This window comes from Roseibium salinum (assembly GCF_026240905.1).
Classification (GTDB): domain Bacteria; phylum Pseudomonadota; class Alphaproteobacteria; order Rhizobiales; family Stappiaceae; genus Roseibium; species Roseibium salinum.
Genome location: NZ_JAPEVI010000003.1, coordinates 3920399 through 3976280, shown reverse-complemented (window position 1 = coordinate 3976280; position 55882 = coordinate 3920399). Strand labels below are relative to the sequence as shown.

Sequence of the window (55882 nt, the reverse complement as noted above, 5' to 3'; positions counted from 1 at the left end):
AGTCCGCACCGCAAGTTCTGCATATGCTGAATCGATGAGCACGGAGATTTTGATTTCCGATGTCGTGATCGCGCGGATGTTGATTCCCTTGGACGCCAGCCCCCGGAAACACTGTGCGGCGATGCCTGCATGCGAGCGCATTCCGATACCGATGACCGACACCTTCACCACGTCGGTGGCGCCTTCCAGGTTCTGGAAGCCGATCACCTCGCGGTTGTCCTCCAGCACCTTCTTGGCGCGCAGGTAGTCGCTTTCGGGAACGGTGAAGGTGATGTCCGTCGTCTTGCCATCCGGCGAGATGTTCTGGACGATCATGTCCACGTTGATATGGGCATCGGCCAGCGGCCCGAATACGGATTCGGCGACACCGGGCTTGTCGGCCACGTCACGCAGTGAGATCTGGGCTTCGTCCTTGGCATAGGCAATGCCGGTGACAACCTGCTGTTCCACGAGTTCGTCCTCGTCGCAAATAAGAGTACCAATCGGAAGGCCATCGTTACCGGCCTGCGGCGCGTCCGGATCATCGAAGCTGGAGCGCACGAAAGTCCTGACGCCGTGGATCATCGCCATCTCGACGGAGCGGACCTGAAGCACTTTGGCGCCCAGGGAGGCCATTTCGAGCATTTCCTCGAAGGAAACACGCTCCAGCCGCTGTGCCCTGGGCACGATGCGCGGATCGGTCGTGTAGACACCGTCGACATCCGTATAGATATCACAACGGTCCGCCTTGATGGCAGCGGCAATCGCGACCGCGCTGGTATCGGAGCCGCCGCGGCCGAGGGTCGTGATTCGATTGTCCGGCGCAAGCCCCTGGAAGCCGGCAAGCACGGCGACCTGCCCCTGCTCCAGCCGCTCGGCCAGGAAGCTGCCGTCGATCTCGCTGATCCGCGCCGCGCCGTGGTTCTCGTCGGTCCTGATCGGCACCTGCCAACCCTGCCAGGAACGGGCGTTCACTCCCATGTCCTGGAGAACGATCGCCAGGAGGCCGGAAGTCACCTGCTCGCCGGAAGCCACGACGGCATCATACTCACGGGCATCGTGAAGCGGCGACGCATCGCGGCAGAACTGCACCAGCTTGTTGGTTTGCCCGGCCATGGCCGAGACGACAACCGCAACCTGATGGCCGGCGTCAACTTCCCGTTTGACATGGCGGGCGACATTGCGGATGCGATCGAGATCGGCAACCGAAGTCCCGCCAAATTTTAAAACAAGTCGGGCCATACCACTCGTAATCTATATTATCGTGTCGTGAAGCGCGTGATGCGCCGGATGGATCGGCGGACATGCATACAGGCTGCGTTCCTTTGCTGCAACAAGAGTTCAGTGCCCGGGCTCTTGACAAAATGATCGAGACTTTGGAACCACACCTGATGACACTCCAACCGGCGGCAGTTTCTGCGGCGCCACCTCTGAAAGGGGATCGTCCGATGACAGGCGAGGCTCAAGCGAATTCCGGCACGATCAACAGCGAGGAGGTCGCCCGCTTTTCCGCCATGGCGCAGGAATGGTGGGATCCGACGGGCAATTTCAAGCCGCTGCACAAATTCAACCCGGTCCGCCTCGCCTATATCAAGCAGGAGGTGTGCCGCCATTTCAGCCGCGACATGAAGGCGGCGGACGCTTTCAAGGACCTGCGTTTCCTCGATATCGGCTGCGGCGGCGGCCTGTTGAGCGAACCGATGGCCCGCCTTGGCGCGCAGGTCGTCGGCGCGGACCCCTCCGAAACCAACATCGAGGTCGCAAAGCTCCATATGCAGAGCTCGGGCCTCGAGATCGACTATCGGGCGGAAACCGCCGAAGCCCTCGCGGCGGCGGGGGAGACCTTCGACGTCGTGCTCAACATGGAAGTGGTGGAACATGTCGCCAACGTGCCGCTGTTCATGGAGACGACCGCCGGCATGGTCCGTCCCGGCGGCCTGATGGTCGTCGCGACCATCAACCGCACGCTCAAGGCCTATGCGCTGGCCATCGTCGGCGCGGAATTCGTGCTGCGCTGGCTGCCGAGGGGCACCCATTCCTACGAAAAGCTGGTGAAGCCGGCCGAGATCGAACGGCCTGTCGAAGCCGCCGGGCTGAAGGTCATCGACCGCACCGGCGTGAGCTACAATCCGATCACCGACACCTGGGCGCGGTCGCGGGACATGGATGTGAATTATATGCTGCTGGCGGAAAGGCCCCAATCCTGATGAGTGATCCGATCCTGTTCATTCCCGGCCTCCTGTGCACCGAGGCGCTCTTTGCCCCGCAGATCGCCGCCTTTGCCGACCGGCCCATCATGGTGGCGAACCACCGGGAACACGACAGTATCGAAGCCATTGCCGCCGACATCCTGGAAAAGGCGCCGGAACGGTTTTCCCTGGTCGGCCTTTCCATGGGCGGCTATATCGCCATGGAAATCATGCGGGAAGCCCCGGAACGGGTGGGAAAGCTCGCCCTCCTGGATACCAATGCCCGGCCCGATACTGCTGAGCAAACGGAGCGCCGGACCTTTCTGATCGACCTCACCCGGAAGAAAGGCTTCTCGAAGGTTCCCCACCTCCTCTATCCCGGCTTCGTCCACGAAAGCCGGGAAGACGACGCAGCGCTCAAGCAGGTCGTCGTCGAGATGGCGCGGGAAACCGGGCCGGATGCGTTCATCCGGCAGCAGACCGCGCTGATCAACCGGATCGACGCCCGGCCGCGGCTCGGCGAGATAACCTGCCCCACCCTCGTCCTGGTCGGCGACGGGGACCGGCTGACGCCTCCGGAAATCGCCGAAGAGATTCAACAGAACATTCCCGGCAGCGAGTTGGTTACGATTGAAGGCAGCGGACACCTGTCCACCCTGGAGGAACCGCAGAAGGTGACCTTCACCTTGATGAAGTTCCTGAACAGGGCGTGACGCGACGACGCATCGAATTGCGGCCTGCAATTTGATCCGCGTCAAGGATGCACCTTGAAGGATGACTACAGTTACGTCACCTTGGTGCGCTGCCGTTCACGCGAACGCAGGATGCCAAGACATCTGACGGTCAACTTTCCGCTTTCATGCCCATGCGGATGAAGGCAGGGTGATCGGGCAACTGCACGACAATCGACCGCGAAAAGGTCGCGGTTGTTCTGGCCTGCTCACCGGCTCGCATCACGATATGTCCGTCGGCAGCAGCTGAATGACAACAGTGGAGGATGTGACATGCCTAGCAAAAGAACTACGGGTCCCTTCGATTTCGGTTCGATGATGGGTGAATGGCCGATGCCGGGCTTTTCGAACTGGGCCTTTGCAGAACGCGAGGACCGGATCGAGGAAAGGACGCTGGCCGGCTTCCAGAAAATGGGACAGACGCTGTGGTCCCATACGGAAAAGGCATTCGACGACCACATGAACTTCGTCACCCACCGCCTGCATGAAGACTTCGAGTGCGTGAAATCGCTCAGCCAATGCACGGCTCCGGAACAGACGATGGCGACCTTGCAAGAATTCTATTCAAAGATGGCAAACGAGTATCAGGACCACTTTGAGAAACAGGCCGCACTGCTCCGTGAAAGTCTTACGGAAAATGCGGCTCTCGTCGAAGAGCTGAACGAAACGGCTATGGAAAGCGCCGCCGAGCTTGGAAAAGCCGCGGAAGAAAACACCAAGGAAACCGCCCAAAGAGCCAAGTCCGCCGCGCTCCGCAAATCGGCAGCGAAGTCCTGAGCGGGCAAGCGGATTGAGCAGCGCCGATGGGCCGGGTGGAACGATCCGGCTTGCCGGCCCTGAGGACTGCTGAGGGCGCTGTCAGTTCTTTTCGTCGGGAAGATCGGGCAGCGGAAGAACGGCTATGCCTTCCTCCAGCAGGGTTTCTGCGTCCTGCGGCGTGGTCTGGCCGTAAATGCTGCGTTCCTCGGCCTCGCCGTAATGAATTTTCCGGGCCTCTTCCGCGAAATTCGCGCCCACATTTTCTGAATTCTCGATGATGCGGGCACGCACCAGGCGAAGGGCTTCCACGATTTCCTTCTGGCGCACATCGAGCGGCAGGAGAGCCGAAGGCTGCATCGGCGCGGCTTGCGCATTGGCACGGGCGGGCGTCTTCTCCTCGCCGGCGTCGGCCCGGATTTCCGTTCCGGCCACCGCTGAATGAGCTTCTCTTTTTCTCGATGTCGCGACGGCCGGGGCCATCAGCCCCTTCCTCACATCCGTTGACCCGCAGACCGGGCAGACCACCAGCTCGCGGCTGGACTGCATTTCAAAATCGTTGGAATTCCGGAACCAGCCTTCAAAGTCATGCGCGGTATTGCAGACCAGCGTGTACTTGATCACGCAGATATCTCCTTGAGGCCGTCGGCAAGCCGGCAGACGAAGTCCCGCTCGTTGGCGATTGCCGGGATGCGTCCGCGCGCTTTGGCCACTTTTTCCGTGTCTATGTCAGCCAGAACGTAGCCCGGCTCATCATGGTCCAGTTCCGCGATCACGGCGCCCCACGGGTCCACGACGAGACTGTGGCCGTATGTCTGGCGGCCATCCTCGTGGGTTCCGCCTTGTGCTGCGGAAATGACGAAGGCACCGTTCTCGATGGCGCGGGCGCGCTGTAGCACATGCCAATGGGCTTCGCCAGTCTGCCTGGTGAAGGCCGCTGGAGCGGTCAGCACATGCGCACCGGCACGGGCCTGGCTACGGAAGATCGCCGGAAAGCGGATGTCATAGCACACGGCCATGCCGACCTTCGCGAAGGGAAGTTCGGCAATTACCGATAGGGTGCCCGGCTCGTAGGTCGCAGATTCCCGCCAGCTCTCCCCATTGGGCAGGTCCACGTCGAACATGTGGATCTTGTCGTAGCTGGCCAGGACCTGGCCGTCCGGCGCAATCATGAAGGCGCGGTTGGCCACCTTTCCGTTGCCGGCAAGGACAGCCAGCGAACCGATATGCAGATATATCCCGAGCTCGGCCGCCAGTTCCCGCGCCCTTGTCAGGAACGGATCGCCTTCAGGTTCCGAGATCCGCTCCATGAGCTCATCGCGGCTGCGCACCAGGACATTGGACATCTCCGGCGTCTGAACATACTCGGCCCCGTCCGACGCCGCGGCGCGGATCAGGCTTTCGGCCGCGGCTGTATTATCGGGCAGGGACTTGCCGCTGCGAAGCTGCACACATGCTGCTTTGAACGAGGACATTCGGCCGCCATTCCGGTTGGTTTGTGATGGATCCAGTAAATCAGGATGTAAGCAGGGCGTCCAGTTTGCCGGACCGCTCCAACGCATGAAGGTCGTCGCAGCCGCCCACATGGGTCTTGCCCACGAAGATCTGCGGGAAAGTCGAGCGCCCGTTGGCCTTCTGCATCATCTCCTTGCGCAGAGACGGCTCGAAGGTCGCGTCGCGCTCGGTATAGGCCACGCCCTTCTTCTCGAGCAGCTTCTTGGCCGCTGTACAAAATCCGCAGAACTGTCGCGTGTAGATGACTACATCAGTCATTCATTCAGGTTCCTTGTTGCTGTTGGATGGGTTCGGCATCACCCTCAGTGAAATCCGGGCCTTATATGCGTGCGCGGCACCGAAACTCAAGGGACGGCCCGTGCAATCAAGGCTTTACGGCTTCGTCGGCGGACCGGAGCGACGGATCCGCAATGGCGAAGGTGATGACGTTGACCGAGGCCGCGCCGGCGGCCAGAACGGTTTTGCTGCAGGCAGTGACCGTTGAGCCGGTGGTCATGACGTCGTCTATCAAAATGACGTGACGCCCCTGCAATTCGCTCTCCCTTTCCTTGTCGATCCCGAAGGCGGACCGGACGTTCCTGTGCCGGTCCTTCGCCGACAATCCCACCTGCTGGCGGGTGCGTTTCCGGCGCCTCAGAAGGTCCGGCTCATATTGTCCGCCGCAATCCGCCGCGATGACCTTTGCAAGGTCCGCCGCCTGGTTGAACCGCCGGGACAACAGCCGTACCCAACGAAGGGGAACCGGCAGAATGAGACTTTGTTCCCCGAGAAACTCCTTTCCGGCCCGGCTCATCCACCGGCCCATGGGCCCGGCGAGCTCCCTGCGCCTGGAGAACTTGAGCGCCAGAACCAGGTCACGGGCAGGCCCCTCGTAAAAGGCAACCGACCGCAGCCGGTCGAAGACGGGCGGCGACGCGATCGCCCGCGGGCTCCAGGCATCTTCCCCTACATCATAGGTGAAGGGTATGCCCAGCCGGTAGCACCAGGGCTTTTCGATGAATTGCATCTTCTGCCAGCACACCGGGCACAGGCCGTCTTCGGTCCCCACTCTCCGGTCGCAACTGAGGCACCGCATGGGCAGCAGGAAATCGAGAGCGAGCCGCGCGCCCGCTCGGGGAACGTCGATCCATTTCCTGCCCGAGCCAGGCAATCGTTTTTCCTCAGCAGCCCTGAACACCGCAGCCCGTCCTCAAATCACCGGTCGTCCGGATAACGTATGCGAAAAGAACATTCTTTGACCTAGCCTCTTCGATACCATATGTGAGCGCAGGAGCGAGATGACAAAGGCCGATTTCCCCGTGAGCGAACCGCAAGACCTGTTCGACCGTCCCCTGCTCAAGAGCCGCCGCCGGCGCGCCCTGCAAGCGGCAAGGCCCGGCGCGGACTTCCTTGTCAAGGCTGTCGCTGACGATCTGGAGGACCGGCTGTTGATGATCAACCGAACCTTCCCGACGGCGGTCGATCTGGGCGGTCACACCGGCCTGGTCTCACAGGCGATCCTGATGTCCGGCAAGGCGGAGAGAATCCTCAGGGCGGATCTGTTTGCTGCGGATCCGGGCCAGCCGCCGCCCGATTTCATCTTCGACGACGCTCTTCTGCCGCTCAAGGATCAATCGGTTGACCTCATCGTCTCCGCGCTCAACCTGCAATTCGTCAATGACCTGCCGGGCACGCTGATTCAGATCCGCAGGGCCCTCGTTCCGGACGGGTTGTTTCTCGCGACCCTGCCGGGCGCCGGAACACTGAGCGAACTGCGCGACAGCCTCACACGGGCCGAGCTCGAAATCACGGGCGGAGCCGCGGCCCGCGTGCTGCCCTTCGCCGACACGCGCGATCTCGGCAGCCTGCTGCAGCGGGCCGGATTTGCGCTTCCCGTAACCGATCTCGATACGGTGACGGTGCGCTACGACAGCATGTTCGCCCTGCTGACGGACCTGCGCGCCATGGGCGCGACGTCCGTTCTGAAGGAGCGGAGCCGGGCGCCGCTCACCAGGAAAGCGCTGCTGCGGGCGGCCGAGCTTTATGCGGAAAACCATGCCGACCCGGACGGACGGATCAGGGCGACCTTCGCCCTCGTGACGCTTTCAGGCTGGGCGCCGCATGAAAGCCAGCAGAAACCGCTGCGCCCTGGCTCGGCCAAGACCAGGCTGGCCGATGCCTTGGGAGCGAAGGAACAGAAGATCCGGGAGTGACGCAATCCGACCGTCGGGACGATCCGGATCAACTCTGAACGACGCGAAGCCGATCGCCTGAAGAGGCTTTAGCCGCCTGCGAGCGCTTTCTGGAGGGCGGTGACGATCGCGCCGAATATGTCATCGCGGATCGCAGCGCCAATACTGAGGATCAGGCCAAGGAGGACAATCCCGATCAGGCCCGCAATCAGGCCATACTCGATAACGGTGGCACCTTCCTCGTCGCGAAGAAACCGCCTGCCCAGGTGTTTGATGGCTTCTCGGCCCGCCGACGTTCTGTTCACCCCAAACACTCCCTGGAACGAACGTTTCGTTCCCAATGATTGGATCAGCGGAGCTGATCGATGCCAAACCGCTCAGGCGATAGGCCTGCGTTCGCAGGAACACAGGTCTCTATACCGCCTCCATCAGATGCGGAATGAGGGGCTCGTCGGCCGGTGGCATCGGATAGTCTCTCAGCCGGACCGCGCGCACCCACTTCAACTCCTGATTTTCCTGTCCTCTTGGGACACCATTCCATCTGCGGCAGATGAAAAGTGGCATAAGTAGGTGAAAATCCTCGTAAGTATGACTGGCAAAAGTGAGTGGAGCCAGACACGCTTCGTTAACCTCGATTGCCAGTTCTTCCCGCAATTCCCGGATGAGGGTTTCCTCCGGTCGCTCGCCCTGTTCGACCTTTCCGCCCGGAAATTCCCACAATCCCGCCATGGATTTCCCTTCCGGGCGCTGTGCCAGAAGAATGCGCCCGTCCGCATCAACAAGCGCGCATGCCGCGACAAGCACGATCTTAGTCATCGTCGACGTCCTGTCCTGAAACACCTGCCTAACGGATCGTTAAGCACGCTTGAAGCCTTAGGGTGCGGACCCATAAATGAGGATGAAATGGTTTGAAGCGGATTGCGCGTCCTCAAGAAGCGGAAGCGTAGGAAATGTGGTTCATTTTCAAGCCTTTCGCGACGTAGAGGAGGCGCAATCCGGTCAAATCCGAAGGACATGAAAATGGCTTCACCCCGCTTCGTCAGCGTACTTGACCGGGCATACAGCCCGCTCTGCGCACCCTTCCTAACGGGGTTTCGCCATTTCTCATGCCATTTCGTCCTCATTTATGGGTCCGCACCCTAGAGTTACCGGCACCGCTCGGGCTTCTAGCTGCGGTAGTCGCCGTTGATGGCGACATATTCCTTGGTGAGGTCGCAGGTCCACACCGTCGCACTGCCCGTGCCCAGGCCGAGTTCCACGCGTATCGTGATGTCTTCCTGCTCCATGACCGCGGATGCCGCCGCTTCGCTGTAGTCCGGATCCCGCTCGCCGTCGACGGCCACACGGACATCACCGAACCAAATCGCCAGCCGGTCCCGGTCGGCAGGCTCGCCGGCCTTGCCGACAGCCATGACCACACGCCCCCAGTTTGCGTCCTCGCCGGCAATCGCCGTTTTCACGAGCGGCGAATTGGCAATTGAAAGGGCGATCCTCTTTGCCGAGGCATCACACTCCGCGCCTTCAATGCTGACCTCGACGAATTTCCGTGCACCTTCGCCGTCTCTAACGATCTGATGGGAAAGGTCGAGCATCACGTCGCCGAGGGCCGCGCGCAGGATTTCCACGCGGGGATCGTCCAGCGTGGTCACCGGCTCGATGCCCTTTTCCGCGGCGGCACCGGTTGCGAACAGGAGCACCGTATCGGAGGTCGAGGTGTCGCTGTCGACCGTGATGGCATTGAAGCTTCCGCCGGTCTCGCCGCTGAGCAGCGCCTGAAGAACATCCGGGGAAACGGCTGCATCGGTGAAGATGAAGGACAGCATGGTCGCCATGTCCGGAGCGATCATGCCGGCTCCCTTGGCGATGCCGCTGATCGTCATCGTTTCGCCGTCCAGCTCGACGCTCGCGGTCGCCACCTTGGGATAGGTGTCCGTGGTCATGATCGCCTTGGCCGCGTCAAGCCAGCCGGCGCTGCCCTGGGCGACTTTGAGATCATCGATCACACCGGAAAATTTCTCGGCGGCAAGCGGTTCGCCGATCACGCCGGTCGAAGCGAGGAAGATCTCGCCGTCGGCGCAGCCAAGCGCTCTGGAGACGATTTCGGCGGAAAGCCGGACAGCTTCGGCACCCTTCTTTCCGGTAAAGGCGTTGGCATTGCCGGAGTTCACCAGAAGCGCGCGCGCCTTGCCGCCACCGACCCGGGCCTTGCACCAGTCGACCGGCGCGGACGAACATTTCGATCTGGTGAAAACACCGGCAACGGACGTGCCTTCGGACACCGTCGCCAGCAGCACGTCCGTGCGGCCCTTGTACTTGATCCCCGCTGAAGCGGTCGCGAATTGAACGCCCTTGATCTCCGGCATGTCCGGGTAGGATTTGGGGGCGAGCGGGGAAATGGTCGTCGACATCGAAGCTGATCCGGTCAGAAAGCGTGAAAGGTCCCTGCGCCACTCATGAAAGCGGCTGAAAACATCAGCAGTGTATGACCCAGGCCGAAGCACCTGACAAGTGGCAGTCCTCGCGCGCACCGGCGCTCTCGCCGACCCGGCCCAGTTGCCTGAACACGGAACCCGGCGGCGGGCCGCCGCCGGGTTCCGGGACCGGCGTCAAAATGTAGGGAAAGCGGAATTACTCCGTCTTTTCCCCTTCTTCAGCAGGCTGGGCAGGTTCTTCAGCAGGCTGCGCGTCCTCACCGGGCTTGGCCAGGCTCTCATCGAGGATCTCGATTTCGGTGCCCTCCTTGAGCTCCGCCATCCTGGCTTCGTAATGCTCGCGGAACAGCTGCTGACGCAGGTTGCCTTCCACCTCTTCGAAAGCCGGCTTTTCCGCCCGGCGTTTGTCTTCCAGCTTGATGACGTGCCAGCCGAACTGGGTTTCCACCGGTTCCGTAGTATAGGAACCGGGCTCGAGAGCCAAAACGGCCTCTTCGAACGGCTTGACCATCTGGCCCTGCTTGAAATAGCCGAGATCACCGCCATTCGGGCCGGACGGACCGGTAGACTTTTCCCTTGCAAGTTCGGCAAAATCGGCGCCGCCCTCGAGTTCCTTGACGAGTTCTTCCGCCTCGGCCTTTTCCTTCACGAGGATGTGGCGGGCGCGGATCTCTTCTTCGCCTTCAAAATCGGCAAATTGCTCTTCATAGGCCGCCTTGAGGTCCTCTTCGGAAATTGCTCCACCGATTTTCTGGGCGAGATAGGCATTGCGCAGCGCCTGCAACTCCAGGAACTCGAGCTGGTTCTTGAAGGCTGGATCCTGATCGATGCCGTCCTCGCGCGCGGCCTGCGCCAGCAGCTCCATATCGACCATTGCTTCCAGCAGAAGCTGGCGCCATTGTGCCGGCGGGAAGCGCTGCAATTCCTGCCCGAGGTCACGCGCTGCAAAGGCAATATCAGCTTCCGTGATTTCCGCCTCACCAACTTTTGCGACCACGTCATCCGGCTCTGCGGCGGACAGGGAAGTGGATCCGAGCGACAAGGCCAGGAACGAAATGGCGAGTGCCTGAGCCGGCCTGCGCATCGAGATTCGCAACATGAGAAGTCCTTTACGTATAGGAACAGTAATCTTTCTTCCCTCCTTCGCGGAGGGCACGGGTACATTGCGCATTCCGGCAGCGTTGACAAGCATTGAGCCCCCTCTTATCTGTCGGGCGTCCCTGCCGCGGGCCGGGATGGCATCTTTTCGGCCGCGTTCATCGGCCAGCGCATCGCGCTTGGCCGCAACGTGGATAGCAATTGAGACGATTTCATGGGCGGGCGCCAGATTGCCAGTTGACGCCGCCTCGTAGGGAAGGACCGCCACATGGCTGGCCTTGGCGCTTTAGCACGTAAGATTTTCGGCTCGGCCAACGACCGAAAGATCAAGACTTTTCGAGCAAAAGTCGAACAGATCAATGCCCTCGAGCAGGAAACGCAGGCCCTGTCGGACGACGCCCTGAGGGCGCGCACCGAAGAATTCCGCAATCAGCTCAAGAACGGCGCGAGCCTTGAGGACCTGCTCGTCCCGGCGTTCGCGACGGTCCGCGAAGCAGCGCTCCGCGCGCTCGGCCAGCGGCACTACGACGTGCAGCTGATCGGCGGCATGGTGCTGGATTCCGGACAGATCTCCGAAATGCGCACCGGTGAGGGCAAGACCCTTGTCGCAACCGCACCGGTCTACCTGAACGCCCTTGCCGGCAAGGGCGTCCATGTGGTCACCGTGAACGACTATCTCGCCCAGCGCGACAGCGAATGGATGGGCCAGGTTTACAAGTTCCTGGGCCTCAGCGTCGGCTGCATCGTCCACGGCCTGTCGGACGAAGAACGCCGCGCCGCCTATGCGGCCGACGTGACCTACGGCACCAACAACGAGTTCGGCTTCGACTATCTGCGCGACAACATGAAGCACGACCGCCAGTCGATGGTTCAGCGCGGGCATCATTATGCCATCGTCGACGAAGTCGATTCGATCCTGATCGACGAAGCGCGGACACCGCTGATCATTTCCGGTCCGCTGGAAGACCGGTCCGATTTCTACAACACCATCGATGCGTTTATCCCGCATCTGACGTCCGAGGATTTCGAGCTGGACGAAAAGGCGCGCTCCGCGTCCTTCACCGAAGCGGGCAACGAAAAGCTTGAACGCCTGCTGGGCGAAGCGGGCCTGCTGAAGGGCTCTTCGCTCTACGACGTGGAAAACGTCGCCGTGGTGCACCACCTGCAGCAGGCGCTGAAAGCTCACAAGCTGTTTCAGCGCGACAAGGATTACATCGTCCGCAACGACGAAGTGATCATCATCGACGAATTCACCGGCCGCATGATGCCGGGACGCCGGTTCTCCGAAGGCCTGCACCAGGCGCTGGAGGCACGCGAGAAGGTCCGGATCCAGCCGGAAAACCAGACACTCGCTTCCATCACCTTCCAGAACTATTTCCGCATGTACGAAAAGCTGGCCGGTATGACCGGTACGGCCCAGACCGAAGCGGACGAGTTCGCGGACATCTACAGGCTCGAAGTCGTCGAAGTCCCGACCAACCTTCCGGTGAAGCGGACCGACGAGGACGACGAGGTCTACCGGACGTTCCAGGAAAAATTCAACGCCATCGTCCAGCTGATCGACGATTGCAAGGAACGCGGCCAGCCGGTGCTGGTCGGCACCACGTCCATCGAGAAGTCGGAACTCCTGGCCGAGCTCCTGAAAAAGCACGGCTACAAGCAGATCGACCTGAGCGACCCCGCCGCCTTTGCCGCCGCGCAGAAGAAGGAAGCCGGCAAGGCCAAGGTCTTCGCGGTTCTGAACGCGCGCTATCACGAGCAGGAAGCCTTCATCGTCGCGCAGGCCGGTCTCCCGGGCGCGGTGACGATCGCCACCAACATGGCCGGCCGCGGCACCGACATTCAGCTCGGCGGCAACGCCGACATGCAGATCGCCATGGAACTGGGCGACATGCCGGAAGGCGAAGAACGCTCCGCGCGCGAGGCGCAGATCCGCGCCGAGGTGGAAGAACTCAAGAAAAAGGCCCTGGCCGCCGGCGGCCTCTACGTGGTCGCCACCGAGCGCCACGAAAGCCGCCGCATCGACAACCAGCTCCGCGGCCGTTCCGGCCGCCAGGGCGACCCGGGCCGGTCCAAGTTCTTCCTGTCGCTGCAGGACGACCTGATGCGCATCTTCGGCTCCGACCGCATGGATTCCATGCTCCAGAAGCTGGGCCTGGAAGAAGGCGAAGCCATCATCCACCCCTGGATCAACAAGGCTCTGGAAAAGGCGCAGCAGAAGGTCGAGGCGCGCAACTTCGACATCCGCAAGAACCTCCTGAAGTTCGACAACGTGATGAACGACCAGCGCAAGGTGGTCTTCGAGCAGCGTATCGAACTCATGGACAGCGACGCGATCCAGGAAGCCGTGGCCGACATGCGCCATGACGTGATCGACGACCTGGTCGCCAACCACATTCCCGAGCGCGCCTATCCCGAACAATGGGATACGGAAGGCCTGGAGGAAGAGGTCCGCAAGTATCTGAACCTCGACCTGCCGATCAAGGACTGGGCGGCCGAGGAAGGCATTGCCGACGAAGAGGTGAAGCAGCGCCTGCGCAAGGCGGCCGACGAAGCCATGGCGCAGAAGGTCGCCAAGTATTCCCCGGACATCATGCGCAAGGTGGAAAAGGCCATTCTGCTGCAGACCCTCGACAATTTGTGGCGAGAGCATCTTGCCAACCTGGACCACCTGCGCTCGGTCGTCGGCTTCCGCGGTTATGCGCAGCGTGACCCGCTGCAGGAATACAAGACCGAGGCCTTCACGCTGTTCGAGGCCATGCTGGCCCAGTTGCGCCAGATGACCACCGCCCAGTTGCTGCGCGTGGAACTCGTCAGCCAGCAGCCGCCGGAAATGCCGGCGGAGCCGGAGATGCACGCCCATCACATCAATCCGCAGACCGGAGAAGATGAGATGGCCATGGCGGACCAGCAGGTCGTTCCGCCAGCCTCTCGCGACCCGAACGACCCCTCCACCTGGGGCAAGGTCGGCCGCAACGAGACCTGCCCCTGCGGCTCCGGCAAGAAATTCAAGCATTGTCACGGCGCGTTTGCCTGAGCTGCACACAAGCACCGAAAAACAAGAGGCCGGTCCATTGCTTGGGCTGGCCTTTTTCCTGTTTTTACGGCAGGTTGCGCCAACAAGACCGGCCAGAGCAAAATGAACGAAAACGCCGCCTCGAAAATCTACGTTTCCAGACGGGAGGGCGCACGCCCGGCAGCACCCGTCCTCAGCGTCATCGTTCCCGTCTACAACGAAGACGAAGTCATCCGCCACTTTCTGGAAGCGACCCGTCCGGTGCTGGACCGGACCGGATTGAAATACGAATACGTGTTCATCGACGATGGCAGCCGCGATGCGACGGCGGACATCCTGGCGGAAAGCCTTGCGGGCGGTCTGCCCGGCCGGATGGTGGGACTGTCCCGGAATTTCGGCAAGGAAGCGGCCCTTTCCGCCGGTCTGGAGGCAGCCCGGGGTGACGTTGCGGTCATCATCGATGCCGACCTTCAGGACCCGCCGGAACTGATCCTTCGAATGCTGGACAGCTGGCGTGCCGGCTATGACGTCGTCTACGGTCTGAGGGTCGACCGCTCGTCCGACACGATGATGAAACGCTCCACCGCGGGCATGTTCTACCGCCTGTTCAACCGGCTCGCCAATATCGACATGCCCGCCAACGCCGGCGATTTCCGCCTTATCGACCGGGCCGTCATCGACGCCCTTCTGAAGCTGCCGGAGCGCAACCGGTTCATGAAGGGCCTGTTTGCCTGGGTCGGTTTTCCGGCCGTCGCCCTGCCCTATGAGCGCCCGCCGCGCAAGGCCGGCACGGGCAAGTTCAACTACTGGAAACTCTGGAACTTCGCACTCGACGGCCTGACCGGGTTCACCACGCTTCCGCTCAGAGTGTGGTTCTACGGCGGTGTGCTCATTTCGCTGAGCGCCTTTGCCTACGCGCTCTTTCTGATCATCCGAACCTCGCTGTTCGGTGTCGATGTTCCGGGCTATGCGTCGCTGATGGTTGCGCTGCTGTTTTTCTCCGGGGTCCAGTTGCTGTCGATCGGCATGATCGGCGAATACATCGCCCGACTGTTCAACGAAGCGAAACAGCGGCCGGTCTACATCGTGCAGGACGTCATCGAAGGGACCCCGTCCGATGACCGCGGCAACAGGGACGGCAACGGGAGCGCCGGCGCCGATGGCCAGTGACGCCGGGCGCCGCAAACTGAAGACGGAAACCGCCGCCGTCGGGAAGTTCGCGATCATCGGCGTTCTGGCAACGCTGACCCACGCCGGTGTGGCCGCCACGCTTCTGGAGACGGGAACGCTGTCCGCCTTTCCCGCCAATCTCTGCGGCTTCCTGGCTGCCTTTGGCGTTTCCTTCAGCGGCCATTATTTCTGGAGTTTCGCCCATCTGCGCCGGAAGGGAGCTGTGCTGAAGAGCATGACCCGCTTCCTGGTGATCGCCGTGTCGGGCTTCCTGCTCAATTCGACGGTTCTCGCCCTCTGGCTCGGACTGACACCCTGGCCCGACCTCATCGGACTGCTGTTTTCAATCGCCATCGTTCCCGCCCTCAGCTTTCTGGGGGCGAGGCTCTGGGCCTTTTCCCATGCTCCCGCCGAACCGCAATGATCGAAACGGGCTCCCGCATATGACCGCTTCCCGCGCTGCGCTCTGGTATGGCGGCCTCGTCTGCCTCCTGTTCGCACTGATCCCCACCCTCACTTTTCCCAATCCGCCACTGGACGTCGTGGAAGGCTTTGCCTGGGGGCGCGAACTTCAGCTCGGTTACACGAAACATCCGCCCATGCAGGCCTGGCTGCTGGAGCTCAGCTATCATCTGACGGGCGGACACTATTTCGGCGGTTACTGGTTGAGCGCCCTGTGCGCTGCCCTTGGCTACCTGATGATCTGGACGTTGAGCAAACGGCTTGGCCTGTCCGGCTGGCAGGCCTTCTGGGCCATCGCCCTGACCAGCGTGACCTTCTACTTCACCCTGCCCTTGCCGGAGTTCAACCCGAACATTCTTCAGATCCCGGTCTGGGCCGGCATGATCCTGCTGTTTCACCGGGCGCTCGAAAAGGGACACTGGCTGGACTGGGTCGCGCTCGGCGCCCTTGCCGCCTTCGGCCTTTACACGAAATATTTCGTGCTACTCCTGATCGGCGCCATCGGCCTCTACACGCTGGTCTTTGGCGATGCCCGCAGGCACCTCGCTTCCGCCGGACCCTGGCTCGCGGCGCTCGTCTGTGCCGCGCTGCTCGTACCGCATATCCTGTGGCTGCTCGATACGGATTTGCTGACATTCCGCTACGCCGCCAGCCGCAGCAACCCGCCCGAATCATTCCTCGATCACATCCTCAATCCGCTGAGTTTCCTGGCCGCGCAGATCGGCAACCATGCGGGCCCGTTCCTGGTGGTGCTTGCCGGCCTCGGCTGGACGGGCGTGAAGACCTTCAGGACGACGCGCCGGCAATCCGTTCAGTCGCTTGCTGCCCATGGCGACCGCTTCCTGCTCTGGTTCGCCTTCGTGCCCCTGGTCGTCGTCCTGGTGAGCTCGGCGGTTTCCGGCAACGAATTCGAACACATGTGGGGCACGCCGATGTTCGTGCTCTCCGGCATCGCCGCGGTGCGGTTTCTGGCGCTTCCCGGTTCGTTGCCCTTCCCCCGGCGCGCCCTGGCGGCGGCCATCGCCATCCAGGCGATCTTTCTCGGTGTGATTTTCGGACAGGCGGTTCTGGAGCCCTACTGGAAGCAGAAGCAGACGCGGATGCATTATCCCGGCAAAGCCGTTGCCGCCGAGCTTGCGGCCATCTGGAAATCCGAAACGGGCTCGGACCTGGCCTATGTCGCCGGTGACATGTGGTCCGCGGCGCACATCACGCTTTATGCACCTGGCCGGCCGTCCATGTTCTATCTTCATGATCGCGACGTGAGCCCCTGGATCGACGTGGCCGATGTCCAGGCCAGGGGACTGATGGTCGTCTGGCGCGGCGACCGGCAGCAACCGCCCAGCGAATTCCTGAGGCTTTACCCCGGTGCCGTTCGCGACGGCCACAAGGTCTTCGCCTATCAGACCCCCGGCGAGATCCCCGACGTCACCATCAACTGGCTGATCATTCCGCCGGGCGATGTTGCAACCGAGCCGGAATGATCACCGCCGCACGCGGTGTGCAAATGCTCTTTCAATGCGGCCACCCGGCCGAACACGACGCGAGCCTGGATCGCAAAATCTGAGGTTTTGCGCCACTCAACCTTCACCTTTTTGCACCACCCGTTGAAGCCGGGTCATTTGATGAGCGACAAGACCGTAAACCGCTGGAAACAACGGCAAAAGACAACTAACTTTGCGCCATGATCGATATGGCTGAAATCGACGGGATTGAAGACTGGCTGATCGACCAGGCGCTCGGCTCGCCGGACATGGCAACCATGTTCGCCGAGATGTGCGAGCGGCTGCGCCGCTGCCATGTGCCCGTGGACCGCGCGATGATCGGGTGGTCGGTGCTCCATCCGCTGATCGACGCGGAAGCGGCAATCTGGGAAAACGGCAATGCGCTTCAGCACCAACAGATCGCCCACGCACAGGAGGACACCGAGGACTGGCTCAAGAGCCCGATCCGTTCGGTCCTTGTGAACCGCGAACCGGTAATGCGGCGGCGGCTCACCAACGCCAACGCCCCGTCCGAATTTCCGCTGCTCGAAAGTCTCTCCGCCGCCGGCTACAGCGACTATGTCGTGATCATGACGGAATTCGACATACCGACCATACGCGACGAAATCTCGACGTCCGGCATCGTGGTGAGCTGGGCGACGAAGGAGGAAAACGGCTTTTCCGACGAGGCCCTGACGGCAATCCGGTATATTCAAAGGCGCCTGGCCCTGGCCGCCCGCGCGACCCTGGAAGCCCAGATCAGCAGGACGATCGCCGAGACCTATCTGGGCAAGATCGCCGGCAACAAGGTGCTGCACGGACAGATCCGTCATGGCGACGGCGAAAACATCGATGCCGTGGTGTATTTCAGCGACATGCGCAACTCGACCGCGATTGCCGAGAAGCTGGGGCCGGATGCCTATCTGTCCTGGCTGAACACTTATTTCGAGGCGACGGCGGGCGCCATACTGGGAAACGGCGGCGAAGTCCTCGACTTCATCGGCGACGCCGTGCTGGGCGTGTTTCCGACCGGCGGGCAGAGCCTTGAGACATCCGTGGCGCAGGCAATTGCAGCCGCGGATGAAACCCGCAAGCGCCTCACGGCCATCAATGCCGATCCCGGGCTCCCGCAGCCCCTGAAGGCGGGCATCGCGCTGTCCGTCGGGTCCGTCATGTTCGGCAATATCGGCGTTCCGAACCGGATGACGTTTTCCGTGATCGGCCAGACCGTGCACGCGGCCGCGCGCATCGAGAGCCTGACGAAATCCGTCGGCGTGGATGTCCTGATGACGGACGATATCGCCAGGTTCGCCGGCGCGAGATCGCGTCCGGTGGGCGCCTTTTCGCTCGACGGTTTTGCCGAACACCAACCGCTTTTCGCTCTGGAATAGTCCTTCACAACCATCGCCGGCCGCAGCCGTGCGGCCCCTGCCAGCCAACCCCGCCCACGCCAGAACCTGGACCGACATGACCGACCTTCGACCCGCCGCCGCCGCTCATTTGCCCTACCGGGAACAGGAAGCAACCGGACCCGACACGGGATCTCCCGTTGTCCTGCTGCACGGTTTTGGAGGCGACCGTCTGACCTGGCAGATCGTCCAGACGGGGCTGGCCCCGACCAAGAGGTCGATCGCCTTCGACCTGCCCGGCCATGGCGAGGCGGTGAACTGGCCCAGAATCGGCAATGCCGGTGTGGCGGCGAAGGCGGTGTCGCAATCGCTGGACGCCCTGGGCCTCACCAGGGTCCACCTGGTCGGCCACTCCATGGGCGGCGCGGTGGCCGCGCTGGTGGCGCTGAGGACACCCGAGATTGCTGCGAGCCTCACACTCCTGGCGCCGGGAGGCTTCGGGCCCGAAATCAACCACCGGCTCCTGCGCCGCTATGCGGCGGCAACCGATGCGGCGGAAATGGAAGTGCTGCTTGAACAGTTCTTCGGCTGGGAATTCAAGCTGCCGAAATTCCTCGCCAGGACCGCCGCTGAAAGCCGCGCCCGGCCCGGGGCGGTCGCGACGCTGGAGACCATCGCGGACGAAATCATCGACGGCGCCGTACAGAAAACCCTGCCGAGGGACGAACTGGCCGCGCTTCCAATGCCGATCAAGGTGATCTGGGGAACCCAGGACCGGGTCCTGCCGACACGCCAGGCCCACAAGCTGCCGGGCACCGTGGCCACGCATATCTTCGAGCGGGTCGGCCACATGGCACATCTTGAGATCCCGAAGGAAGTGACGCGGCTGATCCTGCAGAACGCCGGGGAGCGTTAGCCGCGCGCCGGCGTTCGCCCGCTCGTTGCCCCCGCTCGGTGCCGTTGAAACGCTCTGGAATTGAACCCGATCCAGGCTGACCTATGCCTCCGGCAGGAGTCCGTCCCGCCAGGTCTCGCCGATCACACGGCGTGCCATCATGTGCGAGCGCGCCGCGTTGATGCTGTCGACAGCGATCAGCTGGTTTTCCTTCAGATAGGCGACATAGAACTTGTGGCTCTCCGGCGATCCGGTCACGACCGTCGTGTCATAGCCTTCCGAAAGCCCTGCAATCTGCAGTTTGATGTCGTACTGGTCCGACCAGAACCAGGGCAGCGGATCATAGTCGACATCCTCGCCGAGCAGCGACTGCGCCGCGATCTTGGCCTGGTCGATCGCGTTCTGCACGCTCTCCATGCGCACGGAGCGCTTGTAGCGGTTGGAATAAAAGCGCGTGCAGTCGCCGACGGCGTAGATATCCGGATCGCTTGTCTGGCCGCAGCCGTCCACCAGGACCCCGTTGTCGACGTCAAGGCCCGCTTCGGCGGCAAGCTGGTCGTTCGGTTCCGCGCCGACGGCGATCAGGACCAGTTCCGCCGGAATAACTTCGCCCGTCGTCAGCTTCACACCGCTGACGGCGCTCTCGCCCTGGAGGCACTCGATGCCGGTGTTGAGACGCAGATCGATGCCGTGGGACAGGTGCAGCGTTGCGAAAAAGGACGACACGGTCTCACTGACGACGCGCTTCATCACACGATCCTGAGCTTCGATCACCGACACTTCCTTGCCGAGCGCCCGGGCGACGGCCGCCACCTCCAGACCGATATAGCCGGCGCCGATGATCGCGAGCCGGTTGCACGCCTTCAGGCTTTCGCGGATCGCGTCGACATCGGCTATGGAGCGGAGCGTGACGACGCCCTGTTTGTCCGCCCCGGCAAGCGGCAGCCTGCGCGCATAGGTGCCGGTTGCCAGAACCAGCTTGCCGTAGGAAAGCGTGCTGCCGTTCTCCAGGTTCAGGCGCTTGGCGGCCCGGTCGATCGCGACGACCCTTGTATTGGGGATGAGGTCGATATTGTTCGTGGAGAAAAACGCCGGCGGGCGCAGCCAGAGCCCTTCCGCGCCAATGTCACCGGCGAGAAACTTTTTCGACAGGGGCGGTCTTTGATAAGGCGGATGCGGTTCGTCACCGATCAGGCGCAACGGCCCTTCAAACCCGCCTTGCCGCAGGGACTGCGCCATCTGCGCACCGGCCTGCCCCGCACCGATGATGACGATTTCTTCTTGCATGCCATTCGCCTCTTCAAGCCTGCGCTGTTGAGCCTGTCTTGTGACAGCAGCCGTAGCATGAAGATTGGCGAATCGCCAGAAGGGCGAATTGCCGCGAGGGACCCTCGCGGCAATCGAAACCGGGATCGATTATGCGCTGCGAACGTCCTGAAGGAATTGCGCAATTTCCTGGCGGATCAGGTCACCCTGCTGGCCAAGGGATTCAGCAAGGTGCTCCACTTCCGCACCGTTCGAGCGCGCCAGTTCGGCGGCCGAACCAACGGCCGCCATGCGTCCGACCCCTTCTTCGGAACGGGCCGAGGCGCTGGAGACGTTCTGGGAGATCGCCTGGACGGCCATGTCCTGCTGCTGGACGGCGGCGGCCACGGCCGAGGCAAGGCCTTCCATGTCGGAGATGATCCGGTTGACGTCCTCGATCGCCCGCACCGCCTGGCCGGACGAACCCTGGATCGCCTCGATCTGCGTCGCGATGTCCTCGGTCGCCCGGGACGTCTGGTCGGCAAGCTGTTTCACCTCCGCGGCAACCACGGCAAACCCCTTGCCGGCTTCGCCCGCACGGGCGGCTTCGATGGTGGCGTTCAGGGCGAGCAGGTTCGTCTGGTTGGCGATGTCGCGGATGAGGCCCATCACCTCGCCGATACGGTCGGCGGCACCGGAGAGTTCCTCCATGGTCGCAACCGTCGAGGATGCGCTGCGAACGGCCTGCTGGGCAACTTCCGTCGACTTGTTGGCCTGCCCGGAAATCTCGGCGATGGACTGGGCGAGCTCTTCGGCCGAATGGGCCGCCGAGGTCACGTTTTCCGCCGCCGTGCGGACCGCGCCGGCCGCTTCCTCTGACTCGTCGGCGACATCATCTGCCGACTGTTCCATGGATTTCGACGTCTGCCGCAGCTCGTCATTTGCCCTGTCGAGGCTGTCGAGCGCCTGAGAAACGGTGCCTTCGAACCGCTCGATCAGGCCGTTGAGCCGAGAAACCCGCTCCTCACGCTTGCGGCTTTCCAGATCCTGCGCTTCGGCGAGCTCAAGCCGCTCGACCGCATTGTCGCGGAACACCTGAACCGTCCGGCTCATCGAGGCGAGTTCGGAATTGCCGGCGACCTCGGGAAGGTCGAGGTCGGTCTGACCGCCGGCCAGAGCTTCCATGGCCGCCTGCAGGCGGGTCAGCGGACGGGAAATGGACTGGCCGATGAGCAGCGCAATGGCCGGAAGCAGGAACAGAAGCCCGAGGATCGTACCCCCGATCGTGAAAGCGGCGATCGAGCGCGCATTTTCCAGCTGCCCGGCCGCTTCGCTCTGGATCCCACCGGCCGCGGCATTGAGAGACGCGATATGCGGCGGCACGAGATCGAACAGGTTCTCCAGCAGTTCGACATATTCCGTCTTCTGCAACGCCGCTTCCGCGTACTGATCGAAGGTGGCGTTGTAGACGGCCATGTTGTCCGTCAGTTCTTTTTTGATGGCGTCGGAGATGTAGACCTTCTTCAGGAGCTTTTCGAAGGCACTGAATTCAGCCTCGAAAACGTCCAGGGAAGCCGGCGTGTTGTTCAGCGTGAATTCCTTTTCGGCAAGCTGGACCGCAAGGATGGCGCGGGCAAGCTTTTCAAAGTCCGGCCCGCCGCCGAATTTCATTTCTTCCTGCAAACGGTTCTTCACGGCGCCGGCGGTCTCGTTCAGGACGGCCAGATAGCCCATCGTGCTGTCATAGCCAATTTTCTGCTGGACGGCGTCGAGCATTTCGAACGCACCCTTGGTCCCTTCCAGCGTGTCCTTCAGGTCCGCAAGCTCGGCCGTATAGGCAGAAGCGGCCGGGTTGTCCGCAATCCTGGCCAGCATCTGCCCCGACTCGGCCAGTTTCGCATCGAAGGCCTGGAAATCCCCGGATGACGGTGTGGAAAGATACCGCTTCTCGATTGCCCTGAGGTCGCCGCCCGTCTGCGATAGCCCCGCAACCTGTTCGGCGAGGGTCGCACTGTCGCTCATGCGCGCAAAAGCGGTGTTCAGTTCGTTCTGGCTCCAGAAGAAGGCAGCCCCGATCGCGAGCAGTCCCACAATCGTGAAAAGGCTGAGCGCGAGTATCCTGATCTTGACCGACAGTCTGGACAAGATCTGAAAAGGTGATTGAGATCCGATGGCCACCAGCGTATGTCCCTTTAGACGCGAGATTGCGCTGTAGAATTGGCTAGAAATGCCAATTTACGGTTAACGCATGCACCACTCTCCCACCTAAGGCTGCCGCGTTCGCCGGCAGCCCGCTCTCCATTGAGGCCGTCTTGAATTTTCTTGCCAAAGCCGCGCCGGTGATTTTCGTTCTGTTGTGGTCCACCGGGTTCATCGGTTCGAAACTCGGCGCACCCTATATCGAGCCGATGACGTTCCTGACGGTGCGTTTTGCGCTGGTCGTGCCGGTGCTGCTGTTGCTGGCGGTACCGCTTGCAAGGTCCTGGCCGCGGACGCCGGCCGCCATCATCCATTGCATCGTGGCCGGCATGCTGGTCCACGGCCTCTATCTCGGCGGTGTGTTCTGGGCGATCAAACAGGGCATGCCCGCGGGCCTTTCCTCCATCATCGTCGGACTGCAGCCGGTCCTGACCGCCCTGATGGCCGTCCTGCTGCTGAAGGAATCCGTTTCGCCGAAGCACTGGCTCAGCATGGCGGTCGGCGCAACGGGCCTTGCCCTGGTGCTCGGCCCGAAATTCGATCTCGACGTCGGCGGAATCACTCCGGTGACCGTCGCCGCGGTCCTGGCTGCGGTGCTCACCATCAGTCTCGGCACGGTTTACCAGAAGCGCTTTGCCCAGAAGACCGACCTGCTGGCCGCGACGGTCTGGCAATACGTCGGCGCGCTGCTTGTCACCGCTCCGCTCAGCCTTGCGGAAAGCTGGCAGATCACCTGGTCCGGCGAGCTCATCTTCGCCATGGCCTGGCTCGTTTTTGTCCTGTCGGTGGGCGCAATCCTGCTGCTGATGCTGCTTATCCGCGAAGGCGCGGTTTCCCAGGTCGCCAGCCTCTTCTATCTGGTGCCGGTCGCAACCGCGGTCGAAAGCTATTTCCTCTTCGGGGAAACGCTGTCGCCGATTCAGCTCGCCGGCATGGCGCTGGTCATCGGCGCGGTTCTGACCATCCGGAGATCGACGAAAAAGCCGTGATGCCTCCGGAGCTCAATCCTCGAGGGTGTTGAACAGGGCAAGCTGCTTTTTCTGCCGCCTCCGGAACTTCCTCTGGCGTGAAATCGCAGCGTTCAACTCGCCGCCGAGAATGAAGACCAGTGCGCAGATATAAAGAAAGATCATCGCGGTCATGATGCCCGCGAGCCCGCCGTAGGTGGAGACGTAATTGGCGAAACTCGCCAGATACGCTCCGAAAAGACTGCCCGCGATGATCCACATGCAAAGGGTTGCCAGGACGCCGGGCCACAGGTCCTTGAAGGACCGCCGGCCGGCCGGCAGCAGCCAGTGGGTGATGAACAGGCCGATAACCAGCAGCGAGCCCGCGAGCGTATAGCGCGCGACATTGATCGAGAGCAGGAACTCCTCGACACGCGGCGCGCGGGCCGCGACGGCCTCCAGGGCAAGAGGCGCCAGCACCACAAGAAACGTATAGGCCAGCAGGATGAACGCTCCCAGCAGCACCAGCCCGATGGACTGCAGGCGCAAAAGAATGACCGAGCGCTTGTCCTGTTGCCGGTAGGCCCGGTTCAGCGCTGTGCGCAGGGCTTCCACGCCGTTTGACGAAAACCAGAGCGCCGCGACGGCACCGAATGTCAGCACATCCCCGCGCGGCACCGTCAGGACCTTCTGCACCTCACGGGCAACAGGCGCCGCAACGCTTGACGGCCAGGACTGGAAAATCAGCTCCGAAACGGTGTCCGCCGCCTCCGTCATCCCGAAAAACGCCCCGAGAGAGGCGATGAAGATCAGCAGCGGGAAAATGGCCAGGAGCCCTGAAAGGGCGACGTGGCTGGCCATCGCGTATCCGTCATCCCGGTTGAAGTGACCGAGGGCATCTTTCAGAATCGCATAAATGACGAGAATTGACTGCCGGGCGCTCATGGGTTCGATGTGCCCTTGTAGGCGCGCCCCGTCAAGTCCGCGCGGAAAAACCGCCCCCTCCAAAAGGTGAAGAAATTCCGGCTCGACAAATGCAAGTGTGCGACGCAACATAGCTTCAACAAAAGGCGCCTCGGCGCAACAAATGAATATGGAGAACGCCCATGTCCACTGCAGCCATGAAGGGGGCAGTTTCGCCGGAGAGCCTTGCGGAACGAACGGAAGCTGCCGTTGCCACGCTGGACCGCCTGCTTGATCTTGCAGCGCAGCGTGTACGTGTCCGGGTCTCGAAGGACGGAGGCATATCCTCGCAGAAGATGGAAGAGGAACAGCGGGCAACGCACGGGCTCGCCTGGCTGGCGACCTACGTGGAGTCCCTGCGCCAGCTCGACGCCTACGCGCGGCGCCTGAAGGCGCAGGACCGGTACGGGGTGCTGGAAGACAGGATCGTCCAGCTTGGATTTTCCGAGTATCTGGCCCAGATCTTCGGCGGCATTGCCATGAACCAGGGCGAAACGGTCCGTCCCGCGGATCTCGGGATCGGCCGCGAGGAACTGCAAACCTTCAGGACCGCCGACATAGAGACCCTCATCGAGGCCGGCAACTCCCCTGAAATCCGCAGCGAAATCACCCGTCTCATCCGCGCTCAGGCCGGCCACTCGACCTTCGGCGATCCGGGGCTCGACGAGACGATGGAGCAGATCCGCAACGAAATGCGGCGCTTTGCGGAAGACACCGTCGTTCCGAACGCCCACGAGTGGCATCTGAAAAACGAGTACATTCCGCTCGACGTCATCAACCAGATGTCTGAACTCGGTGTCTTCGGCCTGACCATCCCGGAGGAATACGGCGGCCTTGGCCTCGGCAAGGAAGCCATGTGCGTGGTCTCCGAGGAGCTGTCCCGGGCCTATATCGGCGTCGGCTCGCTCGGAACACGCTCGGAAATCGCCGCGGAACTCATCCTGTGCGGCGGAACGGATGAGCAGAAGCAGCACTGGTTGCCGAAGATCGCTTCCGGCGAAGTGCTTCCGACCGCGGTCTTCACCGAACCCAACACGGGATCTGACCTTGCCTCGCTCAAGACCCGCGCGGTCCGTGAAGGCGACGCCTGGAAGATCTCCGGCAATAAGACCTGGATCACCCATCCGGTTCGCGCCGACATCATGACGCTGCTGGCACGCACCAATCCGCAGGAATCCGGCTACAAGGGCCTGTCTATGTTTATTGCCGAAAAGCCGCGCGGCACGGATGAAGACCCGTTCCCGGCCGAGGGCATGAGCGGCGGCGAAATCGAGGTGCTCGGCTACCGCGGCATGAAGGAATACGAGATCGCGTTTGACGGGTTCGAGGTCGGCCAAGAGAACCTGCTCGGCCAGGTCGAGGGCGAAGGTTTCAAGCAGTTGATGCAGACCTTTGAAGGCGCGCGGATCCAGACCGCCGCCAGAGCGTTGGGCGTCGCCCAGTCCGCCCTCGATCTCGGTCTGCGTTATGCCGAGGAACGCATCCAGTTCGGCAAGTCCCTGATCAGCTTCCCGCGCGTTTCGGACAAGCTCGCCATGATGACCGCTGAGCTGATGATCGCCCGCCAGCTCACCTATTTCTCGTCCTGGCAGAAGGATTCCGGCAAGCGCTGCGACCTGGAGGCGGGCATGGCCAAGCTGCTCGGCGCCCGCGTTGCCTGGGCCGCGGCCGACAATGCCCTGCAGATCCACGGCGGCAACGGCTTTGCGCTGGAATACGCCATTTCCCGCGTGTTGTGCGATGCCCGCATCCTGAACATTTTCGAAGGGGCGGCGGAGATTCAGGCCCAGGTGATCGCGCGCCGGCTGCTGGAGACGCGCGGCAACGCCTGAGGCGGCGTGGTCCGCCATCTTCTACTCGGACTTCTTGCGGGTGAACCGGTTCTCCAGCACCCCCACGATCGTCAGAACGATCAGGACGAGAACGGTGGCGACTGCCGCCAGTCCGAGCTCGCCGGCGCCGCATGCCATTCCGATGGCTCCCGCCAGCCACATGGATGCCCCGGTTGTCACGTTCACGACCGTACCGCCGCGGGCGAAAATCAGGCCCGCAGCGAGGAAGGCCACCCCGGCGGTCACGGCCTCGACCAGACGCAACGGATCGACCCTTTTCTGCTCACCCTCGCTGAAGGGAAGGTGTCCGATCTCCTGGCCGACAATCAGGAAGATGCAGGCCGCGAACGCAATCAGCATATGGGTGCGCAGCCCCGCGTCTTTGCCCCGCCCTTCGCGCTCGAAACCAATGACCCCGCCCAGGAGGATTGCGGCAAACATCCGCAGCAAGGCTATGTGAACAGGCAGGGCTGTCAGGTCGATGCTGAATTCGGAATAAATATCTTCAAACATTGCCAGAGGTTTCCTCTCCGGAAAAGAAACAGCCATGGCAACGTTTTTGTTCCTCTGCAGCTCACAACCGTTCCGAAACAAGGAACAGATCCTTGGCTGGACCGTTGACCAGATGCACCCGTGGACCACACGGGACTGGCAAGACGAGGAGATTGGTTCATGCATCAGGCAATCCGGTTGAAGCACGACGGTTGGGTCGTCATTGCCGACGGATCGAAGGCACTCTTTCTGCGCAACGCAGGTGACGAAGTGTTTCCGAACCTCGAAGTTTTCAAAAAGGAAGAGCAGGAAAATCCCGCGAACCGGGACCAGCTGACCGACCGGCCGGGCCGGTTCAATGACGGTCCGCAAGTTCACCGCAGTGCCGTGTCGGAAACGGACTGGCACCAGTTCGAGGAAGACAAGTTCGCCACGGAACTGGCGGAAACCCTCTACAAGCGTGCGCACAAGGGCGACTTCAGCGAGATCGTGCTCGTAGCCGCGCCGGCGGTGCTCGGCAAGGTCCGCAAGGAACTGCACAAGGAAGTTGCCGACAAGGTGGTCGCCGAGATCGACAAGGATCTGACCAACCATCCGGTCGACAAGATCGAGAAGCTTATTCTTCAAACGCCCTGAACCGGCAGGTCGGGCGAAACGCCGCAGGAACCCTTTTCCCGCCCGATCCGTTCGTTTCGGGAAAAGGCCGCAAACGCGGGAGGCCATGCACGGGGTTCGTTTAAAATCTCGAGTGAGGCAGATATGAGGTATCACGAATATTCGCACGAAAGAGACAGATCGGCTGACACGATTGATCCCGCCCGGGACGACAAAGCGCGTTACTTTCTGGGTTTCGGGCTTTCCGGAGCCATTCTGGCGCCATTCTGGCGCTGATCGTAGCGCTCTTGTTGACGGCGTACTGATCCGCCCCCCGCCATCGCCGGCGATCAGTCCCGTCAGACCGGCACAGGTCTGCCGGTTGACCGGCCCGACCGGTCAGGTGGCGCATCCCTCCAGGATGTGCTGATCGCCGTCAAACGAGGGGCCGACCCGGCCCCACGATTCTCAACGCAGACAAGTTTCCGCATTCAGGCACCTCGGCCCGAATGCGGTTGGTTTCAGCAGTTCGCAATGTATTCGCGTCCATAGGCATCGCGGTAGACGCATTTGCCCGGTTCGGTCGCCCTGCCGATAAGAGCACCGGCAGCCGCGCCGACAGCGCCGCCGACCAATGCACCGCTGGCTTCACCTGTCGTCGCCGCACCGATTGCCGCACCGGACGCGCCGCCGATCACGGCACCCTTTTGCGTATTGTTGCAGGCGGTCAGGCCGATGAGGGCAATTGCGATCAAAATAACTCTGAACATGTTATACTCTCCCTTGTTCATCCTGGGAGACAACGGAAACGAACGTCAGAAGTTCCACCATCCGCCATTTTGCCGGAACGGAAGGCATTTTCGCGAGCGACGGCGGCGCCACGCGCCGGAATTTGTGAGTGGCCTGTCAGGAACTTAATCCCGGACCAGACCGTTTTCCCGGTGAGCGGACTTCGACGCACATATTGGCCTTCATTGCGCACTAGACTGTGCTGTTCCGCGCGAACAGACGACAGGACGGCGAACCATGATCCGAAAGCTTCTTGTAGTGCTTGCCTTGACTGCCGCGATGGCTGCAGGGGCCGCCGGTGCGCAGGAGACCCAGGCAGATCGGAGAGGCGAGGCCAAGGGTGGATCGGTTTCCGACGATCAGAAACCCGTGTCCGCCGCCGAATTGCTCGGCACTGCCGTCATGGGCGCGAACCAGGAGCAGGTCGGCAAAGTCAGCGACGTCCTTCTCGGCCCCAACGAACAGAAGATAATGGCATATGTCGTCGATATCGGCGGTTTCCTCGGACTCAACGCAAGGCGGGTGACTTTCGCCGCGGACGGGCTGGAGATCTACAAGGACGAGATCGGTACCTTGCACATCTACTCGTCCGCCACCGACGAGATGCTGAACACCGCACCCGACTATGACGAGCAGGTTTTCAGGGTGAACCCGGAGTCCCTGCTCGTGAGGCAAGGCCCCGGCGAGACGGGCGACACGACGAACAATTGAGGAGAAAGATCATGACCAGTCGGATCCGGAAACAGATAGCCGACATACTGAAGGACAAGTCACGCAGCAAGGACGAACGGATCGCCGAGCTCCTGACCATGCGAGAGGATGTGCGCGCATTGCAGCGGGTCGAAACCGAAGCAGGCGGCATGACCACCGACGAGCAGAGTACTTCCGGCCTCAGGGAAATCGATCGCGCGCTGGAAAAGCTCGGTCACCATGAACTCATGGATGCGGACGAGAAGAACTCCGCAACGCTTTAGTACTGGCATACGAACCCGCAAATATTGAAGCCCGGCCTCACCGACCTTATGTTGAATACTGGCCGCACGCGGACGGCCGAAACGGAAGCCGAGGGGAGATTCATGGCAACGACGTTTGAAGACCTTGGATTCGATCCTGAAATCCTCGGCCCGGAAGAAAAGCAGAAACGGACTATCCGGACAAAACTGCTTGCGACAGCCCGCAAGGCGGCCCGGCAGATTCCGTTCATGGAAGATGTGGTCGCCGCATATTACTGCGCGATGGACCCGGCGACACCGACCAAGCTGCGCGCCGCGCTGCTGGGGGCCCTTGCCTATTTCGTGCTGCCGCTCGACACGATCCCGGACATTCTGGTCGGTATCGGCTTCGGCGACGATGCGACCGTCCTCCTGGCCGCCATTGCCATGCTGCGCAGTCACATGCGCGAGGACCACTACCAGGCCGCCCGCGACGCACTGGACACCGGAGAACTCTAAAGCCCGAAGGGTTCAGCCGCTCTTGTGAGCGGAATTGGCTTGCCAGGAGCCCGATGTCCGGCCCGCGATCAGCCAGTAGACCGCACCGGCCAGAAACCCCGCCGCCAGGGCGACCGCGCTTCCGGGGCGCAGTTCCCCGGCATTTGCTGACGCCCCCTCCGGCCCGAGCGTCCAGAGCAGGAAGGCGATTGCTCCTGCCGCCGCGACGTGAAAGATCAAGCCCCGCAAGCGCGCGATTTCGGCAATGACGATTACGACCGTTGCCGGCACCAGGGCGGCAGCGCCGATCACGCTGGCGCCGACGAGACCCGATCCGACCGCTGTTGCGAAGACGACGGGATCCTGATCCGGAGGCCCGGGCAGAAAAAAGCCCCACGCAAGAAAGACGCCCGCAGCGATGAGACCGGCAATGAAACCGCACACGATCTTGAAGAGTTGAAACAGAAGTTTTCCGCCGTCCAAACCGGACCCTTCCCTGAAATCACTTGAACCTGTGTGTCGCAAACATCCGTCCCATACATGGGATCGCCGCCTGAATTGCAAGCCCGGCCCCTCGCGACGAAGACCACGCCGGTGCGCAAAAGCGACCCGCCCCATGCGGGAACCACGGATTTCGGTTGACTTTTTGCCGGTTTCGCAGGAGCTTACAACACGGCGTTAGGGCATGCATATTCAAAAAACCTTGGTACATGGGTTCCGAGGTTACATGTGTATGCAGAGAGCCAAACCCTAGCGCAAAAATAGAAACGAAAGAGGAGATTGCGACCATTCGCCGTCCGTTCCGCGCCCCGCCTCCCACGAAGGAAGGCCCACGCACTAACCACGAAATTCGCGTCCGCGAAGTCCAGTTGATCGATCATGAAGGCGCCAACCGTGGCGTCGTACCGAGCGAAGAAGCGATGGAAATCGCCATGGGTGCTGGTATGGATCTTGTCGAGATCCAGCCGAATGCCAATCCGCCGGTCTGCAAGATCATGGACTATGGCCGGTACAAGTACCAGGCGCAGAAAAAAGCCGCAGAAGCCAAGAAGAAGCAGAAGACCGTCGAGATCAAGGAGATCAAGATGCGTCCGAACATCGACACGCATGACTATGAAGTGAAGATGAAGAGCATGCTGCGCTTCTTCAACGAAGGTGACAAGGTGAAGGTCACGCTCCGTTTCCGGGGCAGGGAAATGGCGCACCAGGATCTGGGGATGAACCTCCTCAACAAGGTGCGTGATGAAACGTCCGATATTGCCAAGGTCGAGTCTTCCCCAAAGCTGGAAGGCCGCCAGATGGTGATGGTGCTGGCACCGATCAAGTAAACCGGTTGTTGCCACCCGAATTCAAAAACCCCGCTCCGGCGGGGTTTTTTATTGCGCGAGCCAATGCGCGCCCTAGGTGGGTCTGGATTCCCTGCAGGCGTCCACACGTGGGTCCCCATTGCGGAAACGGAGGAAAACTGGCTGCTCCCTTGGCGATGGACTTGGTCGGCAGTCGACGTGGCGGATCGGTTGCCTGACGAGTGCAGCAATTCCGGGCGCTCCCGGCCCCCGCTAGAGGCGTGATATCGCGCTCGCAAGAAGAACAAGAACCGCGTCGCCAGGTCATGAACTGCTGGTTGTGAAATCACATCTTACATCTGTGGCCGCTTTATTGCGATCGCAGCAGTATTCCGTGGTATTCTCGTCTTGTTGCGGCACGGTTACTGGACACTCGCAGCTGCGAGCACTCCGCGACCTGGAGAAAACACCATGAAAAGCGTATATGCGTTACAGCTTGCCTTGGCGATGGGAATTGGCGTGAGCATGCCGGCGGTGGCCGACGACTACGACCTGGACACCCTCCGTGCGGCGGCCGAAAAATACATGGATGTCAACCTGGCCCTCGCTGACGGATACATTCCGGACCCCTCGGGACATTGCATTGATGCTGCGGCCGAGGGATTGCCTGTGGAATGGGGTGCCATGGGGATCCATTACCTGAACCCGGCGGTTCTGCAGATCACCGGGGACAAGCCTCGTGTCGACGGAATGAGCACACACACGGACTTCATGAAACCCGCAGCTCTGCTTTACGAGCCGCAAGCGGACGGGTCGTTGCAGCTTGTGGGCGTTGAAAACCTCGTATTTGAGAAAGCCTGGCGAGAAGCCGGACACGATGGGCCGCCGATCCTGAATGGCCGGCCCTGGGAGCATATGGCGGATCTGGCGGACACCGATGCAGATGAGGCACATGGCTTCATGCCGCATTACGACCAGCACGTCTGGCTGTTTCGTGAAAATCCCAGCGGTGACCTGATGCCCTTCAATCCCAATGTCACCTGCGAGCATCACGCCCGCTGACAAAGCCGCCTCGGCACCGATCTACCAGGGGGCACGGACATCATTCGTTCGTCTTGTGCTCCCGCACGATCGTGAAGACGCCGCTCGCGATGATAATGGCCGCACCGATAAAAGTGGCCGTGTCGGGGATCTCGTTCCAGATGAGCCATCCCAGGGCCGTCGCCCACAAAAGGGCGGTATAGTCGAGGGGTGCGACCACGACGGCAGGGGCAAGACGGAAGGCTTGCGTCATCAGCGTCATGCCCGCCGTGCCGAACAGGGCGATCGCGACGAACAGCCAAAGGTCTCCGGCCCGCACGGGCGTCCAGACGAATGGCGCGATGAACACGCTCAGCACGACGCTGATACCCGTCAGATAGACCAGCAGCGTCCAGACACTCTCGCGGCCATCAACCCATCGGGCGCTGATCATGAGCAGCGAATAGAGGAAAGCCGTCGCAACGGGCATCAGGGAGACAGGCTGGAAGGTTTCGGTGCCGGGCCGGACAACGATCAGCACGCCGACAAATCCCGTGAGCACCGCCAGCCAGCGCCGCCAGCCCACATGGTCGCCGAGAAACAGTGCCGAGAGCGCCGTGATGAAAAGCGGTGCGGCGAAAACCAGCGCCGTCGCCTCGGCCAGGCCCAGGTATCTTATGCTCGTGAAGAACAGGATGGTCGCGCAGATCCACAGGATGCCGCGCATGAGATGTACCATCGGCCGATAGGAACGAAGCTCGCCGGCACCGCCCATCTTCAACGCGATCAGCAAGGCGACGGGCAGGGCAATGACGTTGCGCAGAAACAGGATCTGAACGGGCGAATAACCTGCGGTGAGCGTCTTCGCGATAGCATCGTTGACGCTGAGACACGCAACACCCGCGCACATCAACAATATCCCTGCCGCGCTGTCCTGCGGCGATAAAACCGATGCTTTCTGCAAGTCACACCTCCGATGCCGGCGTCGCCGCCCGAACGCAGTTTGCACAATTGCCACGAACACCGGGCTCCGGCAATGGTCGGCAAGGCCGAAGGTGCACGGAAAGACGTCGGCGTCAGCATAGGTACCAGGCCGATTTTGAATACAGCCGGCCTGAGGTCACCTGCTCGGAGGTTGTAAGCATCTGCTTATGGGCCTCCACGTCAGCGTTCCTTCAATCGACGGTTCCCCCTTTTGACGTCAGACATCGTTCATGGGCAGCGAGGCTGTCCGTCAGGAACCGGAAGAAAGGAATCACTATGTCCAAGCAGCTCTTTGTTGCACTCGCCCTTGTTCTCACGCCCGCCGCAGCCAATGCGTTGCCCGCCGTTGGCGACATCGTCGGAACGAATCCCACCGACGCAACCGCCGCCCTTGAGCAAGCCGGGTGCTCGGTGAGGAGTTTCGAGGCTGAAGACGGAAAGATCGAGGCAAAATGCACCGACGCAGAAAAAAAGGCGTGGGAAGTCTATATCGACCCGAAGTCCGGCAAGGTCACCAATATCAAGGCTGACGACTGATCATGACCGCGTGGAACAAATCACCACGAGGCGCGGGGGCGAAGAGCCCCCTGCCTCCTGGGATCCACTCGTTCGTATCAGCCACTGGCTGATTGCGGCGGCGGTCATTGCAAACGGGCTCATCGTCAAGCCCGGCGGCACGATCCACATCTGGATCGGCTGGGCCGTATTGGGCCTGCTGCTGCTTCGCCTCGCCTGGGGCTTGCTGGGCCCGGCCGAAGCGCGCTTCAGCACGTTTCCACCCGACCCGCGCGCCGCCTTGTCGCACCTTGTGGATCTCGTTCGCGGCAGGCCGCGAGAGTATCCATCTCACAACCCTGCCGGGGCGATGATGGCCTATGCGCTCTGGGCGTGCCTGGCGGTCGTCACCGTGACGGGCCTGGTGATGACGGAGGCGAAAAGTCCGATTACAATCGCCGAGGAAAAGGCGGCGGTTGCCGCCGGTGACTGGTCTGTCCTTGTCGGAGCGGACGACAGCGAAGGTGATGAAGACCTCGGCGAGGTCGTCGAGGAGGTGCACGAAGTGACTGCGAACCTGATGCTTTTCCTGGCGCTGCTTCACGTTGCCGGAGTTGCGGTTGAAAGCCGTGCACTGAGGCGCAATCTTGTACGCTCGATGATTTTCGGGCGGACAAAGAACCAATGAAGCAGAAACGAGCAGGTCTTCAGCCTGGGCAGCGACAGATCGCTGCCCTTTCCGCTTTCATGTTGCTGCAATCCGTCGCCGCCGCATTTTTCGTCGGCGACGTCTTCTGGGACTTGATGAACGACCTTGGCAGTCCTCATTCGCTGCTGGAAGCGTTTGTCGTCTTTGTCCTGATTTCGGGAATCTTCCTCGCGGGCTGGCAGCTCAAGCTCACCATGCACAGGATGCAATACCAGGAACGCGCGCTTGCCACTGCGCGCGGTGAATTGTCCGGGATCATCGAGACCCAATTCACGGAATGGGGCCTGACCCCGGCTGAACGCGATGTGGGGCTGCTTGCCCTGAAGGGGCTCGACCTCACGACGATTGCCCAGATGCGAGGGGCGGCGCAAGGCACCGTCCGCGCTCAGTTGACTAAGATCTATGCCAAGGCAGGGGTCTCGGGCCGTCACCAGTTTGCCGCCTGGTTCGTGGAAGATCTGCTCGACGAAGGTCTTTCCACAAACCAGTCTGGCTGACGACTTCCGCGGCCGCTTCGGCGATACCCACATGAACTGCAGGATCGGACCGGTTCGGGCCGGGGCGAGAGCATGCTCTGGCGAAGATGGCCCTCACCGGGTCAGCTTAGCGAAACCCAGCCACCATCCACAGCAGAGGCAAACAGGGCATCCAGGACCTTCATGTTCTGGATCGCGTCTTCCAGGCCATAGGGCAGCGGTGCTTCGCCGGCAACGGCCTTTCCGAACACGTCGACGAGTTCGGCATACTGGTCGCAGGGCGAAATGATCTGGGTCTGCATCACCGCGTCTCCCAGGACCGAGCCGTCGTCGACGCGCAGGGAAACCGCCTCGCCTTGCGGCGCATTCACCGGAATGACGATCTCCAGCCGCTTCTTCGTGCCGACGAGCTGGACACGCTGGTAGGGCGTCAGCTGGGTCGAGACGGTGAAGGTCAGGTGCCGACCGGCGCCGAAATCCAGAAGGGCGCTGCTCATCCGGTCGGTGCCGAATTGCGGATCCTTGTCGATCAGCGACACGACCCGCTGCGGTTCCGCTTCAAAGAAGTAACGGCCCGCCAGCATGGTGTAGCAGCCGATATCGTAGAGCGCGCCGCCGCCGATATCGGCCATGTTGCGGATATTGCCCGGGTCGTCGTTGAAGTAGCTGAAAAAGGCCTGGATCGCCTTCAGTTCGCCAAGCTCGCCGGAGCGAATGATTTCACGGGCCATCATCCATTGCGGATGCGCCCGGACCATGAAGTTTTCGGCGACCAGCCTGTCCTTCGGCAGATCGCGAAGCTGGGCCGCCTCCTCCGCATTCAGCGCAAGCGGCTTTTCACACAGCACATGCTTGCCCGCCTCGACCGCCTGCCTGGTCAACGGCACATGCAGGTGGTTCGGCAGCGGAATGTAGACGGCATCCACATCCGGGTCCGCCAGCAGATCCTCATAGGAGCCATAGGCCCGTTCGATGCCCAGAGCCCTGGCGGCCGCGTCGGCCCGGGCCTTGTCGCGGGAGCCGATGGCGAAGGCGATGCCCGTCTTCGACCGCTGGATGCCGGGAATAACCTTCTTGAGGCCGATATCGGCCGTTGAAACGATCCCCCACCGGATTTTTCCGTCTTCCATCCTGGCTCCCTTTCATTCTTGAGGCACGTTACTCAGATGGCATGAATTCCTGCCGCCCCGCAAGGGCGGATTGCCGGCTTTCTGGTTCCCGCCGGCGGGAAAACCGGGTCCTTTGGGCCAGGAGCCGATCGCCAACACTTACCCCCTCAATATTTTTCCGGTACGTAGAGATGCTCCGGCAGGACCTTGCGCTCGTAGTCGGAATTGTAGCGGCGCTCCGGCAGGACGACCGGATCAGTCGGGACTTCCTCGTAGGGCAGCATGGACAGGAGATGGCTGATGCAGTTGAGACGGGCCTGTTTCTTGTCGTTGCCTTCGACGATGAACCAGGGCGCCTCGGGAATGTTCGTGCGCTCGAAAGTGTCTTCCTTGGCCTTGGTATAATCCTCCCAGCGCACGCGCGATTCCAGGTCCATCGGCGACAGTTTCCACTGCTTGAGCGGGTCGTGGATGCGCATCAGGAAGCGCAACTGCTGCTCTTCGTCCGTGATGGAGAACCAGTATTTGATCAGCGTGATGCCGGAGCGCACGAGCATGCGCTCGAATTCCGGCACGTCGTTGAAAAACTGCTCGACATGGTCCTCGCTGGCAAAGCCCATGACCCGTTCCACGCCGGAGCGATTGTACCAGGACCGGTCGAAAAGGACGATCTCGCCGGCGGCCGGCAGATGCGGCACGTAGCGCTGGAAATACCACTGGGATTTTTCGCGCTCGGTCGGCGCCGGCAACGCCACGACGCGGGCGACACGCGGGTTGAGCCGCTGGGTGATCCGCTTGATCACCCCACCCTTGCCGGCCGCGTCCCGGCCCTCGAAGATCACCACGATCTTCTCCCCGTTGTGCTGCACCCAGTCCTGGAGCTTGACCAACTCCGCCTGGAGACGCAGCAGCTCGTGAAAATAGGTGTTCCGGTCGATCGATGACTGATGCTTCTTGTCGGAAATGAAGGCCAGGTCCCTGGCGATCAGAAAGTCGTCGATCTCCATTTCCAGTTCTTCGTCCAGACTGTCCGCCCATTCGGCCTCAACCCAGGTCCTTGCACTGTCTTCGCTCATCAACGGGTTCCTTCGAATGCTGCCATGGCGAAACGCCGGGCATTTCGTCCTCCTGACGGTGAACAGGTTATGTATGTAAGTTTTTTGACATTCGCTCCCCTTCACAACCGATATTTGCTCCCGACCCGGATTTCCCGCTGAAAACCCCTTGCAAATGAACGAACGTTCATTTATTTTCTCTCTCAGGGAGAATGGTATGACCGATATCGCCGAAAAACCCCATGGCCGCGGCCCGGTCCGCGCCAAAGGGCAGGAAACCGCCGGGCGCGTCCGCAAGGCCGCCTTGAAGCGCTTTGCCGCTGCCGGCTACGCCGCCGTTTCCATGCGCGAGATCGCCGCGGATGTCGGCGTCCGGCCCGGCGCGCTCTACAACCATTTCCCCACCAAGCAGGACATTCTGAAAGACCTGATGCTGTCCCACATGGCGGAGCTCCTGTCGGCCTGGGACGAGGCGGATTTCCCTGACGGCATGGACCCGCTCGAGCGTTTCGTGCGCTTCCACATCCGCCACCATCTGGAGCGCGCCGACGAGGTGTTCATCTCCTACATGGAACTGCGCAGCCTGGAGCCGGAGAACTTCGCCCTCATCGAGGCCGAACGCCGCCGTTACGAATCCATCCTGACCGGCATTCTGGAAGATGGCGCCGCAAAGGGCCGCTACAGCATCGACGAACCGAAAGTCGCGACCCGCGCGATCATTGCCATGCTGACCGGCATTCCGAACTGGTACCGGACAGGCGGCCGCCTCAGCGAGCGGAACATCGAAGACCTTTACCTGACCATGGTGCGCAAAGCCGTCGCACCGCTTGCAACCCGGGAGCCTGCTGCGCTGAATGACACGCAGAAGGTCCCCGCACTCTGAAATCGATCAACCTCACTGCCCCATGTGCGTCCACATGAGCGCGGATTGATCCACGGGAGACCGGATGACATGAGCATCCTGAAATCGAGCCTGTCGCCCAGGAGCGACCAGTTTGCGGCCAACAGGACCGCCCATGAAGCGGCAATGGCCGTCGTGAAGGAAGCGGCACAAGCGGCGCTCGACGGCGGCGGCGAATCCGCCCGCGAGCGCCACGTCTCCCGCGGCAAGATCCTGCCGCGCGAACGTGTCTCCCGGCTTCTGGACCCCGGCTCGCCGTTCCTGGAAGTCGGCATGCTGGCGGCCCACGACATGTATGACGGGGCGGCCCCGGCCGCGGGCATGATTGCCGGCATCGGCCGGGTGGAAGGCCAGGAGGTGATGATCCTTGCCAATGACGCCACGGTAAAGGGCGGCACCTATTACCCCATGTCGGTCAAGAAACACCTGCGCGCCCAGGAGATTGCCGAACAGAACAACCTGCCCTGCATCTACCTGGTCGATTCGGGCGGCGCGAACCTGCCCAACCAGGACGAGGTCTTTCCCGACCGCGACCATTTCGGCCGGATCTTCTACAATCAGGCCAACATGTCCGCCAAGGGCATTGCCCAGATCGCCGTGGTCATGGGCTCTTGCACGGCCGGCGGCGCCTATGTGCCGGCCATGTCGGACGAGACAATCATCGTCAAGAACCAGGGCACGATCTTCCTTGCCGGCCCGCCCCTGGTCAAGGCGGCGACGGGTGAGGAGGTTTCGGCGGAAGATCTCGGCGGCGGTGACGTTCACACGCGCCTGTCCGGCGTCGCCGATCACCTGGCCCGGGACGATGCCCACGCCCTTGCCCTCGCCCGCCGCGCCATTGCCAGCCTCAACCGGATCAAGTCCCCGGGTGTCGCCCTCCAGGCCCCCGAAGACCCGCTCTACGATCCGGAGGAAATCCTCGGCGTCGTTCCGGCCGACCTCAAGACGCCCTACGACATCCGCGAAGTGATCGCCCGGGTCGTCGACGGCTCCCGTTTCGACGAATTCAAGGCCCGCTACGGCACGACGCTGGTCTGCGGCTTTGCCCATATCCACGGCATGCCGGTTGGCATCATCGCCAACAACGGCGTGCTGTTTTCCGAAAGCGCGGTCAAGGGCGCCCATTTCGTCGAGCTCTGCTCGCAGCGCAAGGTGCCGCTGGTGTTCCTGCAGAACATCACCGGCTTCATGGTCGGGCGCAAATACGAAAGCGGCGGCATTGCCAAGGACGGCGCCAAGCTGGTGACCGCGGTCGCCACTACTTCTGTTCCCAAGATCACGATGCTGGTCGGCGGATCGTTCGGCGCAGGCAATTACGGCATGTGCGGCCGCGCCTATTCGCCCCGCTTCCTGTGGACCTGGCCGAACTCGCGCATATCTGTGATGGGGGAGAACAGGCGGCCGGCGTGCTCGCCACGGTCCGCCGCGACGGCATCGAGAGGAAGGGCGGCAGCTGGTCGGTTGAAGACGAGAAGGCCTTCAAGCAGCCGATCGTCGACCAGTTCGAGAAGCAGGGTCACCCGCTCTACGCCGCCGCCCGTCTTTGGGACGACGGCATCGTCGATCCGCGCAAGACCCGCGATATTCTGGGCCTCTCCCTCTCCGCGGCGCTCAATGCGCCGATCGAAGACACACGGTTCGGCCTGTTCAGGATGTAAGCCATGCACAAGATCGAGACACTTGTCGGAGACATTACCAGGGTCGAGGTGGATGCGATCGTCAATGCCGCCAATCCCTCGCTGCTGGGCGGCGGCGGGGTCGACGGCGCGATCCACCGCGCGGCCGGACCGGGGCTCCTGGAAGAATGCCGCAAGCTTGGCGGCTGCGAGACCGGTGAGGCCAGGATCACCGGCGGCCACCGTCTGCCGGCAAGGCACGTCATCCACACCGTCGGCCCGGTCTGGCGCGGCGGCAATGACGGTGAACCGGAACTGCTGGCGGCATGCTACGAGAACAGCCTGCGCCTCGGTCATGAAAACGACTGCCGCACCTTCGCCTTTCCGGCCATTTCGACCGGCATCTACGGTTACCCGGCGGACAGCGCGGCAAAGGTTGCCGTTGAAACGCTCGGCCGCGTGCTGGCCGACCTGGCCGCGATCGAACGCGTCATGCTCGTCGCCTTTGACGAACGAAGCCATACTCATTTCCTGACTGCGCTCGGGAGGACGGAAGACTGATGTTCAAGAAAATCCTCATCGCCAATCGCGGCGAGATTGCCTGTCGGGTGATGGCGACCGCAAGGAAGCTCGGCATCAAGACCGTTGCCGTTTATTCGGATGCGGATGCCGGGGCGAAACATGTCGCCATGGCGGACGAAGCCTACCGCATCGGCCCCGCGCCGGTATCCGAGAGCTATCTGAAGACGGACGCGATCATCGACGTCTGCCGCAAGAGCGGCGCCGAAGCCGTGCATCCCGGCTATGGCTTCCTGTCCGAAAACCCCGATTTCGTCGACGCGCTCGACAAGGCCGGCATCACGTTCATCGGCCCGAGCTCGCGTTCGATCGGCGCGATGGGCCTGAAAGACGCCGCCAAGGCCCTGATGGTGGAAGCCGGCGTTCCGGTGGTGCCCGGTTATCACGGCGACAATCAGGACCCGGATTTCCTCAAGTCCGAGGCGGAGCAGATCGGTTATCCGGTCCTGATCAAGGCGCGGGCAGGCGGCGGCGGCAAGGGCATGCGCCGGGTCGACGATCCGAAGGACTTTCTGGACGCGCTCAAAGGTGCGCAGCGCGAGGGCGAGGCAAGTTTCGGCGACGGCCGGGTTCTGATCGAGAAATACCTCACCAAGCCGCGTCATATCGAGATCCAGGTCTTCGGCGACAACCACGGCAATGCCGTGCATCTGTTCGAGCGTGACTGCTCCCTGCAGCGCCGCCACCAGAAGGTGATCGAGGAGGCCCCCGCCCCCGGCATGCCGGAGGAGATGCGCCGGGCCATGGGCGAAGCCGCCGTCAAGGCGGCCAAGGCCATCGATTATTCCGGCGCGGGCACGATCGAGTTCATCGCCGACGTATCTGACGGCCTCAGATCCGACCGGTTCTATTTCATGGAAATGAACACCCGTCTTCAGGTGGAGCATCCGGTCACCGAAATGATCACCGGCGAGGATCTGGTGGAATGGCAGTTGCGCGTTGCCTCCGGCGAGCCCCTGCCGAAAAGCCAGGACGAGCTTTCCTTTGGCGGCTGGGCGTTTGAAGCCCGGCTCTATGCGGAAGACGCGCCCAAAGGGTTCCTGCCGGCCATCGGCACGCTGGACCACCTGGTTCTTCCCGAAGACAGCGCCCGGGTCGACAGCGGTGTCAGGGCCGGTGACGAGATCACGCCCTACTACGACCCCATGATCGCCAAGGTCATCGTCCACGGCCCGACGCGCGATGCCGCGCTCGGCAAGCTGCTTGCGAGCCTGGAGGCAACGGAAGTGGCCGGCTGCGTTACCAATGCCGCCTTCCTGGCCGCCCTGTGCCGCCACGAAGGCTTCGCCCGGGGCGATGTCGACACGGGCCTGATCGACAGGGACCTGAACTCCCTCATCCGGGAGCCGGAAGTGCCGGAGGACGCCGTTGCTCTGGCGGCCCTGACCGCGCTCGGCCTGACCAGACCGGCGGAAGGACACGATCCGTTCGCAACCCTTGCCGGATGGCGCATCTGGAGCGCCTCGAGGCAGTATGCGCTGCTGGAAATTGCCGGCGAAAGGCTGGACGTGGAGGTCCATGCCCGCGGACACCGGCGCTTCGCGGTTCATCTTCCGGGCGGCATCAGGCAATACACGCTGATCAAGGTGACGGATGGCGCCTACACCTATGAATGCGAGGGGCACCGCGCCCGTGCCGCGGTCGCCTCCAGCAAGAAGGGCCTCACGGTTTTCCTGAACGGCCACGCATTCCCCATCATCCTGCCCGATACGCTGAGCGCCGACGAAGAGGCGGCCAGCGCAGGCGATCAGCTGGTGGCGCCGATGCCCGGTCTCGTCAAGGTGCTCACCGCGCGGGCCGGCAACAAGGTCACGAAGGACCAGCCGCTGGTGATCCTGGAAGCCATGAAGATGGAGCATACGCTGAAGGCGCCCAGGGACGGCGTCATCGGCGAGGTGCTGGTTTCGGAAGGCGAACAGGTGACCGACGGCACCGTTCTGCTGGCCCTTGGCGAGGAGGAGAGCGATGCTGTGGCCTGACGCCACGAGCTACGACGAGCTCGTCTCGGATTTCGCCTGGCAAGTTCCCGAGCGCTTCAATATCGGCGTTGCCGTCTGCGACGACTGGGCAGCCCGGGAACCGGACCGGGAGGCGCTGGTCTTCATCGAGGACAACGGCGATACGGCCCGCTACAGCTATGACGATCTCAGGCGGCTGTCGAACCAGCTGGCCAATCTCCTGAAAAGCCGGGACGTGCGGCCCGGCGACCGCATCGGCGTCCTCCTGCCGCAGAGCGTCGAGACGGCCTATGCCCATATCGCGGCCCTGAAGCTGGGCGCCATCACAATTCCGCTCTTCACCCTGTTTGGCGAAGAAGCACTGGAATACCGGCTGCGCGATTCCGGCGCCAAGGTGGTCGTGACGGATGGCAGCGGCGCGGCAAAGCTCGACAAGCTCCGGGACAGGCTTCCCGACCTCACGACCGTCTTCTGTGTGGACGGCGAAGACGGCAGCGCCCAGGATCTCGCCAGCCACATGGCCGGCCACGAGGACACCTTCCGGCCTTTCGACACGGCGGCAAACGACCCGGCGATCATCATCTACACATCCGGCACCACGGGGCAGCCCAAGGGCGCGCTTCACGGCCACCGGGTCCTGCTCGGCCATCTGCCGGGCGTTGAAATGAGCCACGATTTTCTGGGCCGGCCCGGAGACCGGATCTGGACGCCCGCCGACTGGGCCTGGATCGGCGGCCTTCTGGACGTCCTGATGCCGGCGCTCTATCTGGGCGTTCCCGTCGTCGCCTGCCGGTTCCGGAAATTCACCGCCGAGGCAGCCTTCCAGCTGCTGCAGGACCAGGAGATCCGCAACACCTTCCTGCCGCCGACCGCGCTGAAGATGATGCGCCAGGTCGATGCGCCCGAGAAACGCTGGAAGCTGAAGCTGCGCTCCGTCGCTTCCGGCGGCGAGACCCTCGGCGCGGAACTGATCGACTGGGGCCGCAGGACCTTCGGGCTCACGATCAACGAGTTCTACGGCCAGACCGAATGCAACATGGTCGTCTCCAGCTGTGCAAGGCTGATGGAGGCCCGCCCCGGCATCATGGGCAGGCCCGCTCCGGGCCACCGGGTGAGCATCGTCAGCGATGCCGGCGAGGAACTGCCGGCCGACACGCTCGGCAACATCGCGGTCAAGCGCCCCGATCCGGTGATGTTCCTCGGCTACTGGAACAACCCGGAGGCAACGGAAAAGAAATTCGCCGGCGACTGGCTGCTGACCGGTGACACCGGCATGCGCGATACCGATGGCTGGATCCGCTTCGTCGGCCGCGACGACGACGTCATCACCTCCTCCGGCTACCGCATCGGCCCGGGCGAAATAGAGGACTGCCTGATCAAGCATTCCGCCGTCGCCATGGCCGGTGTCGTCGGCAAGCCGGACAGCCAGCGCACGGAAATCGTCAAGGCCTACCTGGTCCTGAAGGAGGGCGTGGCCCCTTCTGACGAACTCGCCGCGGAGATTGCCGAGTTCGTCAAGATACGGCTTGCCGCTCATGAATACCCGCGCGAGATCTCCTTCGTCGATGCCCTGCCCCTGACCACGACGGGAAAGGTCATTCGCAGGGAGCTGCGCGCCCGTGCGGAGCGGGAAGGATGACGGCGGGCCGTTTCCGCGTCACGCGATAACAGTGCTGTTTGCCACTCCAATTGAGAAGAAAAATGTCCGACTTCGTCACCATATTCGAAATGGGCCCGCGCGACGGTCTGCAGAACGAGAAGCTCTTCGTGCCGACGGTGCGGAAGATCGAGCTGGTAGACCGGCTGACGGCCTGCGGTTTCCGCAAGATCGAGGTGACCAGCTTCGTCAGCCCCAGATGGGTGCCGCAGATGGCCGACGCGCAGGAGGTGATGGAGGGTATCTACCGTCACCCGGCCGTGAGCTATGGCGTGCTCACGCCGAACGTCAAGGGCTACACCGCCGCCCGCAATGCCTCGGCGGATGAGGTCGCCATCTTCGGCTCGGCCTCGGAAGGCTTTTCGAGGAAGAACATCAACTGCTCGGTCGCCGAAAGCATCGAGCGCTTCAAGCCGCTCCTGGACAAGGCCAGCCACGACGGCGTGCCGGTGCGCGGCTACGTCTCCTGTGTCGTCGAGTGCCCCTATGACGGTCCGACCCCGCCGGAAAAGGTCGCCGAAGTCGCAAGGACGCTCTACGACCTCGGCTGCTACGAGATTTCCCTGGGCGACACCATCGGCGCCGCCACGCCGGAGACCACCGCGGCCATGCTGGATGCCGTTCTGGACGTGCTGCCGGCCGAAAAGCTGGCGGGCCACTTCCACGATACGGGCGGACGGGCGCTGGAGAACATCGAAGTCAGTCTTGAAAAGGGTCTGCGCACCTTCGACAGCGCCATCGGCGGCCTTGGCGGCTGCCCCTATGCGCCCGGGGCGAAGGGCAATGTGGCGACGGAAGCCGTCGTCGATCTTATGACGCGCAAGGGCCTGGAGACCGGCATCAAGCGCGACTTGCTGGGCGAGGTTGCCGAGTTTGCAAGGAGCCTGCGGAGTGTCGAAGCATGAGTTTTGAAACCATTGCCGTTTCCACCGACCTGCGGGGCGTTGCGACGCTCACGCTGAACCGGCCGGAAAAACACAACTCGCTCTCGGCGCAGATGATCGGCGAGCTGACGGAGGCGGCCGCCCGGCTCGGCAGCGACCCGGCCGTGCGCGTCGTCGTTCTCACTGGAGCCGGGGCGAGTTTCTGCGCCGGCGGCGATCTCGGCTGGATGCGCGAGCAATTCGAGGCAGACCGGGAAACCCGTATCGTCGAGGCGCGCAAGCTTGCCATGATGCTGAAAGCGCTGAACGAACTTCCCAGTCCGCTGATCGGCCGTGTTCAGGGCCAGGCCTTTGGCGGCGGCATCGGCATGATGAGCGTCTGCGACACGGTCGTTGCGGTGGACAGCGCCAAATTCGGCCTCACGGAAGTGCGCCTGGGGCTGATCCCGGCAACCATCAGCCCCTATGTCCTGGCCCGCATGGGCGAAGGCAAAGCCCGCCGGGTGTTCATGTCCGCGAGGATTTTCGGCGCCGAAGAGGCGCAGGAACTCGACCTCGTCGCCAGGGTCGTGTCGCAGGACGGGCTGGACGAGGCCGTCGAACGGGAGATCCGCCCCTATCTTGCCGCCGCGCCTTCCGCCGTCGCGGCCTCGAAAGCCCTGGCACGCGCGCTCGGACCGGCGATAACCGACGAGATCATCGACGCAACGATCCGCCGCCTTGCGGACACCTGGGAAACCCCGGAAGCCCGGGAAGGCATTTCGGCGTTTTTTGAAAAGCGGAAACCCGACTGGACCGCAAGCTGAGCAGTCCTGCCCTTGGCGCCGGCCGTCTGCCTCGGATCTGTCTGTCGCGGATCTGTCAGCCGCCGATGCTCCGCCTTGCGTGCTCGATCAGGGCCGCGATGCGGGCGACGTTGGTCTGTTCCGCACGCGGCGGCTCTGAAGGCGGCGGACCATACATGCGTTCGCGGCGCTGACGGATTTTCCTGCGCTGCACTTCGCTGATGCCTTCGGGCAGGTCCACGCCCGCGCGGTCCATGCCGATCAGGATGCGCTGAAGATCGGGAATGAGCTCGGAGGATATGGTGAACTTCGCCCCGTCCTTGCGCTTGAAGACAAGCGTCAAGGTGCTCTCGGCGCCGTTCAGAAGCACGGCCGACCTGCGCCCGCTGGAGCCGATGGTCGACTGGAACCACGCCACCCAGCCCGATGCCTGCCACTGCCGCACCTGGACCTTCTTGAGCTCTTCATAAAGGACACGGGCTCTCATGCCGAACTGCGTGAACTCGAAACCATTGCCGAAGAACCGGACCCACGAGGTTTCCTGCCGCACCGAGACCGTAAAGAAGACCAGGGAGACGCTTGCGGGCAGAAGGCAGGCGAGCGCCAGCAGGGCCATGCCGCCGGACGCTTCGGCCATGCCGATGAACGCCGGCGGAAAGAACACGACGCCGAAGACGAAGCCGACGAGGTCCAGCACGTTCACTGACGGCCTGGAGACCGGCCTGATGGCGCCGACGGGACATGCGGGCCGGGGCAGGGCCGCATAGATGCCGCCAGCCGCGATCACACACAGGAGGGCGCTCAACAACGACATGAAAAAGTATGCCCCGACGATGGCGAGCACGCTGAGGCCCAGAGGGACCAACCGGCGGAGAAACTCAAGTTTTGCTGCTTTACCCACACCGCTCCCCATGCATCCAAACGGCGGAAAAGGAAAAACTCCGAGGACTTACTGATTCTTTTATTGAATCAACTGTGCGCCCTGAAATCAAGAAACCGTTTCAGCAATCCAAGATCAAAGTAACCATCGTGCAAATCCGGCACGGCAAAACCTGCAATAAAGATCCCGGAAAGTTGGCCTCAGGAAATCTTCTTTTCCCGTGCCGAGAAGCTGAACATGTCCCGCACTTTTCCGAACTTCGGCGCATCCAGCTCCAGGAAGCCGTGCATGATCGTGTCGATATCCTGCGCCGTGAACGGCTTTTTCAGGAATCCCGAAATGCCGACAAAGGCGGCGGAGCGTTCCACATAGCTCGCGTCATTGGTCGACATCATATAGATGCCGATCCTGCTGGAAAGATCGCGAATGGACCCGGCCAGTTCGATACCGTCGGTGCCGGGCATGTGAAAATCGGTCAGCACAAGCCTGAACCTGCCCGAGGCAAGCGCGCGCAGAGCCGACGGCGCGCTGTCCGCCTCGGAGATCTCGAAATCGAACCGGCTCTCTTCCAGGATCCTGCGCACCAGTTTCCTCATCGTCGCGGAATCGTCCACGATCAGGATCGGATAGGAGGTGGTCATCTTCATGTAGGTCGCGATGAGTTCCGCGACGTCGTCCTGGTGAAATGGTTTCTTCAGGAAGTGATAGGCGCCCGAACGTCTGAAGACGGCCTCCGACGCCTCGTCCAGCGCGCTGGACATCACCACCGTCAGGCACTTGCTCGACCGGGTCTCGCCCATGGCGGCCACGACCTCGGCCCCGCTCAGGCCGGGCATGTTGATGTCGACAAAGGCTATGTCGATCGGCTTCTTCTGCAGGACATCGAGCGCGGCACGGCCGTCATTGACGGTGTCGACTTCAATGTAGCGCCTGGCGCGATGAACCTTCACACCCCCGTTGACGACTTCCCGCGCCACCGCGCTGTCATCGGCAACCAGAATGCGTATCATCTTGTGAAGCAACTTCCATCACCTCATGCATCGGGCTGCTTGGAGTCGAGGCCTGGTTCAACCTTACAGTGATATAAACACTAGAATTGTATATATTCAGTTACCTGACCAGATGCCCGCAAACACAACCAGAGATATGCTTTGCTGATGGATTGTAGTACTGTCGAGAAGCCAAGCAGAATTTGTCAGACTTCCAATACTACCAGACGAACACGACCTCTTTAGATAGTACCAAGGAGGATAAATCTAGGGAGTTCTCGCAGGAACCCGTTCGCGGTCGTCAAGATCGAGGAAACTGCTTCGGACCACACCGGCCGCCATCTGTGCGGATGCAGGGCCAGCGAACCCGTGAAAACCATTTTCGTTCCCAACCGTGTCCGCAAGAGGCGGCGCGCCAACACGGCCGGGCACCAGGCGCTCACTTGGCGCTGAAACACAATCACCGACACTACAACTTAAGATTTGTTGGATATGGGACTGTACACCCACGTCATCGGAAATCCCTTTGGTGATGCCGGCGTGTGAAGATGCTTAAGTTGGTTTGCGCTTAAGCAAGATCGAATTTGTGTTGAACTTTTTTGGGAGATCTGTCGTGCAGAGAAATGTAGGGCTGGTTAGATTTGCGTTTGTTTTTACGGGATTGTTGGTTGTTATGGCGATCATAAGCGTCGCTTTGGAGATTTTTACCGGTTTTAGTATAAGCGGTACGGTGAACCAGATTGTTGCTGTTTTGGGAGCTGCATCGGACGCCGGCAATAGATTTTACAGGAAACATCAAGTCGTGCCTGACAGTGGTTTCGCCTGGCGCGCGTCTTTTCAGATGACACTCGTCGAACTCGCCATTTCCATCGCTCTTGGCGGTGTGTTCTTGTGGTATTTTCTTTCAACTGGTGAACTGAAAAATGTGCCCGGGTCGCTCGTCTTGATCCTTGTGCTGCTGTTGATCTTCATGTTTGCGATTTCTTTGGTTGCGAAACGCTTCATGTTCGCAAGCGGCGCACGACATGCCGAGAAAGCGCATTTGAAAAAGCAGGCAAAGAGCAGCACCGTTTTCGAGTAACGTTGCTACCTATCCTGAGGAAACCTGCACGGCGCCGCCCCCTTGAGAGCGATGCACAAGCGGCGGTGACCGTGGGTTCTGGCCGGTGAGAAACTCGGGAACAAAGAACGTTGCAGACAATCGACAACCCGTTCGCCGCGAGGTTGTCACCCATGTCTCCGGTACAAACGGATACCTATGTCTTCGGGCTGGACAGGGAAAACTGGTGCCGCTGATAGGACTCGAACCTACGACCCCATCATTACGAATGACGTGCTCTACCATCTGAGCTACAGCGGCCAACGCGCGATCTGGCGCGGACACTCGAACCTTGCCGAGTGCGCCGCTAATTACCGGAGCTTGGCGCCAGATGCAAGAGGCCTGGGTGCGGACTACTCACAAAATTGCATGCACCGTTCTCTCTGGAGCGGACCGAGGACGCCGAGACGGCTGCCAGCGGCAGCAGCGTCGAAGCCCTTGGCCGATTGAACGGCATCGACCATGCCGACTTTTCCTCGCCGCTCCTAGCTGTCTTGACGCCTGTGCGACCGATCTTTTGGGCTCCGCACGCTAGTTGAAGAACCGCGGACGGGAGCTTTTTGTCGTCTCGTCCTCGTCGTCTTCGTCCGGCCCCGGATCGTCGGGCATGCGCTCAAGGGCGAATTCGATCGGGCGGTTCAGGTTTTCCTTTCCCGCCTCCTGGCCTTTTTCCTCGGTCTTCGGCTTGCCTGCGGCTTTCGAGCCGTTGCCACCCTTCTTGGCCGGCTTGCTCTCCTTCGCCGGTTCAGGGGCAGGCTGCGGCGGGGCGGCCGGCGTTTCCCGTGCGGCCTTTTCAGGTGCGCCGGTTTCTTTTTCGGCCGCCGGTTCGTCCGGCAGGTCGTTCAGGGACGGGCCGAACCTGACATCATCCGTGGTTCCCTCATAGCCTGTCCGGGTTGTTGAAGCCGGTTCGGACGCGGGCTTTTCGGATTCGGCAGGTGTGGATTGAACTGTTTCCGGCGCTTTTTCAGCCGCGGGCTCCGGCGCCTTTTCCTTGGCTACCTGCGCATTTCCGGCCTTTGCCGAAACCGGCTCCGCGGTCAGATCGACGGTTTTTGCTTCGTCCTCCGGCTCGGCCGCCTTCGGCTCGTCGGCATTCTGGGGCCTGGGTGCGGCCGCGGGCAGGGCCGGTGCCTCGGGTGCCTCGAAAAGGCTGTCTTCGAGCAATTCGCCATCGTCCTCCGACAGGCCCCCCGGCGTATCCCAGCGGAAGGCATCCAGCCTTCCGGTCACCGGCGAGACGGGCTGCCATTCGGCGGAGACGATCCCGTCCGCAATCCAGGCCTTGTCGAGAGGCGCATTTACGGCGCGTGCCAGCCAGTCGCGCACGCGGCCTCTGTCGCCATGCTCGGCCTCCTCGAGCTCGGCCATCAGCACGAAGGCCTTGCGCGTCGGTTCGGACTGCAGAACCTTCTTGAGCTGGGTTCGGGCCTCGTCGAATTCGCGGGCCTCGATCGCCGCCTTGGCAATGGCATAGGCGCCTTCGGCCGTGTTGGCGCGCTGCGCGGCAAGGGATTTCACCCGTTTCAGCCGATCTAGGGCGGCGTCGCCGGTGCGCACATGCGCATAGGTCTCCGCAAGCTCGGGATGCGGGAAATGACGCCAGGTCGCCTCCAGCACCTTTGCCGCCTTGCGAATGTCTTCACGGCGCGTTGCCAGCCGCGAGGTCACCACGGCAGCGGGCACGAGGTCCAGCGCCAGGCCATGCGCTTCCTTGGCCAGCGAATAGGCCCGTTCCGGCTCGCCATCCTCCAGCTTCTGAGCCAGCGCTGTCAGGATGACCGCCCGCTGGCGGCGATAGGTCTTCTTGCCGACCATCTTGGCGGCATAGTTGCGCTCAAGCGTCTTGAGCGCCGCTTCCCAGTGATGGGCGACGGCCTGATAGCCGAGAACGGCTTTCCCGGCCCACTCGAGGCCCGGCGTTGTCCTTGCCGCTTCTTCCGCATAGTGGCGGGCGGCCACGGGCTCGTTGTGGCGTTCGGCTTCCACGAAGAGGCCGTGCAGGCCCAGGGCCTTCGTCTCGGGATCCTCCAGCATGGCCTCGAAACGGTTGCGCGCCTCCTCGTCCCTGCCGGCGAGCTGGGCCGTTTGCGCGAGCAGAAGCTTTGTTGCAGGTTCATCCGAAAGCAGCCGGTCCGCTTCCAGGCCGTGACGGCGCGCCAGCTTTGCATTGCCGGTGCCGATCGCGATCAGGCCCTGGGAGAGCGCGGCATAGCCCTTGTCCTTGCGGCGGCGCCGCAGAAACCGGCTGGCGATCTGCGGCGACTTCAGGATCACCCGGATTATCCACACCACAGCCAGGAACGCGGCCAGCAAGACACCGGCCACCAGCGCGACGATGACCGGCGGCTGTTCCCAGACATACCCGTTCCAGGTGATCGAGATCGTGCCCGGCAGGTCCGCCATCCAGGCAAAACCCGATGCCAGGGCAAACAGCAGCGCGAAAAAGATAAGGACGCGGATCATCTGGCTGGCTCCCAAGCATTGCCGGTCGGTACCGGCCGACGGTTAACTGTCTTTGGCGGCAAGTGCATCGAGCAACTCCTGCGTGGCCCTGTCGGTCAGCGCGTTGACTTCGACGCGCGCCCTGGCGCGTGTCGCCCAGTCCGCCCCGGCTTCCTGAGCCGCTCCGGGCAGCATCTCGTAAGCGGCCAGCGCACCATTCAGGTCGCCGCTGGCAACCGCGTTCTCCATACGCCGCAAGGCCGCTTCCGGTCCGGAACCGTCCGCGTCGCCCGGACCGCGAACGGAAACGATCGATCGGGCGCTGGACAGCAGGCTGTCCAGCACGTCGCCGTCCGGATCCGGCTTGGAAAAGGTCTGGTGCATCTCACGGGCAACCGCCGGAAACTGGGCGATCAGCACGGAGACCGGCTCGACGCCCGTCTCCGCATTGGCCTCCAGGGCGCTCAGGTCCATATCCTCCGGCAGGCCGGCCTTGACCGCCGCCAGTTCGGTTTCATACGCACGTCCCGAATCGACGGCCGATTTCAGCGCGGAAACCGAGAGCGCCCGGGCCGCCACTTCGCGGGCGGTCGCATCGCCCATGGTGGATTCCACCTGCGCCAGGCGCTTGGAAACCGCATCGAGCTCGGCGCGGACATCCTCCAGCGCGGCCGTATTGGCCTCGCCGATGGACTTGATGTCCGACGACAGGCTCGAAAGCGTTTCCGTTGCACGGGCCTGACTGTCGGCCAGGGTTTTCAGGGAAACATCGGACGTGGAGACGGCGGTCTGTGCCGCCTTGGCCGTCGCTTCCGTGTTCTCCAGGCGGGTCCGGACCTCGCCCAGCGTGGTTTTCAGCTCATTCAGTTGGCCCTCTATACCGCTGACGGATCCGGACAGTTGACTTGCGTCCGACGAGGTCGAGCTCATCGTGTTTTCCAGCTTGGAAAGACGCCCTTCCAAAGGCGCGATATCGGCAGGCGCCCCCTCGCCCGACGCGGCCGGGGCGGAGGCCATTTCGCTGCGCAGCTCCTCGATGTCCTGCTGCAGCGCCGCGATCGCCGGCGAGCTGTCTGTCGCAGCAGCGTTTTCCAGCCGGGATTCGAGCGAGGAGACCTTTGTCTCGAGCGCCGAGACGGCGCTGCCGGTATTCTGGTTGGCGGCCCCTGCCGAAACATCGGCAAGCTGGCGTTCCAGCTCGGAGATCTTGCGCTCCGCCGAGGTCAGCGACCGTGCCATTTGCTGGTCCGGTTCGGGCGTCAGCTTCACCAGCCCGGCCTGATAGAGACCGAACCCGCCGCCGAGAACCAGGATTCCGCCGATGACGGCCGCGACCAGCACCCCGAAGGCCCCGACCCCGCCGCTGTCCTCAGCGGCCGGCGGATTGGAAAAGCTTGTCGAGCCGGAACGCGGCGGTGTACCGCCCGGAGGTGAACCGCGGCCCGACGCGGAGCCCGAGGCCGGCGATGTGCCGGACGATGATTTGGACGCGGTCGAACCGGCGGAGGTTCCCGAAGCCGGGCCGGTGGGGCCGGACGAAGCGCCGGGAGCAGAGGAAGACGAAGGCGCCGCGGAAGGACGCGTGGAGCTGAACGACGAGGATGTGCCGCCGGGCCTTGAACCCGTGGAGCCGGCGCCGGTGGAGGATCCCGCCGCCGAGGCGCTCCCCGCAGAGCTTGTCGTGGTTGAGCTTCCGGTGGTCGAGCTTCCCGGGGCTGAACCGCCCCCGCTGGAGCCGCCCGTGGTGGAACCGCTTGTGGGGGAGGGCCTGGACGAGCTCGCCGAACCGGTCGAAGCTGCTGAACCTGCGGGCGACGTCCCCGGCTTCGCAGCGCTTTTCTCGGCGGTCAGATCGATGGTGACCGGACGTTTGGACGTACCGGAGGATGAAGACGGGCTTTCCGGCTTGCCGGAGGTCTCTTTTCCACCCGAAGAGGATGTCCCGTCAGAAGATTTCTTGTCCGTCGCCATCTGCACTCCTCCTGGACCCTGCCGATCCCAAGGCTTTCACTATACACACCTCTTTGCGGAGCGGCACCACCGCAGCAGCGACTCTTCGGCGCTGCAATAGAACGACTCCTTCGGTTCTGGTTAACACTCCGCTAAGACCAGATCCAGAAGTGACTTTTCACAAGGTTCATCAGCAACATGCACCCTCGCGACATCTGACAGGGGCGCGGCCGCCTGCTTGGATATGGCATAGACATGCAAACCGGGCAAAATGTGGTCGAGCCCCGAAGCCGTCAGCAGCTGAACCAGGACCTCCGCGGTCCGCCTCGAGTAGATCAGCACCCCGTCATAGGCCCCGTCTTGCAGCGCCTCCGCCACGCCGGCCGGCAGATCGCTTGCCGGATCCATGCCGTAGACCACCTCCGTCCGGCAGGTGACGTTTGCGCGCGCCAGCAAGCCTTCCAGATCGCCCGCGCGCTCGCGTGCCGCCGGATGAAGCACGGCACCCGGCTTCAATTGATCCTGCGAGGCAAGGATGAGACGGCCGAGCGATCCGACATCGCCCTCGGCGGTGTGCACGGCTTGAAATCCGGCCTGCCTGCAGGCCGCCGCCGTTGCCTCGCCGACCGTGAAAACGGGAAGTGCCTTCAGGTCGGGGAACTGCGGATGCCCGGCCAGAACCGCAACCGCCCGCCGGCTCGAAAAGGCCAGGGAGGAAACGCCGGAGAGATCGAAACGTTCCGGCGGCACCGCCTGGAACCTCAGGAGCGGTGCTTCGTCGGCAACATGACCGGCGGCGCGCAGCTTGTCGGCGGTTCGCTTGCAGTCCGGCCGGGGTCTCGTCACCAGGAAGCGCATTCAGGGGCTCCCTCAGTGATCTGCAAGGAAACCGGGACCCATCCTGTCCTTGAGCATCCGCCCGACCGACCGGCCAACCTCGGCCGCCTGGGTCACCGGACCGCTGTCTGCAGCTTCATGCGCCTCGGAACCGTCGGGCTTCAGCACGATGCCGCTCAGATGCACCATACCGCCCGAAACCGTCGCCAGCCCGCCGATCGGCGTGCGGCAGGACCCGTCCAGGACCGCGAGAAAGGCCCGTTCCGCGTCCAGCCGGATCTGGGTTTCGCGATCGTGGATCGCGGCAAGCTCTTCGAGCGTCGCCGTGTCGTTCACCCGGCTCTCGATCGTGATCGCCCCCTGCCCGACGGCGGGCAGGAATTCGCCGACTTCGAGCAGGCTGGTGATCTCGTGTTCGAGCCCGAGGCGTCGCAGGCCCGCGGCGGCCAGCAGGGTTGCGTCCACTTCGCCTTCCGCCAGCTTGCGCAGGCGCGTCTGCAGGTTGCCGCGATACATCACGACGTCGATGTCGGGCCTCAGCCGCTTGATCATCGCCTGCCGGCGCAGCGAACTCGAGCCGACCACCGCGCCCTGGGGCAGGTCCGTCAGGGTCTTCGCCTTTGGCGACAGGAAGGCATCGCGCACGTCTTCGCGCGGCAGGAAGGCGGTCAGGGCAAGGCCCTCGGGCAGAACCGTCGGCATGTCCTTTGAGGAATGCACGGCAATGTCGATCCGCCGGTCCAGGAGGGCTTCCTCGATTTCCTTGGTGAACAGCCCCTTGCCGCCGACTTCCCACAGGGGCCTGTCCTGGATCTTGTCGCCCGACGTCTTGATGACGACGACCTCGAAAGCCTCTTCGGGAAGCTTGTGGGCAGCCATCAGCCGGTCGCGGGTCTCATGGGCCTGCGCCAGCGCCAGTGCGCTGCCTCGGGTTCCGATGCGCAAAGGATTTGATTGCAAGGTTTACCGTCCAGATGTTACGCCCGGCAAAGTAACGCGCCGGGTATGCGAATTGTTTCTCATCGAATGTCCTATCACAGGGCACCCCGTTTAGACCAATGACCTCAGTCAAACCAAAAGACAATGCGACGAATCTGACGGTCCTGGGCATCGAAACCAGCTGCGACGAAACCGCGGCCGCTGTCGTGCGCGGTCCGGCGGACAGGCAGATCCTTTCCAACACCATCCGCTCGCAGATCGACGAGCACGCGGAATTCGGCGGCGTGGTGCCGGAGATCGCCGCCCGGGCGCATATCGAAATCCTCGACCGGATCATCGCCGAGGCCATGCAGGAAGCCGGCTGCGGCTGGGACGATATCGACGCGGTGGCGGCAACGGCCGGACCCGGCCTGATCGGCGGCGTGATCGTCGGTTTCATGACCGCCAAGGCGATCGCCATGGCGGCCGGCAAGCCGATCGTCGCCGTCAATCATCTGGAAGGCCATGCACTCACCGCGCGCCTCACCGACGATCTGGAATTTCCCTTCCTGCTGCTGCTTGTCTCCGGCGGTCACAGCCAGTTTCTTCTGGTGCGCGGCGTCGGCGACTATGAGCGCCTCGGCACCACGATCGACGATGCCATCGGCGAGGCCTTCGACAAGACCGCCAAGCTGCTGGGTCTCCCCTATCCGGGCGGCCCGCAGGTGGAGAAGATGGCGGCCATGGGCGACGTGGAGCGGTTCAAACTGCCGCGCCCCCTGCTCGACCGGCCCGGCCTCGACATGTCCTTCGCGGGCCTGAAGACCGCGCTCAGGACGCAGGCCAAGAAGCTGGAGCCGATCGACGACCAGACGGTTGCCGACCTGTGCGCCGGCTTCCAGCGCGCCGTCTCCGCCGTTCTGGCCGCGCGCACCAGGACGGCGCTCGAGCTGTTCAAGGCGCGCCATCCGGATGCCGAGCCGGTGATCGTCGTCGCCGGCGGGGTGGCCGCGAACCGGGAAATCCGCCAGAGCCTGCTCACGGCGGCACAGGAAGCCGAAGCCCGGTTCATCGCCCCGCCCATGAACCTTTGCACCGACAATGCAGCGATGATCGCCTGGGCGGGCATCGAACGCCTGCAACTGGGCCCTGTTGACGACATGACCCTTTCCCCCCGCCCGCGCTGGCCGCTCGATTCGACAAGTGCGGGAGTGCTGGGCGCAGGAAAAAAAGGCGCGAAGGTCTGAGCGGAGACGGTTTTCAGGGCGTGTTCGCAAGGACCGCACGATCGGAGACTTTAGTCACGCCGGAATGCCTGCTAGTACCTTGTCCGCACTTACAGGGAATTCCGGCACATGCGCATCTACCACAAGGCCTATGTCTATCTCACCTGCGGCACGGACCTTCTGGTATTCAACGAGCCGGAAACGCCTTATCTCGGCCTGCAGGTGCCCGGCGGCACCATAGATCCGGGCGAGAGCTTCCTGCATGGGGCGATGCGGGAGTTCCACG

General features: G+C 62.5%; 55 protein-coding genes, 1 tRNA gene and 1 pseudogene (2 of these 57 cut by a window edge). 32 read left to right on the top strand and 25 right to left on the bottom strand.

What is annotated here, in order from left to right:
* On the bottom strand, positions 1-1221 hold the 5' portion of the coding sequence (locus ON753_RS23075; RefSeq protein WP_265965943.1) for an aspartate kinase. It extends 30 nt beyond the left edge of the window; 1221 of the gene's 1251 nt are visible here — the first part of the coding sequence; it begins with the start codon at positions 1219-1221; the stop codon falls past the left edge of the window.
* Between the two features lie 206 nt (positions 1222-1427).
* On the opposite strand from ON753_RS23075, the gene ubiG reads away from it, so the two are divergent.
* The 3 genes from ubiG to ON753_RS23060 all read left to right on the top strand — a co-directional run bounded on the left by ubiG (position 1428) and on the right by ON753_RS23060 (position 3676).
* The gene (gene ubiG / locus ON753_RS23070) at positions 1428-2186 is read left to right on the top strand and encodes a bifunctional 2-polyprenyl-6-hydroxyphenol methylase/3-demethylubiquinol 3-O-methyltransferase UbiG (RefSeq protein WP_265965941.1); all 759 of its coding nucleotides are present in this window, start codon (positions 1428-1430) and stop codon (positions 2184-2186) included.
* Positions 2186-2881: an alpha/beta fold hydrolase gene (locus ON753_RS23065; RefSeq protein WP_265965939.1), complete on the top strand. Its 696-nt coding sequence runs from the start codon at positions 2186-2188 to the stop codon at positions 2879-2881. The genes ubiG and ON753_RS23065 overlap by 1 nt, the downstream gene beginning before the upstream one ends.
* A 291-nt stretch (positions 2882-3172) precedes the next feature.
* Positions 3173-3676, top strand: coding sequence for a hypothetical protein (locus ON753_RS23060; protein WP_265965937.1), 504 nt, complete (start codon positions 3173-3175; stop codon positions 3674-3676).
* An 81-nt stretch (positions 3677-3757) separates the two neighbouring features.
* On the opposite strand, the gene ON753_RS23055 is transcribed toward ON753_RS23060, so the two are convergent.
* The 4 genes from ON753_RS23055 to ON753_RS23040 all read right to left on the bottom strand — a co-directional run bounded on the left by ON753_RS23055 (position 3758) and on the right by ON753_RS23040 (position 6320).
* Entirely contained in the window at positions 3758-4279 is a 522-nt protein-coding gene (locus ON753_RS23055; RefSeq protein ID WP_265965935.1) for a DUF1178 family protein, read from the bottom strand.
* Positions 4276-5130: a carbon-nitrogen hydrolase family protein gene (locus ON753_RS23050; RefSeq protein WP_265965933.1), complete on the bottom strand. Its 855-nt coding sequence runs from the start codon at positions 5128-5130 to the stop codon at positions 4276-4278. Before ON753_RS23050 ends, ON753_RS23055 begins: the two co-directional genes overlap by 4 nt.
* Before the next feature lie 40 nt (positions 5131-5170).
* Positions 5171-5428 (bottom strand): glutaredoxin 3, encoded by a 258-nt coding sequence (grxC, locus tag ON753_RS23045; protein ID WP_265965930.1) that lies wholly within the window; start codon positions 5426-5428, stop codon positions 5171-5173.
* A 106-nt stretch (positions 5429-5534) separates the two neighbouring features.
* Positions 5535-6320 carry a ComF family protein gene (locus ON753_RS23040; RefSeq protein ID WP_265965927.1) on the bottom strand — a complete coding sequence of 262 codons (786 nt, stop codon included), beginning with the start codon at positions 6318-6320 and terminating at the stop codon, positions 5535-5537.
* A gap of 127 nt (positions 6321-6447) precedes the next feature.
* Here ON753_RS23040 and ON753_RS23035 point away from each other — a divergent pair, with 127 nt between their 5' ends.
* Complete coding sequence (locus ON753_RS23035) at positions 6448-7362, top strand: methyltransferase domain-containing protein (RefSeq protein WP_265965924.1); 915 nt, start codon at positions 6448-6450, stop codon at positions 7360-7362.
* 68 nt (positions 7363-7430) lie between these two features.
* On the opposite strand, the gene ON753_RS23030 is transcribed toward ON753_RS23035, so the two are convergent.
* From ON753_RS23030 to ON753_RS23015, 4 genes are all read right to left on the bottom strand, one after another.
* Entirely contained in the window at positions 7431-7646 is a 216-nt protein-coding gene (locus ON753_RS23030) for a Flp family type IVb pilin (RefSeq protein ID WP_265965922.1), read from the bottom strand.
* Positions 7647-7755: 109 nt separating this feature from the next.
* Positions 7756-8157 (bottom strand): 8-oxo-dGTP diphosphatase MutT, encoded by a 402-nt coding sequence (gene mutT, locus ON753_RS23025; RefSeq protein ID WP_265965921.1) that lies wholly within the window; start codon positions 8155-8157, stop codon positions 7756-7758.
* A gap of 350 nt (positions 8158-8507) precedes the next feature.
* Complete coding sequence (argJ, locus tag ON753_RS23020; RefSeq protein ID WP_265965919.1) at positions 8508-9749, bottom strand: bifunctional glutamate N-acetyltransferase/amino-acid acetyltransferase ArgJ; 1242 nt, start codon at positions 9747-9749, stop codon at positions 8508-8510.
* Between the two features lie 220 nt (positions 9750-9969).
* Positions 9970-10872: a peptidylprolyl isomerase gene (locus tag ON753_RS23015; protein WP_265965918.1), complete on the bottom strand. Its 903-nt coding sequence runs from the start codon at positions 10870-10872 to the stop codon at positions 9970-9972.
* A gap of 267 nt (positions 10873-11139) precedes the next feature.
* On the opposite strand from ON753_RS23015, the gene secA reads away from it, so the two are divergent.
* From secA to ON753_RS22985, 6 genes are all read left to right on the top strand, one after another.
* The gene (secA, locus tag ON753_RS23010; protein WP_265965915.1) at positions 11140-13908 is read left to right on the top strand and encodes a preprotein translocase subunit SecA; all 2769 of its coding nucleotides are present in this window, start codon (positions 11140-11142) and stop codon (positions 13906-13908) included.
* A gap of 102 nt (positions 13909-14010) precedes the next feature.
* Positions 14011-15057 (top strand): glycosyltransferase family 2 protein, encoded by a 1047-nt coding sequence (locus ON753_RS23005; protein WP_265965913.1) that lies wholly within the window; start codon positions 14011-14013, stop codon positions 15055-15057.
* Entirely contained in the window at positions 15047-15481 is a 435-nt protein-coding gene (locus ON753_RS23000; protein WP_265965911.1) for a GtrA family protein, read from the top strand. The genes ON753_RS23005 and ON753_RS23000 overlap by 11 nt, the downstream gene beginning before the upstream one ends.
* 19 nt (positions 15482-15500) lie before the next feature.
* The gene (locus ON753_RS22995) at positions 15501-17003 is read left to right on the top strand and encodes a glycosyltransferase family 39 protein (protein ID WP_265965909.1); all 1503 of its coding nucleotides are present in this window, start codon (positions 15501-15503) and stop codon (positions 17001-17003) included.
* A 200-nt stretch (positions 17004-17203) separates the two neighbouring features.
* Positions 17204-18394: an adenylate/guanylate cyclase domain-containing protein gene (locus ON753_RS22990; RefSeq protein ID WP_265965906.1), complete on the top strand. Its 1191-nt coding sequence runs from the start codon at positions 17204-17206 to the stop codon at positions 18392-18394.
* Between the two features lie 76 nt (positions 18395-18470).
* Entirely contained in the window at positions 18471-19268 is a 798-nt protein-coding gene (locus ON753_RS22985) for an alpha/beta fold hydrolase (RefSeq protein ID WP_265965904.1), read from the top strand.
* A gap of 81 nt (positions 19269-19349) precedes the next feature.
* Here the strand turns inward: ON753_RS22985 and ON753_RS22980 are convergent, their stop codons facing one another.
* On the bottom strand, positions 19350-20534 hold the full coding sequence (locus ON753_RS22980; RefSeq protein WP_265965901.1) for an NAD(P)/FAD-dependent oxidoreductase: 1185 nt from the start codon (positions 20532-20534) through the stop codon (positions 19350-19352).
* A 129-nt stretch (positions 20535-20663) separates the two neighbouring features.
* Entirely contained in the window at positions 20664-22670 is a 2007-nt protein-coding gene (locus ON753_RS22975; protein ID WP_265965898.1) for a methyl-accepting chemotaxis protein, read from the bottom strand.
* A gap of 134 nt (positions 22671-22804) precedes the next feature.
* Between ON753_RS22975 and ON753_RS22970 the strand changes: the two genes are divergently transcribed.
* Entirely contained in the window at positions 22805-23680 is an 876-nt protein-coding gene (locus ON753_RS22970; RefSeq protein ID WP_265965896.1) for a DMT family transporter, read from the top strand.
* Positions 23681-23692: 12 nt separating this feature from the next.
* Here the strand turns inward: ON753_RS22970 and ON753_RS22965 are convergent, their stop codons facing one another.
* Positions 23693-24583, bottom strand: coding sequence for a YihY/virulence factor BrkB family protein (locus tag ON753_RS22965; RefSeq protein WP_265965892.1), 891 nt, complete (start codon positions 24581-24583; stop codon positions 23693-23695).
* A 161-nt stretch (positions 24584-24744) separates the two neighbouring features.
* On the opposite strand from ON753_RS22965, the gene ON753_RS22960 reads away from it, so the two are divergent.
* Entirely contained in the window at positions 24745-26433 is a 1689-nt protein-coding gene (locus ON753_RS22960) for an acyl-CoA dehydrogenase family protein (protein WP_265965891.1), read from the top strand.
* A 21-nt stretch (positions 26434-26454) separates the two neighbouring features.
* Here the strand turns inward: ON753_RS22960 and ON753_RS22955 are convergent, their stop codons facing one another.
* A complete protein-coding gene (locus tag ON753_RS22955) occupies positions 26455-26946 on the bottom strand; it encodes an MgtC/SapB family protein (RefSeq protein WP_265965870.1) in 492 nt (163 codons plus the stop codon).
* Positions 26947-27105: 159 nt separating this feature from the next.
* Between ON753_RS22955 and ON753_RS22950 the strand changes: the two genes are divergently transcribed.
* A complete protein-coding gene (locus tag ON753_RS22950; protein ID WP_265965867.1) occupies positions 27106-27561 on the top strand; it encodes a host attachment family protein in 456 nt (151 codons plus the stop codon).
* A 479-nt stretch (positions 27562-28040) separates the two neighbouring features.
* Here ON753_RS22950 and ON753_RS22945 read toward each other — a convergent pair whose 3' ends face one another.
* Positions 28041-28289, bottom strand: a complete 249-nt coding sequence (locus tag ON753_RS22945) for a YMGG-like glycine zipper-containing protein (RefSeq protein WP_265965864.1) — start codon at positions 28287-28289, stop codon at positions 28041-28043.
* A 256-nt stretch (positions 28290-28545) separates the two neighbouring features.
* Between ON753_RS22945 and ON753_RS22940 the strand changes: the two genes are divergently transcribed.
* The 3 genes from ON753_RS22940 to ON753_RS22930 all read left to right on the top strand — a co-directional run bounded on the left by ON753_RS22940 (position 28546) and on the right by ON753_RS22930 (position 29759).
* A complete protein-coding gene (locus ON753_RS22940) occupies positions 28546-29019 on the top strand; it encodes a PRC-barrel domain-containing protein (RefSeq protein ID WP_265965861.1) in 474 nt (157 codons plus the stop codon).
* 11 nt (positions 29020-29030) lie between these two features.
* Positions 29031-29282, top strand: a complete 252-nt coding sequence (locus ON753_RS22935; protein ID WP_265965858.1) for a hypothetical protein — start codon at positions 29031-29033, stop codon at positions 29280-29282.
* A 102-nt stretch (positions 29283-29384) separates the two neighbouring features.
* Positions 29385-29759 (top strand): YkvA family protein, encoded by a 375-nt coding sequence (locus ON753_RS22930; protein ID WP_265965855.1) that lies wholly within the window; start codon positions 29385-29387, stop codon positions 29757-29759.
* 12 nt (positions 29760-29771) lie between these two features.
* On the opposite strand, the gene ON753_RS22925 is transcribed toward ON753_RS22930, so the two are convergent.
* The gene (locus ON753_RS22925; RefSeq protein WP_265965853.1) at positions 29772-30221 is read right to left on the bottom strand and encodes a translation initiation factor IF-3; all 450 of its coding nucleotides are present in this window, start codon (positions 30219-30221) and stop codon (positions 29772-29774) included.
* Positions 30222-30526: 305 nt separating this feature from the next.
* On the opposite strand from ON753_RS22925, the gene infC reads away from it, so the two are divergent.
* Both infC and ON753_RS22915 read left to right on the top strand, forming a co-directional pair.
* Complete coding sequence (gene infC / locus ON753_RS22920; protein ID WP_265967244.1) at positions 30527-31066, top strand: translation initiation factor IF-3; 540 nt, start codon at positions 30527-30529, stop codon at positions 31064-31066.
* A 429-nt stretch (positions 31067-31495) separates the two neighbouring features.
* A complete protein-coding gene (locus ON753_RS22915; protein ID WP_265965850.1) occupies positions 31496-32086 on the top strand; it encodes a hypothetical protein in 591 nt (196 codons plus the stop codon).
* Between the two features lie 40 nt (positions 32087-32126).
* Here the strand turns inward: ON753_RS22915 and ON753_RS22910 are convergent, their stop codons facing one another.
* The gene (locus tag ON753_RS22910; protein WP_265965847.1) at positions 32127-32954 is read right to left on the bottom strand and encodes a DMT family transporter; all 828 of its coding nucleotides are present in this window, start codon (positions 32952-32954) and stop codon (positions 32127-32129) included.
* Positions 32955-33304: 350 nt separating this feature from the next.
* Here ON753_RS22910 and ON753_RS22905 point away from each other — a divergent pair, with 350 nt between their 5' ends.
* From ON753_RS22905 to ON753_RS22895, 3 genes are read left to right on the top strand one after another with little or no spacing between them, the layout of a single operon-like run.
* Entirely contained in the window at positions 33305-33565 is a 261-nt protein-coding gene (locus ON753_RS22905; RefSeq protein WP_265965844.1) for a PepSY domain-containing protein, read from the top strand.
* A gap of 10 nt (positions 33566-33575) precedes the next feature.
* Positions 33576-34211 carry a cytochrome b/b6 domain-containing protein gene (locus ON753_RS22900; RefSeq protein WP_265965841.1) on the top strand — a complete coding sequence of 212 codons (636 nt, stop codon included), beginning with the start codon at positions 33576-33578 and terminating at the stop codon, positions 34209-34211.
* On the top strand, positions 34208-34729 hold the full coding sequence (locus tag ON753_RS22895; RefSeq protein WP_265965838.1) for a helix-turn-helix transcriptional regulator: 522 nt from the start codon (positions 34208-34210) through the stop codon (positions 34727-34729). The genes ON753_RS22900 and ON753_RS22895 overlap by 4 nt, the downstream gene beginning before the upstream one ends.
* Before the next feature lie 101 nt (positions 34730-34830).
* Here the strand turns inward: ON753_RS22895 and ON753_RS22890 are convergent, their stop codons facing one another.
* Entirely contained in the window at positions 34831-35838 is a 1008-nt protein-coding gene (locus ON753_RS22890; protein WP_265965836.1) for a Gfo/Idh/MocA family protein, read from the bottom strand.
* Between the two features lie 146 nt (positions 35839-35984).
* The gene (gene ppk2 / locus ON753_RS22885) at positions 35985-36893 is read right to left on the bottom strand and encodes a polyphosphate kinase 2 (RefSeq protein WP_265965832.1); all 909 of its coding nucleotides are present in this window, start codon (positions 36891-36893) and stop codon (positions 35985-35987) included.
* 196 nt (positions 36894-37089) lie between these two features.
* On the opposite strand from ppk2, the gene ON753_RS22880 reads away from it, so the two are divergent.
* The 7 genes and pseudogenes from ON753_RS22880 (at position 37090) to ON753_RS22850 (ending at position 45273) form a co-directional block, all read left to right on the top strand.
* Positions 37090-37755 carry a TetR/AcrR family transcriptional regulator gene (locus ON753_RS22880; RefSeq protein WP_265965830.1) on the top strand — a complete coding sequence of 222 codons (666 nt, stop codon included), beginning with the start codon at positions 37090-37092 and terminating at the stop codon, positions 37753-37755.
* Positions 37756-37824: 69 nt separating this feature from the next.
* Positions 37825-39431, top strand: a pseudogene (locus tag ON753_RS22875) (carboxyl transferase domain-containing protein).
* Between the two features lie 3 nt (positions 39432-39434).
* On the top strand, positions 39435-39950 hold the full coding sequence (locus ON753_RS22870; RefSeq protein WP_265965827.1) for an O-acetyl-ADP-ribose deacetylase: 516 nt from the start codon (positions 39435-39437) through the stop codon (positions 39948-39950).
* Positions 39950-41947, top strand: a complete 1998-nt coding sequence (locus ON753_RS22865; protein ID WP_265965825.1) for an acetyl-CoA carboxylase biotin carboxylase subunit — start codon at positions 39950-39952, stop codon at positions 41945-41947. Before ON753_RS22870 ends, ON753_RS22865 begins: the two co-directional genes overlap by 1 nt.
* Positions 41934-43565: an acyl-CoA synthetase gene (locus ON753_RS22860; RefSeq protein ID WP_265965823.1), complete on the top strand. Its 1632-nt coding sequence runs from the start codon at positions 41934-41936 to the stop codon at positions 43563-43565. The genes ON753_RS22865 and ON753_RS22860 overlap by 14 nt, the downstream gene beginning before the upstream one ends.
* A gap of 62 nt (positions 43566-43627) precedes the next feature.
* The gene (locus tag ON753_RS22855; RefSeq protein ID WP_265965820.1) at positions 43628-44488 is read left to right on the top strand and encodes a hydroxymethylglutaryl-CoA lyase; all 861 of its coding nucleotides are present in this window, start codon (positions 43628-43630) and stop codon (positions 44486-44488) included.
* A complete protein-coding gene (locus ON753_RS22850) occupies positions 44485-45273 on the top strand; it encodes a crotonase/enoyl-CoA hydratase family protein (RefSeq protein ID WP_265965817.1) in 789 nt (262 codons plus the stop codon). Before ON753_RS22855 ends, ON753_RS22850 begins: the two co-directional genes overlap by 4 nt.
* A 55-nt stretch (positions 45274-45328) precedes the next feature.
* Here the strand turns inward: ON753_RS22850 and ON753_RS22845 are convergent, their stop codons facing one another.
* The gene (locus tag ON753_RS22845; protein WP_265965814.1) at positions 45329-46066 is read right to left on the bottom strand and encodes a hypothetical protein; all 738 of its coding nucleotides are present in this window, start codon (positions 46064-46066) and stop codon (positions 45329-45331) included.
* 266 nt (positions 46067-46332) lie between these two features.
* The gene (locus tag ON753_RS22840; RefSeq protein ID WP_265965811.1) at positions 46333-47142 is read right to left on the bottom strand and encodes a response regulator; all 810 of its coding nucleotides are present in this window, start codon (positions 47140-47142) and stop codon (positions 46333-46335) included.
* 592 nt (positions 47143-47734) lie between these two features.
* On the opposite strand from ON753_RS22840, the gene ON753_RS22835 reads away from it, so the two are divergent.
* Complete coding sequence (locus ON753_RS22835; RefSeq protein ID WP_265965808.1) at positions 47735-48202, top strand: ABZJ_00895 family protein; 468 nt, start codon at positions 47735-47737, stop codon at positions 48200-48202.
* Positions 48203-48405: 203 nt separating this feature from the next.
* On the opposite strand, the gene ON753_RS22830 is transcribed toward ON753_RS22835, so the two are convergent.
* The 3 genes from ON753_RS22830 to ON753_RS22820 all read right to left on the bottom strand — a co-directional run bounded on the left by ON753_RS22830 (position 48406) and on the right by ON753_RS22820 (position 52006).
* Positions 48406-48481 (bottom strand) — tRNA-Thr (locus ON753_RS22830).
* A 270-nt stretch (positions 48482-48751) separates the two neighbouring features.
* A complete protein-coding gene (locus ON753_RS22825; protein WP_265965805.1) occupies positions 48752-50686 on the bottom strand; it encodes a heme biosynthesis protein HemY in 1935 nt (644 codons plus the stop codon).
* A gap of 42 nt (positions 50687-50728) precedes the next feature.
* Positions 50729-52006, bottom strand: coding sequence for a COG4223 family protein (locus ON753_RS22820; protein ID WP_265965802.1), 1278 nt, complete (start codon positions 52004-52006; stop codon positions 50729-50731).
* On the opposite strand from ON753_RS22820, the gene ON753_RS22815 reads away from it, so the two are divergent.
* On the top strand, positions 51987-52736 hold the full coding sequence (locus tag ON753_RS22815; RefSeq protein ID WP_265965799.1) for a hypothetical protein: 750 nt from the start codon (positions 51987-51989) through the stop codon (positions 52734-52736). The genes ON753_RS22820 and ON753_RS22815 overlap by 20 nt on opposite strands.
* A 20-nt stretch (positions 52737-52756) precedes the next feature.
* Here ON753_RS22815 and ON753_RS22810 read toward each other — a convergent pair whose 3' ends face one another.
* Entirely contained in the window at positions 52757-53473 is a 717-nt protein-coding gene (locus ON753_RS22810; protein WP_265965794.1) for a uroporphyrinogen-III synthase, read from the bottom strand.
* A gap of 12 nt (positions 53474-53485) precedes the next feature.
* The gene (gene hemC, locus ON753_RS22805; protein ID WP_265965791.1) at positions 53486-54412 is read right to left on the bottom strand and encodes a hydroxymethylbilane synthase; all 927 of its coding nucleotides are present in this window, start codon (positions 54410-54412) and stop codon (positions 53486-53488) included.
* 134 nt (positions 54413-54546) lie between these two features.
* Between hemC and tsaD the strand changes: the two genes are divergently transcribed.
* On the top strand, positions 54547-55617 hold the full coding sequence (gene tsaD, locus ON753_RS22800) for a tRNA (adenosine(37)-N6)-threonylcarbamoyltransferase complex transferase subunit TsaD (protein ID WP_265967243.1): 1071 nt from the start codon (positions 54547-54549) through the stop codon (positions 55615-55617).
* 108 nt (positions 55618-55725) lie between these two features.
* Positions 55726-55882 carry the beginning of an NUDIX hydrolase gene (locus tag ON753_RS22795; protein WP_265965788.1) on the top strand. The gene runs 347 nt beyond the window's last position, so the window shows 157 of its 504 coding nt (coding positions 1-157); it begins with the start codon at positions 55726-55728; the stop codon falls past the right edge of the window.

What these genes read in the sequence shown, in the direction of transcription:
- ubiG (WP_265965941.1), top strand. Translation starts at nt 1,428, where the DNA reads ATGACAGGCGAGGCTCAAGCGAATTCCGGCACGATCAACAGCGAGGAG.
- ON753_RS23065 (WP_265965939.1), top strand. Translation starts at nt 2,186, where the DNA reads ATGAGTGATCCGATCCTGTTCATTCCCGGCCTCCTGTGCACCGAGGCG.
- ON753_RS23060 (WP_265965937.1), top strand. Translation starts at nt 3,173, where the DNA reads ATGCCTAGCAAAAGAACTACGGGTCCCTTCGATTTCGGTTCGATGATG.
- ON753_RS23050 (WP_265965933.1), bottom strand. Translation starts at nt 5,130, where the DNA reads ATGTCCTCGTTCAAAGCAGCATGTGTGCAGCTTCGCAGCGGCAAGTCC.
- grxC (WP_265965930.1), bottom strand. Translation starts at nt 5,428, where the DNA reads ATGACTGATGTAGTCATCTACACGCGACAGTTCTGCGGATTTTGTACA.
- ON753_RS23035 (WP_265965924.1), top strand. Translation starts at nt 6,448, where the DNA reads ATGACAAAGGCCGATTTCCCCGTGAGCGAACCGCAAGACCTGTTCGAC.
- mutT (WP_265965921.1), bottom strand. Translation starts at nt 8,157, where the DNA reads ATGACTAAGATCGTGCTTGTCGCGGCATGCGCGCTTGTTGATGCGGAC.
- argJ (WP_265965919.1), bottom strand. Translation starts at nt 9,749, where the DNA reads ATGTCGACGACCATTTCCCCGCTCGCCCCCAAATCCTACCCGGACATG.
- ON753_RS23015 (WP_265965918.1), bottom strand. Translation starts at nt 10,872, where the DNA reads ATGTTGCGAATCTCGATGCGCAGGCCGGCTCAGGCACTCGCCATTTCG.
- secA (WP_265965915.1), top strand. Translation starts at nt 11,140, where the DNA reads ATGGCTGGCCTTGGCGCTTTAGCACGTAAGATTTTCGGCTCGGCCAAC.
- ON753_RS23005 (WP_265965913.1), top strand. Translation starts at nt 14,011, where the DNA reads ATGAACGAAAACGCCGCCTCGAAAATCTACGTTTCCAGACGGGAGGGC.
- ON753_RS23000 (WP_265965911.1), top strand. Translation starts at nt 15,047, where the DNA reads ATGGCCAGTGACGCCGGGCGCCGCAAACTGAAGACGGAAACCGCCGCC.
- ON753_RS22995 (WP_265965909.1), top strand. Translation starts at nt 15,501, where the DNA reads ATGACCGCTTCCCGCGCTGCGCTCTGGTATGGCGGCCTCGTCTGCCTC.
- ON753_RS22990 (WP_265965906.1), top strand. Translation starts at nt 17,204, where the DNA reads ATGATCGATATGGCTGAAATCGACGGGATTGAAGACTGGCTGATCGAC.
- ON753_RS22985 (WP_265965904.1), top strand. Translation starts at nt 18,471, where the DNA reads ATGACCGACCTTCGACCCGCCGCCGCCGCTCATTTGCCCTACCGGGAA.
- ON753_RS22980 (WP_265965901.1), bottom strand. Translation starts at nt 20,534, where the DNA reads ATGCAAGAAGAAATCGTCATCATCGGTGCGGGGCAGGCCGGTGCGCAG.
- ON753_RS22965 (WP_265965892.1), bottom strand. Translation starts at nt 24,583, where the DNA reads ATGAGCGCCCGGCAGTCAATTCTCGTCATTTATGCGATTCTGAAAGAT.
- ON753_RS22960 (WP_265965891.1), top strand. Translation starts at nt 24,745, where the DNA reads ATGTCCACTGCAGCCATGAAGGGGGCAGTTTCGCCGGAGAGCCTTGCG.
- ON753_RS22955 (WP_265965870.1), bottom strand. Translation starts at nt 26,946, where the DNA reads ATGTTTGAAGATATTTATTCCGAATTCAGCATCGACCTGACAGCCCTG.
- ON753_RS22950 (WP_265965867.1), top strand. Translation starts at nt 27,106, where the DNA reads ATGCATCAGGCAATCCGGTTGAAGCACGACGGTTGGGTCGTCATTGCC.
- ON753_RS22945 (WP_265965864.1), bottom strand. Translation starts at nt 28,289, where the DNA reads ATGTTCAGAGTTATTTTGATCGCAATTGCCCTCATCGGCCTGACCGCC.
- ON753_RS22940 (WP_265965861.1), top strand. Translation starts at nt 28,546, where the DNA reads ATGATCCGAAAGCTTCTTGTAGTGCTTGCCTTGACTGCCGCGATGGCT.
- ON753_RS22935 (WP_265965858.1), top strand. Translation starts at nt 29,031, where the DNA reads ATGACCAGTCGGATCCGGAAACAGATAGCCGACATACTGAAGGACAAG.
- ON753_RS22930 (WP_265965855.1), top strand. Translation starts at nt 29,385, where the DNA reads ATGGCAACGACGTTTGAAGACCTTGGATTCGATCCTGAAATCCTCGGC.
- ON753_RS22915 (WP_265965850.1), top strand. Translation starts at nt 31,496, where the DNA reads ATGAAAAGCGTATATGCGTTACAGCTTGCCTTGGCGATGGGAATTGGC.
- ON753_RS22910 (WP_265965847.1), bottom strand. Translation starts at nt 32,954, where the DNA reads ATGTGCGCGGGTGTTGCGTGTCTCAGCGTCAACGATGCTATCGCGAAG.
- ON753_RS22905 (WP_265965844.1), top strand. Translation starts at nt 33,305, where the DNA reads ATGTCCAAGCAGCTCTTTGTTGCACTCGCCCTTGTTCTCACGCCCGCC.
- ON753_RS22895 (WP_265965838.1), top strand. Translation starts at nt 34,208, where the DNA reads ATGAAGCAGAAACGAGCAGGTCTTCAGCCTGGGCAGCGACAGATCGCT.
- ON753_RS22890 (WP_265965836.1), bottom strand. Translation starts at nt 35,838, where the DNA reads ATGGAAGACGGAAAAATCCGGTGGGGGATCGTTTCAACGGCCGATATC.
- ppk2 (WP_265965832.1), bottom strand. Translation starts at nt 36,893, where the DNA reads ATGAGCGAAGACAGTGCAAGGACCTGGGTTGAGGCCGAATGGGCGGAC.
- ON753_RS22880 (WP_265965830.1), top strand. Translation starts at nt 37,090, where the DNA reads ATGACCGATATCGCCGAAAAACCCCATGGCCGCGGCCCGGTCCGCGCC.
- ON753_RS22870 (WP_265965827.1), top strand. Translation starts at nt 39,435, where the DNA reads ATGCACAAGATCGAGACACTTGTCGGAGACATTACCAGGGTCGAGGTG.
- ON753_RS22865 (WP_265965825.1), top strand. Translation starts at nt 39,950, where the DNA reads ATGTTCAAGAAAATCCTCATCGCCAATCGCGGCGAGATTGCCTGTCGG.
- ON753_RS22860 (WP_265965823.1), top strand. Translation starts at nt 41,934, where the DNA reads ATGCTGTGGCCTGACGCCACGAGCTACGACGAGCTCGTCTCGGATTTC.
- ON753_RS22855 (WP_265965820.1), top strand. Translation starts at nt 43,628, where the DNA reads ATGTCCGACTTCGTCACCATATTCGAAATGGGCCCGCGCGACGGTCTG.
- ON753_RS22850 (WP_265965817.1), top strand. Translation starts at nt 44,485, where the DNA reads ATGAGTTTTGAAACCATTGCCGTTTCCACCGACCTGCGGGGCGTTGCG.
- ON753_RS22845 (WP_265965814.1), bottom strand. Translation starts at nt 46,066, where the DNA reads ATGTCGTTGTTGAGCGCCCTCCTGTGTGTGATCGCGGCTGGCGGCATC.
- ON753_RS22840 (WP_265965811.1), bottom strand. Translation starts at nt 47,142, where the DNA reads ATGATACGCATTCTGGTTGCCGATGACAGCGCGGTGGCGCGGGAAGTC.
- ON753_RS22825 (WP_265965805.1), bottom strand. Translation starts at nt 50,686, where the DNA reads ATGATCCGCGTCCTTATCTTTTTCGCGCTGCTGTTTGCCCTGGCATCG.
- ON753_RS22815 (WP_265965799.1), top strand. Translation starts at nt 51,987, where the DNA reads ATGACGGCCGCGACCAGCACCCCGAAGGCCCCGACCCCGCCGCTGTCC.
- ON753_RS22810 (WP_265965794.1), bottom strand. Translation starts at nt 53,473, where the DNA reads ATGCGCTTCCTGGTGACGAGACCCCGGCCGGACTGCAAGCGAACCGCC.